Genomic DNA, 55,908 nt, shown 5'->3' with positions numbered 1-55,908 from the left:
ATTTTGCAACGTCGATATCTTAATCCCCATTACAAGCCCGCAAAGAGGCCGACGCCTCTAAAAAATTTCACTTTCACATATAATATGTATATATAACTGAGACTGCCTACTGCAGTATCTGGATTTACTCATCACTTTCAATTTGTAATCCCAGATACTGCAATTGGTCATTGGATAAATCTTTAAAATAATGTTCTTCCCCGTTCTTCAAAATGAACCGGTAATATGCATGATTATTTTCCTTCAGGCAGGCATGTTCTCTGATTCCTACCTCATGGATCCGATTCAATACCCATGTTTTGAATTCATTCCTGTTCATTTATAAAAACTCTCCCAACTTTTCCAGCATTTTTTGTGCCGCACTCATATATCTTGTACGTTTTTCATTGTCTGTAATATTTTCGATGTCTGACAGCATCGCATTGAACGCGTTCTGTATGATTTTCATGTGTGCTGTAAATTTCATCCGGTCTTCATCTGTACTGGCTGCCTCCAGTACGTGTATTTTCTTCTTTAACTTTTCAATTTCTTCCTGACCTGCATCGGATATCGCTGGCCTGGCTTCTAATTCCAGTATACGTTTCTGCAATACATCCCGTTCACGTTCTGCGGCTGTCAGTCGTTCGTCATACAAATCAGATTGTTCCGCATTCCGGGCTTTATCCTCAGCCTGCAATGCCCGGTTTTCCGCCTGCCTTAATTTTTCTTTCGCTTCCCATGCACGTTTTTCTGCATCCATTGCCCGGTCTTCCGCTTCCTTTCGGGCTTTGATTGCTTCCTGCAGTTCCCGTGTAGACATACTGGCCACATCATTTTCCTTGACGAATTCTTCCCGTTCTGCATCTGTCGGCAGTGACAAAAGCGCCAGCGCCTGCGTATATGACAATTCTTCAAATACATTGGGCGCACCGGATGCAAATAAACTGTCCATTTCCGTCATCCCGAATTTATCGCCATATTGGTCATATACCCGCATCAGGTTCTGGGCTGTACGTTCGGAATAATTCACATTATCTTGCAGCCATTTCCCCCAGGCGCCATGGTCAATCATGTCCTTGGCTTCAGTCAATCGCTTTCCGATTTCAATAGACGACGCCAGCATGATTTTCTGTGTCTGCCTTTTTATCGTATTGATTTCTGTGGCAATCGTATCCGCTGTCCGGACACCGATGGCCGTACTTTCTACATTGATGATATCTGTCATCCTCTATGCACCTCTTTTTATGCGTTTCGGTTGTAAAATCTCTTTATCATATTGTTGGACAAAGGCATATACGGCTGTCCCAGCCTGGGCTGGTTCATTATTTTTTGTCCGGCACTGCATGATTTGATTGTCGCGTACTTCCATCGTGTAAAATACGTCATCCGGCGCTGCTTTTTGCCGTACAGCCAGGATAGTGGTATTGCCTTTGGCATGTGAATCGGTATATGTTGCTACGCAGTTATGGTTGACTGCGCCTTCCCGTATGAATTCTTCAACGGTCTGCAACGGCCGGATGAAAAACAGATTCGAATGGAAGCAGTACGACTGCAGTTTCTTATTCCGTTCTTCCAGCATCGCGACCTGCTGTTCTGCATACTGCCGGTGCCGTCTTTCGATATCGGCCCTCATCTTCAGCCGGACAGCTTCTGATGAATGCCGATGCGCTTCATATAAATCCCGTGGCCGTAGATACTGCCGGTCTGTCAGATCATATCCCAGTTCTTTGATTTCCTTGTAATAGTCCAAATAATCACAGATGCAGGCTCTAAGAGATAGGCCCGACTTCCCATGTTCACGCGTCATCTTATCGAACTGCTTTTCACAATACATGATAATCTGATGAGCCGATGGCAGATTCTTGTCATTCAGTAAGCCGTTATCCTTCATGCTCGAGTAAGCGCCTTGCATCATACTGGCTTCTTCCAACGTACATCGCTTCCCGGTCTGTTGCATAACCGTTAGCATATTCAATGCGTTCACTGACATAGGGGTATGTTCTTCCTGTAGTTCATAGAGATGTTTCTTTTCCCTCTTTGTCAGCACAAACCGTATCATCTGTTTAGGAGATTTATACTGTTGCCACTTGATAGCTGGATAGGTGCTTTGGCCATGTATCTTACGCAGGACGCACCCAATCAGCCCGCCTTTAACCATATATTCGATTTGCGAGAACCGGGAATATAAATCCAGATATGCCACTGATACGTATGCATACTCTGCTCCCTCAGACCATCCTTTATAATAATTCCGGAAATATTTCACCGCACAATATCGCCAGGCTGATGTCTGACATATATCATCCAGGCTATCCCAATCTACATAATCGATTAATCCACGGTCTGCCCATTTATATACATCGCCTGGTCCTATGCGTTCTACCCGGTTCCACGGGGTACCGATGCCATCGTCTCCTGCTGAATACCAGAACGGCGTTTTAAACTGTCCGCCGGCATAATCCACGTCCCGGCAATAATAGATTGTTCCTTTGCCAATTTCCATCCGCATCATCCCGACAACATATGCTATCGGCCGGACATTCCGGTATCCCTGATCCATAGGCAGATACGCTACTACATTTTTTGCCAGGATAACATCTTTATTCTTCCGGCTCCGGGAAAAGAATGTCACATAGGTTCCTAATACTTTATTCATCATGCCCTTGCCAGCGTATATCAGCTGATGCTCTTTATGGCAATACGGGCAGCTATATCGTTTGAATGGATACCACGTATCCATTTTTTCTATCGTCCAGCTATCCGGAATCCGGAAGGAATGATGACAGAACGTACAATATCCAAATCTCGTCTTATTGGTTACCTCATGACCATTGGTGTTTCTCAGTTCCGGATGTTGATTCAGATATTCTTCTTTGGCCATAGCTCCACGGGTGACACAGATATACTGACTGTCCATCGTATGAGTGAGAATCCAATGTAATTCTTTCTTTGAACATTGAAATGAGTAAAATTCATTTTCCAGTTCTGAAGGCGTGATTTCATATGCTTTCATTTCATCCACCTCCTATAACAGGTCATCAATATCAAGTGTTACCCGTTTCGGTTCAGTATGTGTTGCCGGATGTACGGTTTGGCCAGGCATGCACCGTTCGACATCCTGTGCCGATAATAATGGCTGCACGATTCTTCCACCAAAATGGAAATAATCATACAGGTCTTCCATCGTGGCCACCCCGACATTATTTTTCTGGTTTTTCCTGGCCCGTTCCCGCATGAAATCCATGCATCCCTTCAATGTAAGGTCATCTGTTATTTTTTCGGATTCTTCCGGATGCTCCGTCATGTAATAGATAGCCGTCTGCCCTATCATCCGGATACAGGCATCCGTGCTGTTATCATATTCATTCTGCCAACGTTCTATGATTTGATTCATATCCATGTAAATCAGCCCTTTTCGTATCAAAATAATTTTTGTATTACCCAAATCGTCAATGAAATAAGTCCATACCAGAAGGCAAATGTCAGTACTCCCATACACGCCAGCCGTAATCCGATATGTTTGATTCCGTTATTGCTTTTCTTGCCAGAGCAAATCTTTTGCATGATCAATCAGCTTCCTTACATACAACAGGTTAATCGGGTGCCGGTTCCTGTTGTTCCTATTTTTTCCCGGTTCCATGTGCTCCAACCGCTGTTCTAATTCTGCAACGCTTGTAACCTGTTCAATTCCCATGGCCTTACTTTGCAGATATTCTGTCGTGCAGCCTAAACTATTCATCCAATCACCAGAAAAATAAATAATATCGCATCGGCATAGCAGTTCTAATGTATACATCAGCCCGATTAGGATAAGGAGTAGTTGCATAATCATTGCGTACAGCGTGGATGGGTGAAAATACAGCAATCTGTGGAAATTTTGACTGCAGTTCCATTGCAATCCTGTCCGCATCCATGGCGTTCGATTCTTTGCCCCCATATGGATGAGATAAATATAAAGCAAGCATCAAATATCCTCCTATATCAACGAACGAAGCCCCCGGCATAATCTGACGGTCAATTTCATTCCTACTTTTGCCAGGATGAACACCAATAATAACTGCATCCCCAGGAAAATTCCAATAGATTGCCAGATAGTGTTCATAAGCTCTCTCATAATGCTCCTCCTGCTGCCGGCACATCATCCGCAACCAGTTTCGTATTTGCCGCTTCCCGCTGTTCTTCTTCATGCCTCTTTTTCTGCCATTCCCGGAATTTCCTCATATTTTCCGGATTGCGATAAAATTCCACTATTTTTTCTGCCAGTGTTGTCGTATACATTCCAATTCCTCCTTTTATTTCTACATCTATCTTGCAATGCAAATTCATATCGTGTTATAATGAATCAACAAATTTATAGTCCTGCCGGTAAAATAGCTCCTGGCAGGACATTGGCTCTGTGTTCCAGCACAGAGCCTTTTCTATTTCTACGACATAATGATGACGGCCATACCAAAGGATCCGAGAAATGCGGCTGCTCCCAGCCCTGCCTTGATGATTTCTCCCGCCGTTAACGGGTCGCCATAATCTTCGGCGTATATTTCTCTGATGCGGTCATCCAGCATTTGCTGCCGGCGCCTCTGGATCTGATACAGTTCGTAGTTGCTGTTTACCCAGGCCGGTATATCTGTTGTCATAAGAAGTCCCCCTTTTTGACGATGATTCCGTTTTGAAGTTGTACCGTTTTTCCATCCCAGCGATGAGATGTATAATAGTGCATCATGGCTTTTGGCCATCTGACAGTATATACACCGTTCGCATTCCGCTTCCGGCGTGTAATAATCCGCTTGGGATTCCCAAATTCTTTAATAAAGTCTGACAACGTATATCTCATCGCTCCTTCTGTATCTTGATGCATTCTGCATCCGTGACTGTAAAAAAATTCGGCTTATATTCCGGATGTGCGTTCAGCCAGTCGATAAAGCATGTTTTAATAGCTTCATCCAGTTCGTCTTGGTCATCTTTCGTGACATTATCCAGCCATCCGATGCTATAGTCATCGGCTTCTTCGTATGCCTGTTCCTGCAACTGATAGAATAATTCGTCTGTGATACCGAATACCGGCTGGAATTGTTCTACTTGTCCAACCCATACTGTCGAAACATCTTCCAGTTTGGCTTCTTGCATAGCTTCATCCAAGGCATCCTCTTTACTATCAAAGAAGATGCCGTTACAGTTTTCTTTATCCCCTAATGCGTATGTCCATTTATTCGTTGCTTCCATTACCGCACCGCCTTTCAAAGTAAAAAACAACTTCATTTTCTTTTTCTTCTATCAGCCCATATTTCAAGGCCAATCGATAAATATAATACTTTTTGAGTCGGCCCTGGACCTTTTCCAGTTCATCGCGAAACCGGTCAATAGTCATAGTACCTTTGTAAAAATTGCACATCCGGCAGGCTGGATTATAATTTTCCAGTTCATCCGCACCTCCTACGGAATGCGCCTCGATATGATCCACCTGCATATCCTTATATGCAAGTGGTGCCCCACAGTATGCACAATGGCCACCAAACTTTTCATACACCTGTTGTCTAATAGCTTTCGGAATCGGTTTATGTCTCCGTTCCCGTTCTCTGGCTTTTTGTTCCCGTTGTCTGGCCTGCGCATCTTCCCAGTGTCGGGCAAGTTCTTCATCGGTCATTTTGTCACCTCCATTCCACATCATCTCATGTGCTATAATATCAATTAAGGTGGTGATATTATGTCTTCAAAACAATATGACGTGGCCCAAATTTGTACATCAGGACATGTTATAAATTTAAGCTGCAACAGACAACCAGCTGACTGCACCAAATTTTGTTCACTGTGCGGTTCTCCTACTATAAAAGAGTGCCCATCTTGTAAAGCTCCAATCCGAGGAGATGCCTATGTCTCTAGTGTTATTGCTGTCACTAGTTTGGACGGTGTCGAAAGATCAATAAAAGTAACTAAAGATTACGTTGTTCCAGCGTTTTGTCCTGATTGTGGTAACCCTTATCCATGGACAAATAGTTTTTTAATTAGTGCTGAAAAAATTGTTGATATGGCAGATGACCTATCTCCCGAACAAAAACAGCAGCTAAAAGAAACATTTCCTAACTTGCTGGTTGATAAGCCAGAATCTAAATATTCGGCTTTAGTTGCAAGTAAATTAATTCATGAAATCAAATCTATGGGAAAAAATATTTTGATTGAAATGTTGAAAGAAAATATTCCGATGAAACTATTTGAACTTATGCAACTCGACTGATTGCTTTTTCTTGCCCAATTCAACGAATAAGGTATTGCCTGGGCATTTACTATGTCCGCAATCATACCGCTTATGAAGAATGACGCATTTACAATATTTATGTAGCTTTGCGCCACATTTAATACAAAAATTACTATCCGGAACCTTACAATGACATTGAAGACAATCAACATATTTTTTACCAGCCAGAGCTGTGTTCCCACACGGCTCTTTTTCCTTATCTGGCTTCATATTTATCTCCTTTTTGTATCTCGTTCACTCCTGTTGCTTCATGCTATAATTAAAACAAGGGAGATGATGAAAATCATGAAACGTGATTTAGATCTGCTTAGGAAGATGTTGCTTCGTATCGAAGAGTTAGACTCAACTAAAAGCAAAATCACTATTAACAGCTTTTCCGATTTATGTGACTATCCACCACTTATTTCACTTCACATTGAACTATTAATTGACGATGGCTTCATTGAAACGTCAGAACCTATTTATTGTGGCCCTATCAGTGATTATTGGATTTACAGACTCACATCATCTGGATACGATTATTTAGATGCCATTCGAAATCCATCCATTTGGCAAAGTACATTGAATAAAATCGAATCGGTTGGTGGTAGTGTTACCCTGGACATTGTTAAATCTATTGCTGTATCTATCATCAAAAGCCATCTAGGTATTTGATTTCTTGCTGAATAACACCATCTATTTCATCAAAAACTTTCTCGTATCTAGTTACTGTTTCTCGTGGTTCCCCTAAAAGAAACGGGTGTAACTTTTCCAGCATTTCAAATTTTTTATTTAACAGAAGCTGTAATCTTTTTTCTGCTGCATATCTTTTAGTTTGATTTTGAGCCATGCCTTTACACGTCTCTTTTCCCTTATCTGGCTTCATATTTATCTCCTTTCCGTTTTCTTTCCCTCCGTGTTATACTCATATCAACAGGAGGCGAATACAATGCTTGAAATTGTTTTTACTGGAATTGGTTCAGCCATTTTCAGCATAATGGTATATTTTTATAAAAATTGGCGTAAAACCGTGAATAAGGATAAACAAATATATCAAAATTACCTTTGGTGGATTCAGCTAAATAATGAAATAATTAAAAACATGAAGCACAGTCAGTCAACCATTGAAAACTCTTGCTCCCAATTTCATCTTCTTGAACCCTACACGTTAAATTACATCGAAATTTTTGATGATTCTCTACGTGTACAAATGCTTGCTTATGACATATTGATTCAAGGGGCATTGGTAAAAAAAGGAATTACCTCCACTGACTTAAATCAATTAGAATTTGAATCACAATCTATTCATCATACCCTTTCCCAACGCATAAAATTTATTGATGAATATATTGGCAAATTTGCTGTTTCAAGCTTTATTTTGTTCTTTGCATTACCCCCTCTTTAATCAAGATCATTGCCAACAAATACTTAATCAGGAGTAATACTGGCAATAAAAAATAATATGAATCCAAAAAAGATTATTCCGCTTAAACCTGCTAATGATGTTATCCAATCTCCACCAATTACGGCCTTATATCCGGCATCTATGAGCAGTGCAAAAAGACAACACCATAAGATGTATAAAAGGCAACTATTTTCTTTCTGAAATCCTTGTATGTATAGCAGTCGGTATATTTTTTCAAATCTTTTCTTCTCTTCCTGACTAAGCGTTCCCTTACAGTACTCTTGATATTGCCTCAGAAGGTCTTTTTGAGCCTCGTTCATGTGAGGCTCTTTTTCATTCACCATGTCCATGTCCATACCCTCACCTCTTTAATCACTTCAAAATAATTCCTTCCATGTTTTCCCTTCTCTCTAGTACTGCCTGATTTAGGCAACTTTATTGCCTTCGGTAGCAAACAAAACTTCTAAAGGAGTATCCACCCCTAAAAAATCCTTTATTTTTTTTGCTAATGCAAGGCTAATGTCGCTTTTGCCTGTCAACTTATCAGATATTGTAGACAATGCTAATCCCAATGCTTTAGCTAAATCTATTCGTCTGATATTTTTTCTTTTTAATTCTGCTTCTAAATTCGGATAATACATTTTTTCACCTCCTTATACCTCCTTATATCGCCTGTATTAACGAAAATTCGTTAACTTTAATTATATTATATTTGAATTTTCGTTAACGTCAATATGTATTTACGAATATTCGTTAATTTATATTGATTTTTCGGTATTCTAATGCTATGATATGTTTAGAAATAGGTTGTTCAATTTAAGGTGGAGTGATAATTGTGACTATAGAAGATAAATTAAAATCATTAATTTTATCAAAGCATAAAAGTTTAAGAGACTTTTGTATTACAATTAATATTCCTTATTCCACTATGACTAGCATCCTTAAACGTGGAGTCGATAATGCAAGTATTAGTAATATCATTAAAATTTGCAGTTATTTTGGCATCAGCGTAGATGAACTTTCAAAAGGTAATATTGTTCCAATTTCTTTGGTTACCTCTCCATCCCTCATTTCAGAGTATACTGAACAAGAAAAAAAACTAATAATTGAATTCCGTATGCTATCACCAGAAGCTCAATCATCAGTGTGTGATTTTATCAAGTTTAAATTGGCCTCAGAATCTACAAAAAAAAAGCCCGAAAAAGATAACTTGATGGTAGCAGAATCCCAGTTACCCTATGACGATAAAAAAACAGATGTATGAAAAATCAATTCAATATAATAGCACGAAAGGACTTGATATCATGTACATTGCAGATCCGGATAATCATAATAAATTATATCGACAAGATATTGAAGAAGGTTATTACGAAGAATTATCGGATTACTTTTTTGAGCGTTATGAATCTAAAATAAGTAAATGGGAAGACAAAGCTGATAATATGACAAGTAAGGTTTATAATCCAGGCACTCACCCTGATAAAGCCTTACAAATTTTCGATAAGGCTTTACAGTATTTATCTGATGAAGCTCTTCCTTTTTTCAAGGAAAAAGAAGAATATTATGGTCCGGAAATTATGGATGATTATAATTCGATGGTTGATTCAATAAAAGAAGATAAAGAAAATTTCAAAGAAAATGAGTATGATGAAATGCTTATTGAGTATAACAATTATATTGCAGAGAAAAATAAGCTTAAGCAAATAAAAAAAGAAGTAAAAGCGAAAATAAAAAAGGAAAATATCATGAAACGCTCCGATTTAATGAAGTGCTTTGATAAAGAGGATGCAGCGCTTGTCCGTCGTTCTTTAAAAGAATTTGCTGATAAAGACATTATTGAAATTTATAAAGACGGATCCCGATATATGATAAAGTTTTTGTAAAAAAGTGATTATCAGCGCTATTATCTCAAAATGACTTTGCAAAACATTTGACAAAACAAATAAATGTAGTATAATGATTGATAAGCGAATAAGTGGTAAACCTGCGGGTAAGCCACGGGCCTTATCAATCTGCGGATTGGTAAGGCTTTTTTTATTTATCAGAAAGGCTCCTCATTATGAATAAACCATTTAAAACATACAATCAGCAACTTAAAATATTACGCAATCGCAATTTAAATATTCCTAATGGAAGTAAAGCACTACGTATTTTACGTAGAGAAAACTACTATAACATTATTAATGGGTATAAAGATATCTTTTTAGATAAAGGTTACACAACGGATAGATTTAAGGATGGTACTTCTTTTGATGATATTTATGCATTATACTCTTTTGATTGCAATCTTCGTTCTATTCTGCTGAAATATATTCTTCGACTTGAGTCTTCACTAAAAACAAAAGTTTCATATCGCTTTTCTGAAAAGTATCCCTCTAATTTCAGTTATTTTGATATAAGCAACTTTAGAAACAATATTGAGTCAGTAACAAACCTTATTGCACATATTTCCAATGTTGTTAAAAACAATGTAGAACCACCTCGAGCAGGTATCCCTATTTCTCCATTTTCTCATTATCTTAATACTCATAAAGAATTACCTCTCTGGGTTCTTATTAAAAGATTGTCCTTAGGTGAAACATCCTATTTTTATACATCTCTTACAGATGATTTAAAAGTCAAGATTTTAAATGATATTTATACAGAGTATCAGCAGGAATATGGTATTCGTCCAAAAAAAACTGCAGGAACAAATGAAATTTCTAGTTTTTCTCAAATGATAAGATTCATTGTAATATTCAGAAACTTATGTGCTCATGGCGAGCGTACGTACGATTATGTTGCGAAACATAAAGGCCATATACCCAATATCCAGTTTTTCTATTTAAGCCAATCTCCTCGTTTTACTAGTAAAGTAGTCGATGTAATAAGAATATTAGGACTATTCCTTATAAAATCTGATTATAAAACCCTTTTAAAAGAACTTTCCGTTGAAGTTAAAGCGCTATCTGATGAATTACCACAAAATACAATGAATGCTGTACTTATTAAATTAGGGTTTTCTAAAAACTGGAAATCAGACCTCATTCTCCCTTAAAAATTGAAATAGCTGAAATCGTTATCGTCAACTATTACCCGGCCGCATAATCCACTAAATATCTAAATAAAAAAATCCCCGTCTCCTGGACCAACAGGAAACGGGAATGCCAGCAGCATTGGCGTACTGCATGGCAAGTGTAAATCTTGTGTTTGCTTGGGCTGATTTACGTATTTATTATACCATAATCAGCCTTGTTTTAGAAAGAAGGACTGATTATATTATGACAAAAAATGCAGTTATTTACGCCCGCTTCAGCAGTGACAAACAGCGGGAAGAATCCATTGATGGCCAGATTCGTGAATGCCGGGCCTTTGCAGAGGCTAATGAAATCAATATTATCAATACCTATATCGACCGGGCCATGTCTGCCCGCACGGATCAGCGCCCGTCATTCCTGCAAATGGTCAAAGACAGTGCCAAACATCTATTTGACTATGTAATCGTTTATCAGCTCGATAGATTTTCCCGCAGTCGCTACGATTCGGCCATATATAAACACCGACTGAAGAAAAATGGAGTCAAAGTATTGTCGGCTAAGGAAAATATCAAAGATGATCCCAGCGGAATCCTTCTGGAATCTGTTATTGAAGGCATGGCAGAATATTACAGTGCCGAATTATCTCAAAAAGTCAAACGGGGAATGACGGAAAATCTATTGGAAGGCAAGTGGATTGGTGGCATTGTTCCCTTTGGCTATGAACTCACATCGGAAAATAAACTGGCCATCAGTCCCGCAACAGGCCATCTGGTTTCCGAAATCTATGATAAGTACTTATCTGGTGTAAAAATGACAGATATTTTGAGCAAATTAAATAGCCTGGGTATCAAAACCCAGAGAGGATGCAACTTCACGCGCAACAGCCTGAACCGCATCCTCAAAAATCAGATCTACACGGGAACATTTACCTGGTCCGGTACATCCTATCCTGATTATGCCCCGGCACTCATCACACAGGAGCAATATACAGCTATGCAGAATTTATTTGAATCTCGCAAACGAAAAAACAATACCGCCCGCCGCGTGTCTCCCCAGTATGCCCTAACAGGGAAAATCTACTGTGGCACGTGCGGGCTTCCCATGACCGGATATTGTGGCAAGAGTCATACAGGCACCACGTACTACTATTACCAATGCTCTTCCAAAAATAATAAATCAGAAAAAGCTGCGCGGTCCCAGATTGCCTGTGATGCCAAAAACATAAACCGTGACAAGCTGGAGAAATTGGTTCTCGATACAACTATCAGTATACTCAAAAACAAAGACGCCGTAAAATGCATTGCAGACCAGTGTATGGCCATCCAAAAGGCCGAACTGGAACACAAACCGGCAGAACAACTGCGCCTGGAATCTCAAATCAAAGAAATTGAAAAACGACTGAAAAACAGCGTAAAAGCCGTTGAAAATGGTCTTATCTCCCAAACCATAACAAACAATATTGAAACTTATGAAAAACAGCTCACAGAGCTAAATGCACAACTTGACGGCGTTAAATTAGACACTCACATCATTCCCATCACAGAAGAAGCGGTCATCTATTATCTGAACCAACTGACAGAACGGGCAAATAAAAAAGACGGATATAGCCTCGATACCTTCGATGACTTCATCCGTCGTGTCGTAGTGACCGGGAAGCGTGTAGACATATATTATAACTACACTGCAGTTCCCAATATACTCGAAAACCCCGCAGTCAAAATGCTGCGGGGTTCGAGTGAAGATTGTTTGGTGACCCGGTAGGGATTCGAACCCTAGACCTACTGATTCGTAGTCAGTCACTCTATCCAGCTGAGCTACCGAGTCATATCTTGTCGTTCCTGACGACTCATATATAATAACAAGAAATCGGGGATATGTCAAGACTTTTTTTAAATAAAACCAAGTTTATAGAAACGTCTCCGGCCCGCTGGGCCACCTCCCCTATAAGGGAGGCTTGAGTACAGGTCGGAGAGGTTTCCATTTATCAGCACTTATAATCTGCCGATGTCTTTCAGGTATTGTTCGCACTTGGCCTTGATTTCCGGTGTGGCGTCTACCAGGGGCAGGCGGAACGGGCCGGCCGGGAAGCCGAGCATGTTGAGCATGGTTTTGATCGGGACCGGGCTGACCGTGCAGAAGCAGCCTTTCATGAAGGGCAGGTACTTCTGATGGAGGGCCGCTGCCTTCTTGACGTCGCCGTCTTTGTGGGCCTGGATCATTTCGTTCATTTCCTTGCCGATGACGTGGGCAGCGACGGAAATGACGCCTTCGCCGCCGACAGCGACGATAGGCAGGGTCAGGTTGTCATCACCGCTGTAGAGATGGAACCCTTCCGGGGCATTGGCTGCGACGTAACCGGCGTAGTCCAGGTCGCCGCTGGCATCTTTGAGGCCGATGATGTTCGGGAAGTCATGAGCCAGCTGGCAGACCGTCTGCGGTTCGATTTTACCGCCTGTACGGCCCGGTACGTTGTAAATGAAGATAGGCATGTCCGTCGACTTGGCGATAGCTGCAAAATGGGCGTAACAGCCTTCCTGGTTCGGTTTATTGTAATACGGGACGATGCACAGCAGGGCATCGATGCCCGTATCTTTCGCTTTCTGAATCATGGCGATGGTCTGAGCCGTATTGTTGGTCCCGACATTGCCCATGACCAGGGTCTGGCCTTTCAGGGCATCGGCTGTGACTTTGAAGAGCTTGAGTTTTTCTTCTTCCGTCATGACAGCCCCTTCACCTGTAGTAGCACCGACGAGGATGGCCGAGCCTTCGTCAGCATATTTCTTAGCCAGTTCGACGGCAGCTTCGTAATTGACGGAGCCATCCTGATGGAACGGCGTAATCATAGCGACAATAACATTGGGAAACGTTAACATAAAGGATTCTCTCCCCTCTTCGTACTAGTGGATCATGTCGTGGGCCAGCATGTATTCGGCAATCTGCAGGGCATTGAGCGCAGCGCCTTTGCGGATCTGGTCACCCGATACCCAGAGGTTGATGGCTTTCGGGTTGTAAAGATCCTTGCGGATACGGCCGACGTAGCAGTCATATTTTTCCGACGTGAACAAAGGCATAGGATATTCCATTTCAGCCGGATTATCCTGGACCTGGGCACCCGGGAAAGCATCGATGGCTTTGCGGACGGCATCAACTGTCAGTTCATCGGCCGTTTCGACATAGACCGATTCGGCATGGCTGCGGAAGACCGGGACGCGGACCGTCGTAGCCGTAATGGCGATGGAGTCATCGTGGAGCATCTTGTGCGTTTCGTTGACCATCTTCATTTCTTCTTTGGTGTAATCTTTTTCTACGAATTTATCGATCTGCGGAATGAGGTTGAAGGCGATGGGATAATGCTTGGGCAGGCTCTTGCTGGGCAGGATCTTGGGCTGCATTTCTTCGCCTTTGAGGTACGCTTCCGTTTCATCGCGCAGTTCGTCGATACCTTCTTTGCCGGCACCGGATACGGCCTGATAAGTGCTGACGATGATGCGTTTGATCGGCGACAAGTCGTGAATCGGCTTGAGGGCCATGAGCATGATGATCGTCGAGCAGTTCGGGTTGGCAATGATGCCCTTGTGCCAGGCAATATCTTCAGGGTTGACTTCCGGTACGACCAGGGGGACATCCGGGTCCATACGGAACGTGCTGGAGTTGTCGATGACGACGCAGCCCCGTTTAGCAGCTTCGGGTCCCAATTCCTTACTGATCGAGCCGCCGGCGAACAAGCCGATATCAACACCGTCGAAAGATTCCGGTTTGGCTTCTTCAACCGTATATTCCTGGCCGTTGACGGTCAATTTCTTGCCAGCCGAACGGTACGATGCTAATAACTTCAACTTGCTGTACGGGAATTTGCGTTCTTCGATCAAGCGGATAAATTCCTGGCCTACGGCACCTGTGGCACCTAAAATCGCTACTACCGGTTCTTTTGTCATAACAAACTTCCTCCCCTAATGGTTCTTTTATAAATAGTTTTCCAGTCCAAAGGTCAAACCCGGACGGGAGCTTACTTTTTTGACGGCTAAGACGACGCCTGGCATGAAGGACTTGCGGTCCATCGAGTCGTGGCGGATGGTCAGCAGTTCGCCGTACCCCCCAAATAAGACTTGCTGATGTGCGACGTAACCCGGCAGGCGGACGCTGTGGATAGGGATCCCGGCGACAGAGGCACCGCGGGCGCCGTCGAGGCTTTCATGGGTCTTGTCCGGAGCCGGTTTAGCACCAGCGGCCTTGCGGGCAGCTTCGATCTTATCAGCTGTCATGATGGCCGTACCAGACGGCGCATCCAGTTTATTGTTGTGATGGAGTTCGATGATTTCGACATCCGGCAGATACGGAGCGACTTCTGTCGAGAGCTTCATCATCAGGACGGCACCGATGGAAAAGTTCGGCGCAATGAAGATGCTGGTCTTCTTTTCCAGTGCCAGGGCGTTGAGTTCGTCGCGCTGGTCTGCTGTCAGGCCCGTCGTACCGACGACCATATTGACGCCGTGTTCGATGCAGGTCTTGGCGTTGTTGAAGATGACTTTCGGCGTCGTGAAATCGACGACGACATCCGGTTTGATGTCGTCCAGGGCGGCGCCCAGGTCATTGCGGATGGCCAGGCCTAAGTGGCCGACACCGGCGATATCGCCGACATCTTCACCGACATGAGTGATGCTGATACCGCCAGCGACTTCCAATTCCGGATCTTCAAAGACAGCTTTGACGACCTGGCTGCCCATGCGGCCATCGGCACCATTGACTAATACACGAAGCATATTTATCCCTCCTATGGGTTCGTTTTCGTAGAACTTCTATTTTTTGAAATTATAATTAACTATATACCTATCACGGACATTCGTCAACCCGTAAAGCAATGTCGAATCGCAAGTCAAGGGCATTACATGCCCTTTCCTATGATTGGGGCATCCGATAGGTCCGGACCAGTACGACGACACAATTCAGGCGGGCGTCCCACGTGGCGCCCCTACAGCGCAAGTCAAGGGCATTACATGCCCTTTCCTATGATTGGGGGCATCCGATAGTCCGGACCAGGGCAATGACACAAATTCAGGCGGGCGCCCCACGTGGGCGCCCCTACAGCGCAAGTCAAGGGCATTACATGCCCTTGACTTGCTTTACGATCTGGCGGGCGGCTTCGATGCTGGCCTTGGTCGTATCGTTGCCGGCGAACATGCGGGCGATTTCCAGGACGTGTTCCCCTTCCGAGAGGCCCCGGACCTGGGTGACCGTGCGGCCGTCCATTTCTTTCTTATATATGAAATAATGGTGGTCGGCAATGGCCGCCGTCTGCGGCAGGTGGGTAATGCAGAAGACCTGGCCCTGGCCGGAGAGCTGGCGGATATGGTCGGCGACCTGCAGGCCCGTCTGGCCGCTGATGCCGACGTCGATTTCGTCGAAGATCATCGTCTTGCCCGTCGTCCGTTCCGGACCGGCCGTCTTCAGGGCCAGGGCAATACGCGATACTTCGCCGCCCGATGCTATCTTGGCCAGGGGCTGCATATCTTCGCCCGTATTGGCCGAGAAATAGAGCTCGATACCGGCTGAACCATCCGCTGTGATGTCCTTCATCGGTTCGATGTGGAAGGCAATACGGCTGTTCAGCATGCCCAGCTTATTGAGCGTCGCCGTCATGTCCTGACTGAACTGGCTGTCGGCGTCACGGCGCGCGGCCGCCAGGACCTGGGCCTGCTGGCGCACAGCTGCGGCCTGACGGGCCAATTTCTCTTCCAGCTTGGCCAGATGGCTTTCGGACTGGTCGAGCCGTTCGTAATCGGCCTTGGCCTTGGCCAGGAATTGCAGGATATCGGCGACGGTGAAGCCGTATTTGCGCTTGAGCTTTTCAATCGACGCCAGGCGGGACTGCATGGCATCCAGGGCCCGTTCATCGAAGTCGAAAGAATCGGCATAGCGCAGGAGGCCGTCGTGGACATCTTCGATTTCATAGGACAGGGTCTCGACTTTGCCGGCCAGGGCACTGAAAGCGTCATCGTAAGCCGACGCCTTTTCCAGGCTGCGGTGGATGGTCTCGATCTGTTCGATGACGCCGGGCTGGCGTTCGCCCCCTTCCAGGGCAAACATGGCTTCCTTCAGGTTATCCTTGATGTGTTCGGCATGGGAAGCCTTGTTGATTTTCTGTTCCAGTTCGTCGTCTTCCCCTTCTTTCAGGGCGGCCCCTTCGATTTCCTTGATCTGGAAGGCCAGGATACTGAGCATCCGCGCCTTTTCACTTTCATCGTGGCGCAGGGCCTTGATTTCGCCTTCCGTCTGATGCCACTGGCGATATAGTTCGTCATAGTCCTGGCGGGCCTGACGGACGTCGGCCGTGAGGCCGTCGAGGATGGCCACGTGGTAAGACGGGTTGAAAATCAGGCTGTTGTCGAACTGGCCGTGGATATCCAGGAGGTATGCGCCGAGGCGCCGCAGGACTGTCGTCGGCACCAGCGTGCCGTTGACCAGGATCGTCCCGCGGCCGCTGCACTGGAACTGGCGGGAAATGATGAGCTGGCCTTCATCGACTTCGATGTGATTATCGGTCAGCAGCTGTTCCAGCCCTTCTGGCAGGGGAGAAAAAAAGAACGCGCCTTCGACGAGGAATGAGTCCGTCCCGTGACGGACGAACGATGCCGATGCGCGTTTGCCTGCCAGCATACCGATGGCGTCGAGGAGAATCGATTTGCCGGCGCCGGTTTCGCCGGTAAAAATCGTCACCCCGTCGCCAAAAGTAAGGTGCAGGTCTTCAATCAGAGCAAAATTGTGGATGTGCAGGGACTGCAGCATAAGGGCCTCATTCCTTCATCAGCGATACGATAAGTTTGACCAGTTTCGGAACCGTTTCCGTGTCCTTGACGATGAGGAGGACCGTGTCGTCGCCGGCCAGGGTGCCGATGACATTTTCCCAGCGGGCATGGTCGATGGCGGCGGCAATGGGATTGGCCGAACCCGGCAGGGTATGGACGATGATCTGGTTATACGCCGAATCGACGCGGACGATGGAGTCCTGGAACAGGCGGGCCATGCGGTTCTTGGACATGAGCATGTTCTGTTCCGGCGACAGGGCATAGCGGTAATGGCCGTCACTGGTCGGGACCTTGATGAGCATGAGCTCTTTGATATCGCGGGAAACCGTAGCCTGTGTGACTTCGATGCCTTCTTCCTGCAAGGCCTTGGCTAATTCTTCCTGCGTTTCGATAGGACGGGACTGGACAATTTCTTTAATCTTGGTGTAACGGAATCTCTTCATAATGACGTTTCCCTCTTTTCTGTACAATATATAATACGGGTGGACAATGCACCTCATTGACGGGTTGCCAGGACGAAATATGGAAGTCCTGCTGGGGTATGGTCTGTAAGAACGACCGCAGCGCCTGTTCTTCACAAGCCCCGGCCTCCGTACCGGGATAGGCTGCTATCATAATTAGCCCATTTATCGCAATTTTATTCAAGCCTATTTTTATAGCTTTTAGTGTTATTTCACAATTTGTATGGATTTTATGGTCACCAGATGGCAAATAGCCTAAATTAAATACGATAATGTCAATGTCTGACTGTACATCAGCCAGCAGTTGTTCATGGGACCCGCAGCGGCAGCGGACGTCCTTGTCCCCCAGGCCTTCGTCCTGCAGGCGCTGGCGCGTGCGCTCGATGGCACAGGGCTGGATATCGAAGGCGTAGAGGACGGCGTCATCAGGCATGGTGCGGGCCAGGAAGGCCGTGTCGTGGCCGTTGCCGCAGGTCATGTCGACGAGGACATGGGCCTGGCGGGCGTAGGGTTCAGTCATCATATGTGATACCGTAACGGCATTGCGGAATGGATACATGTCAATCATTTCCCATCATTTTCGTAAATAAGTTGCTATAGAAATAATTCTTGTTGAAGCGGATGATCTTCAAGACGTGGTTGGACTTGCGGACCTGGAGGGTCATGTTGCGCATGAGTTCCTGGTCCATCATGCCGTCGACAGAGACGCGGACGCTGTTGCGGCTGTTGGCCACGGTCACCGACACCTGGTCGTCATCGCGCAGGACCAGGGGCACTTTCAGCAGCAGATGCGGGCAGATAGGCGTGACCATGATACAGGGCACGCTGGGCGCGACGATAGGGCCGCCGCTGGAGAAAGTATAGCCCGTACTCCCCGTCGCCGTGGCCACGATGAGGCCGTCGCCGGGATACTGCTGGATGAAGTGGCCGTTGATGCTCAGGTCGATGCGGATGAGCTTGCCCACGTTGCCGTGGCCGATGACGATATCGTTGAGGGCATCGGGCAGGGACTGGACCAGGCCGTCTTCATAGCACAGTTCTGAATGGAGCATCATCCGTTCTTCCAGGAAATAGCGGCCGGCCAGGATGTCTTCCATGCGCTTTTCCAGGGTCTTGGTTTCGACTTCGTAGAGGAAGCCCAGGGAGCCCAGGTTGATGCCGCAGACCGGGACATCGGCTTCAGCGAACTGTTTGGCCATCTTGAGGATCGTCCCGTCGCCGCCGAGGATCATGGCCACGTCGATGGTGCTGTAAATGGTCATGCGCGGCCGCAGGTGTTCAGCGCCGATGCGCTGATACGCCGGCTGGCGGCTCTCGCTGACGTAGGCTGGCAGGTAATATTCAATGCCATGTTTTTCACAAATCTTGATCATCTGCTGGACAATGGCAGCACTTTCACGTTTAACGAGGTTCGGGAAAATACCGATACGCATGGGGATCACCTACATTTCATGGGATTTACCGACGATATCATCGACGACAGCGTCGGTGATATCGTTATGGCACGGGTCATCTTTACGGCTGTACAAGAGATATTCAATATTGCCGTCAGCCCCTTTGATGGGCGAAAAGGTCAGGCCCAGCGGCGACAGGCCGCAGTCGGCGATACCGTCCGTGACGTGGCGGATGACGTCGCGGTGGACCTGGATGTCGCGGACGATGCCGCCTTTGCCGACGTGTTCCCGGCCCGCTTCGAACTGCGGCTTGATGAGCGTGACCATCGTGCCGCCTGCCTTGAGCAGCGGTTCGACGGCCGGCATGATCTTGAGCAGGGAAATGAAGGAGACGTCAATGGAGATGAAATCGACGGGCTCGCCGATATCTGCAACGGTGACGTTGCGGATATTGGTCCGTTCCATGTTGACGACGCGGTCATCAGTCCGCAGTTTCCAGGCCAGCTGGCCATAGCCGACGTCGACGGCAAAGACCTTGGCCGCGCCGCGCTGGAGGGCGCAGTCCGTGAAGCCGCCTGTCGAGGCGCCAATATCCATCATGGTCTTACCCGTCAAGTCGATGGGAAACGTTTCCATGGCCTTTTCCAGTTTCAGGCCGCCCCGGCCGACATAAGGAATGGGATTGCCCTTGACGGTAATATCTACGTCGACGGGCAGCTTCGTGCCCGCCTTATCGACGCGCTGGTTATCGACGAAGACCAGGCCGGCCATGATGGTCGCCTTGGCCTTTTCCCGGCTTTCAGACAAGCCGCGGCTGACGAGAAGCACGTCTAATCTTTCTTTATGCTGCATACCTGTAATACCCCTCTCACATTAATGAACGCGGACCAGCAGATGTTCGACCAGTTCTTTCAGGAACCAGGCCTGCGGCCCTAACGGTTCCAGGGCCTGGACGGCCTTGCCGGCCGCTTCGCGGGCCATGCGCCGGGCTTCGTCCAGGGAAAAGATGGTCACATACGTGGCCTTGTCGTTGCGGGCGTCGCTGCCGACGGGTTTGCCCAGCAAAGCTTCATCGCCGACGACATCGAGGATATCGTCGGTGATTTGGAAGGTCAGGCCCATGTACGACGCATAGGCTTCCAGGGCCTGCCGCTGCTGCGGCGACGCATCGGCGACGATGGCTGCCATGTCGATGGCCGCCTTGAAGATGACGCCCGTCTTGGAACGGTGCAGGAGTTCCATGCCTTCCCGGCCGATGGCCATGTCGCCGTCCGAAGCCAGGTCGAAGGCCTGGCCGCCGACCATGCCGGCCGGTCCGGCCGCTCTGGCGATGACGGCGATGCAGCGGTTCAGTTTGTCCGGTGCAATGCCTTTCTGGCTGGCCATAAGCTCGAAGGCAAAGGTCAGGAGGCCGTCACCGGCCAGGGTAGCCAGGCCGGCACCGTAGACGACGTGGTTCGTCGGCTTGCCCCGGCGCAGGTCGTCGTCATCCATACAGGGCAGGTCGTCGTGGATCAGGGAATACGTATGGATACATTCCAGAGCGCAGGCCAGTCCCGTATAGGGAGAGGCATCCTGGCCCAGGGCTTCGACCGTCGCCAGCAGAAGGACCGGGCGGATGCGCTTGCCTCCGGCCAGGAGGCTGTAATTCATGGCTTCATAGAGCCTGGAAAAACGCGGCTGGTCCGTCGTCAGTACGTGGGACAGGTAATCGTCGACGCGCTTACGCTGTCCTGCCAGATAGTCTTGGAAGGTCATAAGTCTAACACCCCTTCAGCCGGCGCATCGTCGTTGCTATCCTTATCGGCCCGGACATCGGCCAGGGCCTGGGCCTTCTGGCGGGCATATTCCAGGGCGCCTTCGCAGGACTGGGATAATTTGATGGCCTTTTCATATAAATCGAGGGACTGCTTCAACGTCAGGTCCGGTGCGTCCAGTTCCTGTACGAGCTGTTCCAATTTTTCATAATTGCTTTCAAAACTCTTCAATTTATCAGTCGTTCTTGCCATATATGTCCACCTCTTTAACAGCCGTCGTAATCGTCCCGTCGACGACTTGTATCGTCAGCGGGGCCTCTTTCGACACGCTGTGGATATCTGTAAGGATCTTGTCATGCTGCATGAGCTGGCCGTAGCCGCGGCGCACGAGGGCTGCCGGGTTCAGGGCCTGTAGGGAAGCCGTCAGGGTATTCAGCTTCCCCTGCTTCTGTTCCAGATGGAGGCGCAGCTGGCGGTCGGCCTGTTCCATCAGGCCTGCCAGGCGTGCTTCGCGCATGGCCAGGAAGGCATCGTAGCGCTGCAGGTTCAGCCGGCCCGCCGCCTGTTCGACCCAGCGCTGCCGGTCTTCGATGCAGGCCATGACCCGTTCGTAAGCCCGGTCCGCCAGTGCGGCCAGGTCCATTTCCGCTTCGCTGACGTCAAAGAAAGCCATCTCGGCCGCGTGGGTCGGCGTCGCTGCCCGCACGTCAGCGGCATAATCGGCCAGGGTCGTATCCGTTTCATGGCCGATGGCCGTAATAACCGGTACGCTGGCATGGTAAATGGCCTTGACCACAGCCGGGCTGTTGAAGCACCACAGGTCTTCCATAGAGCCGCCGCCGCGGCCGACGATGAGGACGTCCAGGTCCCTGCGCCGGCCCATCTCACCGATGGCCTTGGCGATGGCCGTATCGACGCCGTCGCCCTGGACGGGGATGGGATGCAGGATGATTTCGGCATAAGGATTGCGCTCGCCGGCAATCTTATAGATGTCGTGGAGCACGGCGCCGGTCTTCGACGTCAGGACGCCGATGCGCCAGGGGAAGCGCGGCAGCTCCTTCTTGCGGCTGCTGTCGAAATAGCCCTGAGCCGCCAGTTCATTCTTGATGCGTTCGTACTGGGCCTGCAGAGACCCGGTCCCCTGGGAAAAGAGCTGTTCAATGATAAAGGAAAGGGCGCCGCCTTTTTCATAGACGTTGACGGCGCCGATGACGACGACATGGTCCCCTTCGCGGACGGCCCGGACCGCTGCCGTCACGCGGCTGCGGAAGACGATGGCCCGGATGGAGCACTGATCATCGCGGATATTCATATAATAATGGCCGTTCGACGCCCGCTTGAGACCGATGATGTTGCCTTCCATAGCGATGCTCTGCAAGCGGTAATCGCCGTGGATATCATCTTTGATGCGGCGGACGACGTCCGTAACCGATGCATATTTCATGATTTCTTCCCTTCCTGTACAGCAGCCCAGAAGGCGGCACCCGACGCGTTGTCGGCACTGAAGCCGTCGGCTGCCAGATTCAGGTCTATCTGATGGCGGCGGCAATAATCGCTCATCTGCCGGCGCAGGTAGCCATTGGACATGACGCCGCCAGCGGCGACGAGATGTTTCATGCCATCGGCAGCGGCGTAATCGAGGAGGCTCTCCAAGCCGCGCCAGACCGTCGACAGCGTCCAGCTGCAAAGGCGGGCCGGGTCTTCCCCGCCGGCGGCGATGCGCCGCTGGCCCTGCGATTCGGGCCCGGAAAAGCTGACCTGGCCATCGCGGCAAAAGACATGAGCTCCCTTGACGGGCGGATTTACCGTCTGAGCCAGCTTGTCGACATGGACGCCAGCCGGAAAGGGCAGGTCCAGGGCGACGCCCATGCGGTCGATGAACTGGCCGGCACTGATGTCGCTGGTGCCGCCGATACGGGTGATATCGAGGCCTTTTTCATCGGGCACGGCCCGCAGCAGGTCCGTCGTCCCGCCGGACAGGTGGATGCCGTAGAACGGCTCGCTGCCGATATAGCCCATGCTGCGCAGGACGGCGAGGAGATGGTTTTCCTGATGGCTCAGGCGGTACAAGGGCACGCCCAGGACGGCGGCCAGGGCCCGGCCATAACCGAGGCCGGCCAGGAAAGCGGGCATGTACGAATCATCGCGGCGCCGGGGCTGGTCAGTCACGGCAATGGCCCGGATATGGGCACTGGCCAGGACGCCAGCCAGCCGTTCAAAGAGGACCGGCAGGTTGCGCGTATGCTGATAGACCATGTTGGACTGGGACAGGCCGCGGCCGCCCTTGGCGACGCTCAGGATGATGCGTTCGTCGGCGACGACGTCATAAGCCGCGTCGACGAGGCACAGCGACGTCGTATAACAGCTGGTATCGATGCCGAGAAAGACGTCCATCAGGCTTGGGACCTTACATAAGCGCCCAAAATGCCGTTGACGAACCGCGCCGACTTGTCGCCGCTGAATTCCTTGGCCAGGATGACCGCTTCATTGAGGACGATGGACGGCGCCAGGCTTTCCTTGGGATATACGAGTTCGCACAAGGCCAGGCGCAGTATATTGCGGTCCGTGCGGTTCATCCGTTCGATGTCCCAGCCCTTGGCAAAGGAGCGGATGATCGTATCCAGTTCGTCCCGGTGTTCCGTCGTCGTTTCGACGAGATACGTGCAATAGTCATTGCGTTCCTGATCACTCAGTTCCGGGCCGTCTTCGGTCAAGGCGTCGGTCGTGACGTAATCATTTTCCAGGATTTCCTGTTCGCTGTACTGGATATCATTTTCTCCGTGGAATTCACGGGAATATAAAAGTTCGAGCGCCTGCTGGCGCGCTTTATGTCTGCTCACGAGTTTCCTCCTGTAATAACTTTATTCAGCCGGCAGTACCGCCAGGTCTTCAATGGTAACGGAAATATCAAGGCCCTCTGGTTCGACCATGGCGTCGATGGCCTCAGCCGCCCGCTGCTGGACATCCAGGGCCAGGCCGTGCAGGTCGCTGCCATAACGGGCGCGGACGGCCAGATGGAGATGGACGACGCCGTCCGTCACGGCCGTGCTGCGGCTGCGTATAGCGACGACGCCAGAGGCCTGGCGGCCGGCCGTCTCGGCGATATGGCCCAGGGCCTTGGCACTGACGGCATAGGCAAAATCCTGTTCCTCATCCATGGCGGTCCTCCTCTCCAAACACTAACTGTTGTACAATGATGTGGACCGCCGTAACCGTGCAGGCCGTCGCCTTTTCGACGGCATCCTTGACGGACTTCTGCACTTCCAGGGCTACGTCGGGAATACGGCAGCCATAGCGGACGACCAGGCGGACCGTCAATTCGATGCGCCGGCCGTCGATAGAGACGTCGACGCCGCGGCCCGGAAGGGTACGCCCCAGCTTTTCCGCTGCCACTTCGGCGATATTCGTCCCCAAATCAGCGACATAGGCCGATTGGGCCGCCGTCAGAGCCGCAATAGAGGCAATGACGCGCTGGGAAATATGGATACTCCCCCATTCATTTACTTCAGTCGTTTCCATGGGAATCACCCCTTTAGTCCACAAAAGGGGCTGTCGCACGTGCGAAGCCCCTTTGATACCCTATGCTAGCGGCTGGCGGCCAACGACTTGCGTTAACCTTATGCTCTGCCGATATACTGGCCGGTTCTCGTGTCGATCTGGAGAACTTCGCCTTCATTGATAAAGAGCGGTACTTTGACGACATAGCCCGTTTCCAATTTAGCCGGTTTGCTGCCGCCTGTAGCTGTATCACCGCGGACACCGGGATCGGTTTCGACAACTTTCAATTCGACAGCAGCCGGGAGATCGATGCCGATGACTTTGCCTTTGAACATCATGACGGAAACGTTCATTTCTTCTTTGAGGAAATGGACAGCGTCGCCGAGGTTTTCTTTGTTCAATTCGATCTGTTCGTATGTTTCGTTATCCATGAAACAGTACATGCCTTCGTTTTCATAGAGGTACTGCATCTGGCGGCGGTCGACGTGGCCGTCCTGTACTTTTTCGCCAGCGTTCCAGGTACGTTCAACAACAGCGCCCGTTTCGAGGTTCTTGATCTTAGCGCGGACGAAAGCGGCGCCTTTACCCGGTTTTACATGCTGGAATTCAACGACCTGCCATACCTGGCCGTCGATTTCGATAGTTACGCCTGGTCTGAAATCATTACTTGTAATCATGTGTAAACTCCTCCTATAACAGCTCCATCAAATCTTTAGGTGTTTTGGTTAAAATTTCACAGCCGTTGGCTGTAACGGCAACGGAATCCTCAATGCGGACGCCAAACTTGCCTTCTATGTACAGTCCCGGTTCTACCGTGACTATCATATTCTCTTCGAGTACGCCTGTCGAACGCGGCGACAGGACCGGTTGTTCGTGGATCTCCAGGCCCGTACCGTGGCCCAGGGAATGAGTGAAATACTGGCTGACGTGATAGCGGGCGAAGTAGTTGCGCACGGCAAAATCGACTTCGCGGCGGGAAACGCCGGCCTTGATGAGCGATACGCCCAGCTTCTGGCCCTCCAGGATGAGATTGTAGAAATCCTTCTGGGCCTGCGACGCCTTGCCGACGACGACAGTCCGGGTGATATCCGAATGGTAGCCTTCCCAGACGGCGCCGAAATCAAAGGTGACGAAATCGCCGGCTTCGACGACTTTCGGGCTGGCCGTACCGTGGGGCATGGCCGAGCGCTTGCCGGATGCGACGATAGTCGTAAAGGACTTTTCTTCCGAGCCTAAGAGCAGCATATTGCTTTCCAGGCGGGCAGCCAGTTCCTTTTCGGTGACACCGGGCTTGATGTACGGCAATAAATCAGCAAAGGCCCGGTCAGCGATGTTGCTGGCCTTGCGCGTCGCTTTCAGCTCATACGGTTCCTTCACCGCCCGCAGGCTGGTCAAATCGCAGGGCAGGAAGCCGCATAAGGCTCCGTCGGAAATATTTTCGTACATGAAATGGGTCAGGAAATTTTCTTCATACGCTGCCACGCCGATTTCCATGTCGTTCAGTGACGAACGGATGGAGGCCGATAAGGCATTGTGGTGGTTCTTGATATCGTACCATGCCCCGGACTGGTTGGCAGCTTGTTCCGTATAGCGGGAATCAGTCCATAAGACGGCCTGGTCCAGGCCGATGACCAGTGCCCCTTCACCGCCCGTAAAGGCACTGAAGTAGCGCAGGTTTTCAGGTTGGACGATAATGACGCCGTCTGCATCGTGTTCCTGGAGAAAAGCGCGCAGGCGGGCGATTCGTTGTTCTATCATAGTATCCCCCTATCACCCTATAGTAATTCAATCATATTTTATAATACCATATTTTCCACTGGCTGAAAAGATAAAATTGCAAATCACCGGCTCTAGCTGCGCAACGCTTCCCGTTCTTCATCGGTCAGGGGCCGGAACTGGCCTGGCTCCAAACCGTCATCGAGGACGACGCTGCCGATGGAGCGGCGGTGCAGCTGGACGACTTTCAGGCCGACAGCGGCGCACATGCGCTTGACCTGATGGAACTTCCCTTCCTGGACGACGACCGTCAGGGACCGGGGGCCGGTCTGGACAGCTTTGGCCGGCAGGCAGTGCAGGCCATCGTCGAGGACGATGCCGCTGGCAAAGCGGTCCCCTACATCTTCAGGGATATCCCCTTCGACGACGGCGTCGTATATCTTATCGGTATGCTTCTTCGGTGACGTAATGCCATGAGCCCAGGTCCCGTCATTAGTGATGAGCAGGAGGCCCGTCGTATCCTTGTCGAGGCGGCCTACGGGAAAGAGGCCGGCCCCCTGGTACTGGCGCGGCAAGAGGCCGATGACCGTCGGCGACACGTTGTCTTCCGTAGCCGACACGACGCCGGCCGGCTTGTAGAGCATGAGATAAATAGACTCTTCATAATGGACGGCCTGACCGTCGACGGCAACGGCATCGGCTGCCGGGTCGATTTTCTGGCTGCTGTCGCGGCAGACGGCGCCATTGACAGTCACGTGCCCGCCTTTGCACAATTCCTTGAGTTCCCGCCGCGTCCCCCAGCCCGTATGGCCCAGGAGCTTGTCGAGGCGCATTGTCTTTGCCATGATGCCTCCTTATAACGACGGCATCTTGTCCCACTGGGGCTGGTACCCCGTCAGGCCTTCCAGATGCTGCGTGCAGTTCATGAGGGTCATGACATTGCGGTCGCCGTAATATTCGATGATGTTAAAAGCTGTGTTGAACTGCTGGAAGCACCAGATGCGCTTCATATCGAGGCCCAGCAGGCCGAAGAGCAGGCAGCGGATGGCCGCCCCGTGGGATACCATGAAGACGCTGTCGCCGTCCTTGTGATGCGACAGGATTTCCCGCGTCTTCTTCAATGTCCGGTCCCGGACCTGGCAGAACGATTCGCCGCCCCGGGCCGGCAAGGTCCCGTCCGACGCATAGACCGCTTCCAGTTCGCCTGGCCACTGAGTCGTGATTTCCTGATACGTATGGCCTTCCCAGACGCCGAAATCGGCTTCCTTCAATTCATCGTAGGCGACGACATCCAGATGATGCGGCGCAGCGACACATTCGGCCGTCACCTTGGCGCGCTGGAGCGTGCTGCTGTAGACGGCATCGAGATGGACATGGCGAAAAAATTCACCCAGGCACCTGGCCTGTTCCAGACCGTGTTCATTGAGGGGGACGTCGGTCGACCCCTGATACCACTGCTGGACGTTGCCTTCTGTTTCACCATGACGTGCTAAATATAATTTTATCATCGTAATCCTCCGTAAGTTCCCTATAAGTATTTCAACATTCGTGCCATCCCATTATAACAAGAAATCGGCCAGCTTGCTACCGACGGCCGTCATCAGGAGCAGGGCCATTTCGCTGCCCTCGAGGACGGCGCCATACGTATCGCCCGTGACGCCGCCCAGCTTGCGGCTGATGCGGCTGTTGGCCCACAAAGAGAGGAGCATGGCCGCCCCTAAGAGGGCCAGATAAAAGGGCCCGCAGAAAAAGACCGGCACCAGGGCCAGGACCAGGGCTTTTTCTACAGTATGAGCCGGCGCGTAAGTGACGAAGGCCCGGCCCAGCCCCTGCTCGCGGGCATAGGGAAATTGGAAGATGCTGATCAAAGTCCCGAAGCGGGCCGCTGCCGGGATACCGACGAGGGCCGGCAGGGCTGCTTCCGGTGCCAGCTGACTGAGGAAGGCTACTTTCAAGAGGACCAGGAAGACGACAGCCGTCACGCCGCCGGCGCCGACGCGGCTGTCCTTGAGGATTTCCAGCATCCGTTCGCGGCTGCGGCCGGAAAAGAGGCCATCAGCCGTATCCATATAGCCGTCGGCGTGGAGGCCGCCGGTCAGGTAGAACCAGAAGGCGACGACCAGGGCCGACCGGCCAAAGGCGTCAAAAAGGAAAGACGACGCCCAATAGAGCGCCGCCAAAAGCAGGCCGATGATCAAGCCGACGAGGGGAAAGAACAGGACGGACCGGCCGAAATCTTCATCGCGCCAGACGCTCTGCGAAGCCAGGTGGATGCGCGATAAGAACTGCAGGGCAATGAGAAAGGCCTTCATGACTTCACCTCCGGCAGGTAGACGGCCTGATGCTTCAGTTCCGTCGTAATACCGCAGACCGATAAATAGACTTCATCGGCTTCGGCCGCAGCGGCCTGGTTGATCTTGCCCATGAGGTCGCGATACAGGCGGCTCACGTGTTCCATGGGCACGATGCCGCATCCCAGCTCGTTAGTGACCAGGACGGCCGTCACGCCGGCCTGGCGGAAAGCCGCCAGGACCGCTTGTAGTTCGGCCAGGGCACCGTCGATGATAGCTTCGTCGTCTTCGCCGTCGTGGGCAAAGAGATAATTAGAAAAATAGAGGGTCAGGCAGTCGACGAGGGCCACGTCCGACGACTGGCACAGCCGTTCCATCGTCTCTGGCAGGTCCTGCGGGATTTCCCAGGTCTGCCACGACGACGGGCGGCGCTTGCGGTGGATGGCGATGCGCTGGGCCATTTCTTCATCGAAGATGCGGGCCGTCGCGACATAAGCATGCCGCCCGGGAAGGGCGGCAGCATAACGTTCGGCAAAGGCGCTCTTACCGCTCCGCGCCCCGCCGGTGACAAGTATGATTTTAGACGTATCCATTTACTTCTTGATTTCCGAATACAAATGAAAGACTTCCGGCAAAATGACCTTTTCCATGCCGATCTTGATGAGGCTCGGCAGGCCCGGCAGGCAGTAGACCTGGCACTGGTGGATGATACCGGCCGTCGTCCGGTAGGCCATGGCCTGGACGCCGCAGGCCCGGCGATAGGCGAAATACGTCATCATCGACTGGAAAGCCGGGATTTTCTTATCGAACAGGGCTTCTACCGTTTCGATGGTCACGTCGCGCTTGGCCATGCCCGTACCGCCGCTGGTGATGACCAGGTCGACGCTGCAGACCCATTCATGGAGATGGCGTTCGATTTCAGCCTTGTCGTCTTTGACGATCTGATAGTCGACGACCTGATGACCGTAATTGGCCAGGGCCGACTGGATGAGCAGGCCGTTCGTATCGTCTGAAAAAGTGCGGCTGTTGCTGATAGTGAGAATGGCCGCCCGCAAAGGATGTTCTTCCATTTTTTTACTGTTCAAGATAAATAACCTCCTAACTTAAGATACATAAGATTCTATGATGGAAAAGGGATCGCGCCCTTCCAGCAATCCTTGTAAAAACGAAGGGATGAAACATTCACTGACGACCTGGACGTCATAGGTCCGTTCTTCGCCCTGGCTGGCAACGGTGATGCCCCTGCCCAGGGCCAGGCGCACGGCACAGGCCGGACCGCCCGATGGCAGGATATCGCCACGGGACCAGAGGACCGTCGCCTTATCACGCCAGGGATACGGGTCTTCATCGTCGCTGTCGCCGTCGACGACTTCCGCTGCCACGACGAGGCCGCTCTCTTTGGCGAACTCTGCCGTATGACAGACGAACTGCGTGTATTCGTCTTCCGACGTGGCCGCAGCTGCCGAAATATAGAGCAGACGGAAATCGTCCCACAAGACATGCTCTGAAATGAATTCTTCCGACGGCGTAATGTCTTCGTCTTCATCGACAAAGGACGTATGCCAATTATAAGCCGAACAGATTTCTTCCGCGTCGTCGCCGGCATTGAGGGGGTACACGTGGAAACCCAGCTTCTGGAAGCCTTCCGTCACGTGGACATCGAGGCCGTGCTCCGACTCATCTTCCTGCCAAAAGAAGAAAGGCAGGCCAATATATATCACATCCAATATGATCACCTCTTCTATCTTATATTATTCGACCCGAAAGGGCAAAAGTCCTACTTGAAAAATATACGTTCTTGTAATGTTTCATGATTCCGATATAATATATGTATAAACTGCCTCGATTGGAAGAGACAGGGAAAGGAAGTATGTCTTATGTTCAAAAAAATTGCCGCTCTGGCAGTCACATTTGCCTGCGTCTTCAGTTTCATGGCATCCGCCACATTTCTCGATGACAACCCCCGCTTCGTCCAGGTCGGCCACGATGACACGACCGAATCGTATATCGACATGAACACCATCCAGTCCGTCCGCTACGATCCGCCGTACTACATCATCCGGGCTACGGTCGTGACCTATGACTATGCCAACAACACGGTCCAAGGTTATGATAACAATTTCTTCTACAATTTTAAAGCCCAGACCGTAAAAACACAGACTCTCGGCGATGTCGGCTACGATTTGCAGGGCAACGTCGTGTCCACCTTGTCCCTGCCCAATCCGGAAGTCAAGACGACAGACCGCCTGTCTGCCAACGGCAATGCGGCCAACCGCGCTTTCCGGGCCTGTTACGACATGAATTTCTTCCAAGAATAAGGCTCAAAAATTATTGAAAAGGATTTGATATTCCATGGATTCCCTGATCCACATCATTACGACGATCGTCACTATCGTCTTCATCGCTGCCGTCCTCTATTCCCTCACGTCGGCCCTGCGCAAGCGCCATCGCAAGGCGAAGGTCCAGCAGGAACTGGCCAAGAAGGAACACGTCAAAGTCGCCAACCTGCACCAGTACGACATCAAGCCTAATGACGGCTATTACAAATATCCCATCAAAGAAAAAGGGAAACTGCGCCGCTTCCCGCAGCACTTCACGGCCGTCGCCTTGGAACTGGCCAACGAACAGCCCTATTCCGTCTGTCTCCTGGCCCTGGCTGAATTCGACCACGGCGAACTGAAGGATACGCGTTACTTCTACGTCCGTCCGCCAGAAAACAACTTGTCTGCCGTCAAAGGCCGCTATCAGTGGGACGAACTCTCCAAGGCCGATGAATTCGGCGAATACTGGCAGGCCGGCCTGAAAAACCTCATCGAAGGTCAGACCCTGGTCGCCCACAACGCGCCCTTCGTCATGGGCTGCCTGACCCACGCCCTGCACATCTACGGCATCGACGCGCCGGCCTTCTGCTATGCCGATACGCTAGAAGTCGCCAAGAAACTCTATCACTTCCCGTCGAACCAGCTCGACGTCATCTGCGATGAAATGGATATCCAGACCGAAGAAGGCAACCTGTTGAGCCAGGCCATCGCCATAGGTCGCTTCTTCCTCCTGGCCCACAAGGAATACCCCATGTTCCTGCCCGACCTGACGTACGTCCAAAAAGCACCGACGACGGACGACAAAGAAGCCGCCCTCATCGCCGCCGTCGAACGCGAAGAAGGAACGCCGGAAGAAATGTTCGCTCCCGGAACACCGGACCCGGCCCTCATCGACGACCTGATGCAAAAAGGCTACGTAGAAGCCGGCGAAAAACCAGGCACATACTACGCCACCGACAAAGGCCTGGACTTCTCTGAAGAACGGTAGGTTCGTGGTTCGTGGCTCGTGACATAAATGTTTGACGAAAGGCTCCCATTATAGGGGAGCTGGCCGCCGAAGGCGGTCTGAGAGGTTGCCTTTTACATCAAACCAAAAAGGGGACTACCGCATGCATTCTTATATCACCATGCGTAGTCCCTTGTTTTATAGTTTGGAGTACGGAGTTTGTAGCCGATGGCTCTAAATTTAAAACCAATCGCTACAAACTACAAACTGCAAACTTAATACTCAAAAAGGCGCTGTCTTCATGCGACAGCGCCTTTTTGTTACCATCAAACAGCTCTTATTTGGAGTACAATTCGACGATAAGTGTTTCGTTGATTTCTACCGGAATTTCGTCGCGTTCGGGCATACGGGTAAGTGTGCCTTCAAAGCCGTCGAAGTTCTTTTCGATGTACGGTACATCGAAAGTCTTCAATTCCTGGAAAGATTTTTTGTACATTTCGTTGGAACGGGAAGCTTCTTTCAAAGCGATAACGGAACCAACTTTAACGTGTGCCGACGGGATGTCGCAGCGTTTGCCATTGACCAGGATGTGGCCGTGGTTGACCATCTGACGTGCCTGGCGGATGGAGTTTGCAAAACCGATACGGTATACCAGGTTATCCAAACGGCATTCCAGCAATTTCAGCATGTTCTGGCCAGTAACGCCTTCCATCTTCTTGGCTTTATCATAATAACGGACAAACTGACGTTCGAGCAAATTGTAGTATGCGCGAAGTTTCTGTTTTTCCAATAACTGTGTGCCATATTCAGACATTTTTTTCTGACGCTGATCTTTACGTACGCGTTTTAATGCCTTAGGGTGTCCGTACACATTAACTCCGAACCGGCGACATTCCTTAAAACGCGGGTCTCTCCTCGTTGCCATTTTCTACATCACCTCATATTAGTAATTCAAGAAATTAAATTTTGCTTATGCAATGTATAAATGATATCATGAAAAAAGCCTTGCTGTCAAGGGGTTATGATTCTTGACTTCTTTTCTTCACTATGATATACTTTAGCCAATAAATAACTAATAATTACTATCAATTATTAAATAATTTGTAAATTCAGGAGGTGCTCTTATGACCAACTTCATCACAGCCGTCAGCAATCGGCGCACGAACTACACCCTCAGCAAAGACGTCACGATTCCCCAGGAAACCGTTACCAAGACCATCGAAGACGTCATCCGCGAAGTACCGTCGGCCTTCAACATACAGTCCGGCAAAGCCGTTATCGCCTTTGGCGAAACGCACGACGCCATCTGGAAAATCACCATGGATACGCTCCGCAAAATCGTCCCGCCAGCCAACTTCGCCACGACAGAAGCCAAGATCAACTCCTTCGCCGCAGCCTATGGCACGGTCCTCTACTTCGACGACACGACCATCGTCGACAACATGGCCTCCCAGTTCCCGCTCTACGCCAAGAACTTCCCCATCTGGGCCCAGCAGGCCAATGGCATGATGCAGTTCGCCGTCTGGACCGCCCTGACCGACCTGGGACTCGGCGTCAACCTCCAGCACTACAACCCCCTCATCGACGACGAAGTCAAAAAACTCACAGGCGTTCCCAAAGAATGGCAGCTCATCGCCCAGATGCCCTTCGGCCATCCCACAGAACTGCCAAAACCCATCGTAAAAGTCCCCATCGAAGAACGGGTGAAAGTCCTTCGGTAAGAAAAAAGCTGCCGTACGAAGGCAGCTTTTTTCGAGTGTTAAGCAAGCGATAAACTTGTAATATGAAAAAAACCGCGTACTTGTGGTACACGGCCTTCTTCAAACACTAAAACTAGAGGAGAGCCGATGTCCCACCACCGAGCTATCTCTATTCTCATTCTATCATGAATGTAGATAAATCAAGTGGATTCTCGTCCTGATTATCCAAGTAAATCCTGTTCGTCTTTGTGACGGCGGAACCAGGCGTCGGCGTAGGAGCAGCTGGTGGCCGTTTTTTTATGGCGCCGCCGTATTTCGTCAGCTGCGGCCTTGACGAGTTTGCCAGCGGCACCTTGGCCGCGCAGGCTATCGTCGACAAAGGTGTGGACGATGTCGTAATTGCCGTCTTCCCGTTCGACGAAGTCCACTTCAGCTACGATCGTTCCAGCTTCATTTTCCATCCAGATTTTGTTCGAGCCATATTGTAATTCCATGGTAATTTCTCCTTTACATCGTAATTTCAACAATCTGTCCATTATGGACCGGGCGGCTGCGGCGGAAAGCGGCCATGTATTCTTCTACAGGCCTGCCCGGATTTTCATAGACCAAGAGCAGGTTGCGGATAAACTGGGCGTGCGTAAAGACCAGGATGAATTGTTCCGGCCGCCGCTGCAGCAGAGATAAGGTCCGTTCGATGCGCCCGATGAGCTGGCGATAACTTTCGGCCCCTTCGCCGTCGACATAGTCCGGGTCGAGTTTGCGCCAATAATTGATGACCCGCGGCCGCCGCTGCTGCGACGTCGTCCCGACACACGTCGCCGGTGCCAAATAAACAAATTCATGGACACAGTTCCAAATCCCCGTCACCGTATCAGGAAACCGCCCGATCGTACACATGGCCGTCTGCTGCGCCCGAAGATAAGGCGACGTGACAATCAGGTCCGGTTTCTTAGGAATCTGTAAGGCCAAGGCCTGCGCCTGCTTGAGCCCCAATTCCGACAAAGGAATATTGCGATGATCCTGCGTCGCTTCGCCGGCATTGGCAATACTTTCGCCATGACGGATGAGCCATATTCTCTTCACACTATCACCTGCTTTTTTCTTTTATTTTATCACAAAAAAAGGAGAATTTGAAAGACACATTGCCTCCCCTGTGAAGGGGAGGTGCCGCATCGCGGCGGTGGGGTTCTTCCCTTCTGAACTAAGAATTTTACAAAAGTGTCTTATCTAGAAATTTTTTTCGGACATATTGATCAATAACTTCACAAACAGCCGAAAATTTTCTTTGTACTTCAAGATTTGTAAATCTTATAACATGCAGCCCATAGGATTCTAATACAGCTGTCCGTTCCTGATCTGACTTCATACCGGCTTCATCATAGTGCTGCCCACCGTCTAATTCGATGACGAGTTGTGCCTGTGCACAATAAAAGTCAACAATATATCGGTCAATACGACGCTGACGATAAAACTTAATGGGATAGCTGCGAAGAAAATCGTACCACAAATGCCGTTCTTCTTTGGTCATAGTTTTCCGAAGTTTTCTAGCAATTTCTTTATTTTGATTTGCATAATTGTACGGCATTAGTTTCGCTCCTTCCTGATATAACTTAAAATATTTTTTCAACACAAACTTACTTCGCATTGTTCCTATAAAGAACCCCTCAGTCAGCTGCGCTGACAGCTCCCCTTCACAGGGGCGCCTTCTGCCTCCCCTGTGAAGGGGAGGTGTCACATCGCGGCGGTGGGGTTCTTCCCCACGAGCCGAGGGCTTCTCGAGGCGATGTCGTCCTTTTGAGTCTGTTGCGGCTCTGCTGCATCTGAGTCCGAGTGTGCGACACGAGCTCGCTTCGCATTTCTCCTATAAAGAACCCTTCAGTCAGCTGCGCTGACAGCTCCCCTTCACAGGGGCGCCTTCTGCCTCCCCTGTGAAGGGGAGGTGCCGCATCGCGGCGGTGGGGTTCTTCCCCACGAGCCGAGGGCTTCTCGAGGCGATGTCGTCCTTTTGAGTCTGTTGTGGCTCTGCCGCATCTGAGTCCGAGTGTGCGACACGAGCTCGCTTCGCATTTCTCCTATAAAGAACCCTTCAGTCAGCTGCGCCGACAGCTCCCCTTCTCAGGGGCGCCTTCTGCCTCCCCTGTGAAGGGGAGGTGCCGCTTGCGGCGGTGGGGTTCTTCCCCACAAACCGAGGGCTTCTCGAGGCGATGTCGTCCTTTTGAGTCTGTCGCGGCTCTGCCGCATCTGAGTCCGAGTGTGCGAAAACAGGGCTGCCTTTTGGGGCAGCCCTGTTTTCGGGTGTGTATATGGCATTAGCGTGTTTTACCTATTTATCAGCCAATTCCTTATAAGTTTCGTATTTCTTCTTAGCGAATTCTTCGGCCTTGGCAAAGAGTTCTTCGGCGATATCCGGGAAGGTTCTCGTCAGGGCAGCATATCTCGTTTCACCCATGAGGTATTCGCGGAAGGATTGCTGCGGGTCTTTGGAGTCGAGGATGAAGGGGTTCTTTCCTTCTTTCTTGAGCAGCGGGTTGTAGCGATAGAGGTGCCAGTAACCGCAGTCTACGGCGCGTTTCATTTCGTGCTGAGCGTTGCCCATGCCGCCTTTGATGCCGTGGTTGATGCACGGTGCATAGGCGATGATGATGGACGGGCCATTGTAGGCTTCTGCTTCTTTGATGGCTTTGATGAGCTGGTTCGGGTCAGCGCCGAGGGCGACCTGGGCGATATAGATATGGCCATAGGTCATGAGCAGGCGGCCCAAGTCTTTCTTGTTGAACTTGCGGCCCGATGCAGCGAACTGGGCGACAGCACCGATTGGCGTAGCTTTCGACGACTGGCCGCCAGTGTTGGAGTAGACTTCCGTGTCGACGAGCATGATATTAACGTTGGCGTTCATAGCCAGGACGTGGTCCAGACCGCCGTAGCCGATATCGTAAGCCCAGCCGTCGCCGCCATACATCCAGATGGTCTTCTTGATGATGTGTTCTTTATGAGCCAGGATTTCTTTCTGCAAGTCTGCAGCCCGGCCGGTGAGATGAGCAGCCATCAATTCTTTGATGTACGTCCGGCTAATGCCTTCTGTGACTTCGCCTTCGTTAGCGACGCCGATGGAATCGATCCAGGCTTTGATGGCGTCGTGGAGGGCACCGTCAGTCAGGCCCAGGAGTTCTTCCGATTTAATGCGGATAGCATCGCGCTGCTGTTCCATGGACAGGGACATGCCGAGGGCGAATTCTGCGTTGTCTTCAAAGACCGAGTTCGACCAGGCCGGCCCGAAGCCTTCGCAGTTCGTCGTGTACGGGATGCTGGGCATTGCCGAGCCCCAAGCCTGGGTACAGCCCGTAGCATTGGCGACGATCATGCGCGGCCCGAAGAGCTGGGTCAGGATTTTCATATATGCCGTTTCCGTACAGCCTGCACATGCGCCGTTGAATTCGAGGAGCGGCTGATGGAACTGGCTGCCTTTGACGGAGAATTTATCGAGAGTCGTATGTTTTTCAGGGAGTGTCTGGGCATAATCCCAGTCGACGCTTTCATGACGCTGCGTTTCCAGCGGCTTCATGGTCAGGGCCTGAGCCGGGCAGGCATTGACGCAGGCACTGCAGCTGTAGCAGTCGAGCGGCGAAACCTGGATGCGGAATTCATAGTCTTCCAGGCCCTTGCCGATGGCCTTCTTGGTCTTGAAGTCAGCCGGAGCCTTGGCTTTTTCGTCAGCCGTTACCAGATACGGACGGATAGCGGCGTGCGGGCAGACCAGGGAGCAGCGGTTACACTGGGCGCATTTTTCCAGGTCCCATTCAGGAACGGTCGATGCGATGCCGCGTTTTTCATATTTCGTCGTGCCCAGGGGGTAGGAACCGTCGGCATAGGGGACGAATTCACTGACCGGGATGGTATCACCGAGCTGCAGGTTAGCCGGTTCGACGACTTTCTTGATGAATTCCGGAATATCGCGGGTATCTTCGACGACGGGGTCAGACGGCAGGTCTTTCCAGGCTTCCGGTACAGTGACTTCGACGATATCCGAAATGCCGCGGTCGACGGCAGCCTGGTTCATGGCGATGACTTGTTCGCCTTTGGCCAGATAGGTCTTGGCAATGGCGTCTTTCATGTATTTCATGGCATCGTCGATGGGCAGGATGTTTGCCAGTTTGAAGAAAGCTGCCTGCAGGACCGTATTGGTGCGGTTGCTGCCCAGGCCGATTTCTTCGGCGATCTTGGTGGCATTGATGATATAGAAGCGGACGTGCTTGGAAGCGAGCTGGCGTTTTACTTTATTACTGAGGTGGTTGGCGACGTCGTCTTTATCCCAGCTGCAGTTGAGCAGGAAGATGCCGCCGTCCTTGATTTCACTGACAATATCGTAAGTCCCCATGTATGCCTGTTTATGGCAGGCCAGGAAGTCCGCCGCTTTGATATAGTACGTAGCCCGGATTGGTTTCTTGCCAAAGCGCAGGTGCGATTTGGTGACGCCGCCGGATTTCTTGGTATCGTATTCAAAGTAAGCCTGGACATACATATCCGTGTTGTCGCCGATAATCTTGATGGAATTCTTGTTGGCGCCAACCGTACCGTCCGAACCAAAGCCCCAGAACTTGCAGCTGATGGTCCCTTCCGTGTCGACTGTGATAGGTACGTCGGCCAGGGAATGATGGGTAACATCGTCGATGATGCCCAGGGTGAAGTGGTTCTTCGGCTGGAGCGAATCCATGTTGGTGAAGACGGCGTTGATCGATGCCGGCGGTACGTCTTTCGACGACAGGCCATAGCGGCAGGCCAGGACGGTGACGTCCTGTTTGACGTGGGACATGGCTGCGCAGACATCTTCGTAGAGCGGTTCGCCCAGGGCGCCCGGTTCTTTCGTGCGGTCCATGACGGTAATCGTGCGAACCGTGTCAGGCATGGCTTTCATAAAGTGTTCCAGCGAGAACGGACGATAGAGGTGGACCTGGATGAAGCCGACTTTCTTGCCTTCTTTGCAGAGCTTGTCGATAGTTTCCTGGATGGCACCGGTGACAGAACCCATGGCGATGACGACGTGTTCTGCGTCAGGAGCGCCGTAATAATCGAAGAGGTGGTACGGACGGCCCGTCAGTTCGCTGATCTGGTCCATGTAGTCCTGGACAATGTAGGGCAGGCGCTGATACCAGGGGTTATTGGCTTCGCGGGACTGGAAGAACATATCCGGGTTGGTAACGGTACTGCGCATAACCGGATGTTCCGGGTTCAGGCCGGTGTGTTTGAAATGATAGAGAGCATCGCGGTCGATGAGTTTGCCCAGTTCTTCAGCCGGCAGCATCTTGATTTTCTGGATTTCGTGGGATGTGCGGAAGCCGTCGAAGAAGTGCATGAACGGAACACGGCCTTTGATGGTTGACAGATGGGCAACGGCTGCCAGGTCGGCACATTCCTGGACGCTGGCACTGCAGAGCATAGCCCAGCCCGTGTTGCGACAGCCCATGACGTCGGAATGGTCGCCGAAGATGGACATGGTGTGGGTCCCGACGGTACGGGCGGCAATGTGCAGGACGACCGGTTTCAATTCGCCCGACAGGCGATGCATGACCGGAATCATCAGCATCAGGCCCTGCGACGCCGTAAAGGACGAACAGAGGCTGCCCGTTTCCGAAGCGCCGTGGACGGCACCGATAGCGCCGGCTTCGGACTGCATTTCAACTAATTTGACGGGCTGGCCAAAGAGATTCTTGCGGCCATTGGCCGACCAGACGTCGACGTGTTCTGCCATCGGCGACGACGGAGTAATCGGGTAAATCGTAGCGACTTCAGTAAAGTTATACGCAACGTCAGCAGCCGCTTCGTTGCCGTCTAAGGTTTTCACGATCTGTTTAATCATAAGAGACACTCCCCTTTTCTACTATTCAAAGATAATTCATCCGAATTCGTATAACGTTTAACTCTTTCTGTACTTTTAGTATAGCCGTTGTAGATATAAAAGTCAAGCATACTATTTATGCTATTTTATCATTAAAGCAGCTATGGTTATACGTTTTACGCGTATATAGGAGAGTGAAAGTGGTTCGTGGCTCGTGGCTCGTGGTTCGTGGCTCGTGGCTCGTGGCTCGTGGGTCGTAAAAAAAGAGACTGTTGCATGTGCGACAGTCTCTTTTTGAGTTTTAAGTTTGTAGTTTTTAGTTTTCAGCAAATGGCAAAAAAATTTAAAGCTAACTTCTACAAACTACAAACTCCGTACTACAAACTATAAAGTAAAAGGGGCCTTGCACGATGGCAAAAACCTTCGTGCGACAGCCCCTCTTTGGGAGTATTAAATTTTCAGTTTGTAGTGAATAGAAAATCAACCTCTCAGACCGCCTTCGGCGGCCAGCTCCCCTATCAGGGGAGCCAGCGGGGCGTCCCCTACATTAATACCAACGGGTCATGGGCAGGTCGTTCTTGGTGCCTTTAGTCATGAGGATCTGGTGGATGTCGATGTTGCCGATGTAGAAGGATACGGCGCAGCCGCAGAGGTAGAGGTCCCACATGCGGGCGAATTCTTCGCCGCGGGCAGCGATGACTTCATCGCGGACGTTCTGGAAGTTATTGAACCAGCACATGAGGGTCTTATAGTAATGGCGGCGCAGGCTTTCGACGTCGATGACCTGGAAGTCATCGTCGTAAGCGAGGCTGACGATTTCACGGAGCGACGGCAAGGTTCCGCCCGGGAAGATGTATTTGCGCATCCACGGGTTGCCGATGCTTTCGTCGTGGCCACTGATGTAATGGAGGAGGAACATGCCGCCGTCCTTCAAGAGGTGGCTGGCTGTTTCCATGTACAGCGGATAATTGGAGCGGCCAACGTGTTCCAGCATGCCAACGCTGACGATGCGGTCGTACTGACGGCCTTCGGCGACGAGGTCACGGTAGTCGATGAGGTCGATCTGTACCAGGTCCTGGAGGCCCAGTTTTTCAATGCGTTCCTGGCCTTTTTTCCACTGTTCTTTACTGAGCGTGCAGCCATAGCCTTTGACGCCATATTTCTTGGCAGCTTCGATGAGCAGGTAGCCCCAGCCGCAGCCGATATCGAGGAGGGTCATGCCTTCTTTGAGGTAGAGTTTTTCCAGGATGTAATGGACTTTATTATGCTGTGCCTGTTCGAGGCTGTCGTCTTCATTCTTGAAGTATGCGCAGGAATAGCTCATGGACGGGTCGAGCCATTTGGCATAGAAGTCATTCCCCAGATCGTAATGGGACGAAACCTGTTTCTTCTGGGCCGATTTCGATTCCGACGGATAGAGGATGCGTTTGAACAAGGATTTATCCAGCGAGAACTGGCTCGTCTGGGATAAGAAGCAGCGAAGGGCTGTGAACAAATCACCTTTGATTTCGATATCTTTACGCATGTATGCTTCGCCCAATGCCAGCGACGTCGACGCCAGCAATTCCTTTTTCGGAATGTCGTTGTGGATAATGACGTTGAACAGCGGCTGGCCTTCACCAATGGTGTAGGTCTTGTCGTGAAGTTGTACCGTAAAGCAGTGTTTATCGAAGCGGCGTAAATAATGAATCATGAAATTATCTAAGATATGCATAGATTACTCCCTCACTTTTATAAAATAGTTTCTGTCCGGGCGATGCCGCAGACGACGTTTTCTAGTACCATCATCGTCGTCACGGCGCCAACACCGCCCGGCACGGGTGTCACGGCCCCGGCCACGGCAGCCGCTTCATCAAAAGCGACGTCGCCGACGGTCTTGCCATCGACGCGGTTGATGCCAACGTCGATGACTACAGCGCCGGGTTTTATCATATCGCCTGTCACTAAACCGGCTCTCCCGGCAGCGGCGATGACCAGGTCTGCCCGGCGGCAGACGGCTTTCAGGTCTTTCGTGCGCGTATGACAGTGCGTGACCGTGGCGTTGCGGTTCAGGCAGAGCTGAGCCAGCGGTTTCCCGACGACGTTGCTGCGGCCGATGATGGCTACATCCTTGCCACTCAGAGAAATATGGTAATAATCGAGGATGGCAATGACTGCCCGCGGTGTACAGGGCACGAACCCCGGTCGTCCCGTATATAAATGGGCGATGTTGACATCGGTCAGGCCATCGACGTCTTTCTTCGGGTCGATGCAGTCGATGATGCGCTGGCTGTTCAAGTGGCGCGGCAGGGGCATCATGGGCAGGATGCCGAAGACAGAAGCCTGTTCGTTGAGCTTATCGATGAGCGATAAAAGCTCTACTTCACTGATGGAATCCGGTTCCTGATAGATTTCTGCCTTCAAGCCGACGGCCCGGGCCGTCTTCTGCATGGATCTGGCATACATGGCCGACGGCGCATCATCCCCGACGAGGATGATGGCCAGTTCCGGCTGGATATGGAGTTCTTCCTGGATATCGGCCAGACGGCGTTCCACCCGTTCGCGATGAAATGCGGCCACTTCCCGGCCGTTGAGTAATTGCATAACTAGTTCCCCCTGTTGTTCTATGGATTCCGTTTGAAAATAACGGTGACATTACTGCCCTGCGGTGCATAACTGCCCGCCTGCGGCGATTGCTGGATAGCTTTCCCCATCCCCTTGGGGATAAAGCCTAAACCCGCTTCATTGAGCCAGTCATTGACTTCCCTCGTACTCCAGCCGATGAAAGACGGCATGAGGACGCCATCACTGGAAATATGGACGGGCGGAATGGCATGAGCCGGCGTCATGACGACGGGACCCAGCGGTTTCTGGTCCATCGCTTCCGTCGGACGGATGCCTTTCATGCGGACGATTTCGGTCATCATTTCCTTGAAGACCGGCGCAGCGACCTGGGCGCCGTAATAGACGCCCTGCGGGTCATCGACGACGATGAGGACCAGGAACTGCGGGTCTTCCAAGGGACCAAAGCCGATGAAGGAGCCGACATACTGGCCTTCGGCGTAGCCCGTGCTGTCTTCGGTCTTCTTCTGGGCCGTGCCGGTCTTGCCGCCAAAGCGATAGCCTTCGATTTTAGCGCTCTGGCCGCCGCCGATAGCGACTTCTTCGCCCATGAACTTGCTAATCGTTTCAGCCGTACCGGCATTGATGGGCTGCCTTACTTCTGTAGGTTCTGTCTTTTTATAAATGGAACCGTCAGGATTATCGATTTCCTTGACCAGGAAAGGTTTCATCATGCGGCCTTCATTGGCGATGGCACTGAAGGCCTGTACCATCTGAAGGGGCGTGACGGCGACGCTCTGACCAATGCCCATCGTGGCTGTATCGACGATGGACATCTTATCGGGATCGAACAGGATGCCCTCTTGTTCACCGGACAATTCGATGCCCGTAATCGTCCCGAAACCAAAGCGGCGGGCGTAATCGGTCAGCGTCTTGCCGCCTGTCGTCACGGCGACATGGGCCATGCCGGTATTGATGGAATACATGATGATTTCCCGCAAGGTCACGTCGCCCATGCCCTTGTGGTCCCAGTTGTAAATCGTCCGGTCGGCGACGTGGACGGAGCCTGTGTCGTGATAGACATCGCCGATGTGCCATTTCCCCGAATCCAGGGCGGCAGCGGCCATAAGGGGCTTGAAGGTCGACCCCGGTTCGTAAACATTGACGACAGCTCGGTTCTTGTAAGCTTCCTTATTGCCCTTGCTGTAATCATTGGGATCATACGTAGGACGGCTGGCCATAGCCAATATCTCACCGGTCTTAGGATTCATGACAATAATGGATGCACCTTGAGGATGGCTGCGGGCCATGATGCCGTCCAGGCCCTTTTCGGCGACGTACTGGATGGTACTGTCCAAAGTCAGGCAGACGGACCGTTCCTTGTTGGGCAGGATCCGTTCCAGGGCTGACGAAAAGACAGGGATGTTATGGTTATCGGTCTGCAGGCGGAAAGTCTGTTTGCTGCCGCGGATTTCATCGTCTAGCATCATTTCCAGGCCTTCCAGGCCGTGGTCATTTTCACCGACAAAACCGATGACCTGGGCAGCCATCGAACCGTTCGGATAGAAACGGCGGTTTTCATCGCGGAAAGCCAGGCCGTGCAGCTTTTCTTCCTTGATGAGCGATTCGACGGCTTCATATTTTTCGTGGTCCATCTGGCGGTCGAGCCAGACGAAGGCCGTATCTTCTTTCAGGCGCCGTTCGATTTCATCCTTCGAGATGCGGAGATAAGGCGCCAGTAAATCGGCTACCATGGCCGGGTCTTCATTGAGCATGGTCGGGTCGGCATAGAGTGACTTGGACATCTCGCTGATGGCCAGGACCTTGCCATTGCGGTCGAGGATCATGCCCCGCGGCGATTGCAGGTTCCGTTCAATCTGACTCTGTTCCTGGGCAGAGGCCACGTTTTTGTCATGATGGATGACTTGCTCTATAAACAAGCGGGTAACGGTGCCAAAGCCGATGGCCGCCAAAATAGCCATGCAAATGACCATGCGGCTGCAAATGCGATGGGTCAGGTTCTTTTCATTTTTATTCATGATGCCCTTCCCCTTCATGGCGCTTCATCCAGCGCCGGGCTGCATCGGCCAGTACATCAGCCTCATTTTCCAGATCCTGGTTCTGGACCCGCTTCAAGAGGATCCGCAGGCAGTCGCCTGTACGGCGGCCGCACGCGTCGGGAATCCGTCGGTCGTAGTGCAGGTCCTTGTTACTGACTGGCATGGCCTCAGCCAGCATGGCCATATAGGCCCCGAAGGATTCCGTCCCTTCTGTGCTGGCGTCGGCATGGCCGCAGCCTAAAATATCGCCGCAGGCCACGGCCGTAGCCTGGCCGACGGCTTCGACTAGTTCTTCAGTCCGATGGAAAGGGCCATCGAGGGCTTCATGGCGAAGCCATTTCTCGACATCGCCTTCGGCCGTATTGGCAAAGAAATGGAATTTCATATGCGTCTTGACCAGCCAGGCCACGCGCTGGGCAAAGGCCGGTTTCTTGTGCCAGCGCAGCAGGATGGCTTTGGCCAGTTCTGCGCCCTTGGCATCGTGGCCGTAATCGGTATAGCGGCCCTTATGGACGCCGCGGATACCGGGCAGGCCTTTGGCAATATCATGAAACAAGGCTGCATAGCGGATGGTCAGATCCGGCGGCGTGTTGGCGACGGTCGCCAGGGTATGTACCCAGGCATCGAAGAGATGGAACGGTTTCGACTGCGGCGTGTCGGGCAGATGACTCAATTCCGGCAGTATCGGCACGGCTTCATAACAGCCGTTCACCTTCTGGCGGCATGAGCAGGCGCCGAGGCCGGTGCGGACGAGGATGTCCAGTCCCCGGTACGCCGCCGGCGTGACCATGAGGCGGTCCATTTCGTTGACGACTCGTTCCAGGGACAGGCCGGGGACGCGGCCAAAGGCCTGGGGCATGGCTTTGACGAGATCTTTCGAGGACATGAAATCGAGCTGTCCCGCAAAGCGGCAGGCCCGGAACAGACGCAGGGCGTCTTCCTGGAAACGGCGGACCGGATTGCCGACGGTAACCAGCCGTTTCTTGCGCAAATCCTTCTGACCGCCGACGTAGTCGTAAATATCGCCGCGGCAATCCATGGCCATGGCGTTGACGGTGAAATCACGACGCAGGACATCTTCGCGCAATGTATCAGCATACCATACCGTATCCGGCCGGTGGCTGTCCTCGCCATAGGCTTCGCCGCGAAAAGTCGCGACTTCAAAGGTCTGGCCGGCAATGACGACGACGACGATGCCAAAGGCTTCGCCGTGAATCTCGACGGTGTGCCAGTCCTCTTTGGCGGCGACGGCCCGGATATCATCAGGCCGGGCAGAGGTGGCGATATCATAGTCGTGCGGTTCTTTTCCCATGAGCAGGTCGCGCACGGCACCGCCGACGACATAGGCTTCAAAGCCTGCATCCTCTAAAGCTGTCAATAGCTGTCGGGCTCGTTCTTCCATCTTCCCGGCCTTCCTTTCTAAAAAAAATTAACTGATGTTATATTATATCACGAATGGATGGGCCTGACCACTACCTGCCATTTTTTGATTATGGTATAATAACCCCCGTAGGGGCGCCCACGTTGGGCGCCCGCCACAGTATAGTGAATGGCTAACAGTTAATGAGAGGTGATATGATGGATACAGGCTTAATACATATATATTGCGGCGACGGCAAGGGCAAGACAACGGCCTCGCTGGGCCTGGTCCTGCGCTGTGCCGGCCGGGGCGGCAAGATTCTTTTCGCCCAGTTCCTCAAGGGCCGGCCGACAGGCGAGCTGGAGTCTCTCAAGGCCCTGCCGCAGGTCACGGTCCTGCGGGGCAAAGCCATCCTGAAATTCACCTTTCAGATGACTGACGCCGAAAAACAGGCCACCTGTGAGGCCCAGACGGCATTGTTGCAAAAAGTCCGGGACTTCTGCGAAATGCACCATCCCGACCTGGCCGTCTGCGACGAACTCGTCGGCGCCTGCGCCCTGGGCCTCGTCCCGGAAGAACAGGTCCTCGATTTCTTAAAAGACAAACCGACCCATACGGAAGTCGTCCTGACTGGCCGCGATCCCAGTCCGGCCCTCCTGGACTTGGCCGATTACGTCTCAGAAATCAAGAAAATCAAGCATCCCTTTGACCGGGGCATTGCCGCCCGCATAGGGATTGAAGAATGACACAGAGGGGGAAGCAAAGATGATCGATATTCTCGAAGAAGTACGCAAAGAACAAGGTGAACTCGTCGCCTTGCGCCGCCATTTCCACGAACATCCGGAATTATCCAAAAAGGAAGACCGGACCCTGGCCTATATTGCCAAAAAGCTGGAGGAATATGGCATTTCTTACCGCCTGGTCGACAAGGGCGGCCTCATCGCCTGGATCGACGGCAAAGGCCCTGGCAAGACGCTGCTCTTACGGGCTGACGTCGATGCCCTGCCTATCGAAGAAGGCGAACGGAACTTATCATGCCCGCGCGTCTGCCGCTCTCAGAATCACGGCGTCATGCACGCCTGCGGTCACGACGGCCATATGGCCATGCAGCTCATGGCTGCAAAATGCCTCCAGCGCTGGAAAGACCAGTGGGACGGAACCGTCGTCTTGATGTTTGAACGGGGCGAAGAAGAATCGGGCCCTCTGGAATATCTCCTGCGCTATTTGGAAACAGAAAGCCCCTGGCATATCGACTCCTGCTATGCGACCCACGTCCGCTGGGACATCCCGGCAGGCAAAGTCTCTGTCTGCCACGACGCGCCCATGGCCGGCGGCTTCGGCTTTGAAATCCGCATCGACGGCCACGGCGGCCACGGCTCCCGGCCGGACCTAGCTGAAAGCCCTATCGACTGTTTCCACGACTTCTACGGCAACATGCAGGCCCTGCGGATGCGGGCCGTCCCGCCGAAAGAATGTCTGACCTTCTCCATCGGCAGCCTGCACAGTGGCGACGTCCTCAACGTCATTCCCAACAGCCTGACCTTTGCCGGTACGTGCCGCTTCTTCAGCTACGACCATGCAGGCAGACGCTTCTACGAAGAATTCAAGCGCATCCTGGCCAATGCCTGCCAGACCTATGACTGCCGTTACGACATCCTGCACATGCCGGAGCCGCTCTTTGAAGTCCAGAACAACCCGGTCTGCGTGGCCATCGCCGAAAAAGCCGTCGAAAAGTACATAGGCGCCGACGCCCTGACGGACTGCACACCCTGGATGGCTTCGGAAACTTTTGCCATCACGTCCCGCCTCTATCCCGGCGTCCTGACCTTTACGGGCATCGAAAACAAAGAAAAAGGCTGCGGTGCCAATCACCACACGCCGGAATTCGACCTCGACGAAGACGGCCTGACCTACGGCGCTGCTACCTGCCTGGGCTTTGCCCTGGATTACCTGGCAGAAAAACCGGATATCCCCTTCCAGCGGCCAGACGAACCACTCGAAAAACTCGTCGCACGGAATATATGAAAAAAAGGAGCTGTCGTAATACGACAGCTCCTTTTTCTGTAGGGGCGTCCACGTGGGACGCCCGCTCACACAAATCAAGTTTACAAGTATCTCGCATATCCCCGGCGGGCTCGCCACGTGCGAGCCCCTACAAAGGATCAACGTTCTTTTCTATGTCGCGGATAGATCAAGGCATAGAAGGTCAGGAGGGCGCCGATTTCGCCGATGACCATGACGATGCCCATGGGGATAGCCGTATGATCGCCGGCGATGCCGACGACTGGAGCCATGACGGCGCCGCTGATCATAGAGAAGAAGCCGATGAGAGCCGATGCACTGCCGGCGCTGCGTCCCTGGTCCTGCATGGCCATGGAGAAACTGCTGGTACTCATCATGGACAGCGTCGATACGGTCAAGAAGAGAATGACCATGATGACCGGCAGCGGCATGCCGGTACTGAAGGCTGCCAGCAGGGCCACGCTGCCGACAGCGGCCAGACACAGGGAAAACCGAAGGAGTTTCCAGTCAGCAATGCGGCCTGTCAACCGGCCCGTAACGGCACCATTGATCATGAGGCCGACACCATTGATGCCAAAGATGAGGCTGAAAGCCTGAGCTGATACGCCGTAGACGTTCTGGAAAACAAAGGATGATCCGGAAATATAGGCAAAAAAGGCGGCAAAGGAAAAGCACTGCATGATACAATGCCCCATGAAATAAGGCTGACGGAACAGGGCCGTAAAGCTCTTCATACTGGCTGCCATGCCGCCGGATACGCGGCGCCGCTGCGACAGGGTTTCACGCATCAAACCGGCCGATACGGTCAGGATCAGCCCGACAATGGCAATAAAGAGGAAGACGCCTTCCCACGGCGCAAAGCGCAGGATCTGGCCGCCGATGACCGGTGCCAGGATAGGCGCGATACCGTTGACCAGCATGAGCATGGCAAAGAGCCGCGTCAAGGCGCTGCCCTTGCAGATGTCGCGGGCAATGGCCCGGGACAGGACGATACCGGCACCACCGGCACAGCCCTGGATGAGCCGGAAGATGAGGAAGACCTGAATGGACGGCGACCAAATACAGCCCACCGTCGACAAGGTGAAAACAGCCATGCCGACCATCAAAGGCAGACGGCGTCCCTTATCATCACTGATAGGACCGACGGCGATCTGCCCCAAGGCCATGCCGGCCATGGAAGCCGTCAGGGTCAGCTGGATGACAGACGGCGTCACGCCAAAAGCCGTCATCATCGACGGCAGGGCTGGCAGATACATATCCGTCGACAGCGGTGCAATGGCTGCCAGCATCCCTAAAAATACAGTCATGAGCAAAAGCCAGCGGCTTCGCTTTGTCTGTGTCATATTATGAATCTCCTTTCGCCAGCAGTCCTGGCACTTCTTCCAGGCTGTGGCAACACCGCCAGGCCAAGGCTTGTACATTTGGGGGAATGGTAATTAAATCGGGAATCCAAATAGACGGAATTCCTGCAGCATAGGCGGCCAGGATACCGCTCTCTGAATCTTCCAGTACCAATGCCTCGGCCGGTGAAACTTGGGCTTTATCGCAGGCCAGGAGGAATACATCCGGATCCGGCTTGCCATGGGACACTTCTTCCCCGCTCTGGACGACGGAAAAGAAAGGTGCAACACCCGTTTTATCTAATAAATATTCAATCAGTGTCCGCGGTGACGATGAGGCTACGGCGCAGGGAATCCCTTCTTCCCGGGCATAGTGCAGGACATGGAGCAGGCCCGGTTTGATGGGAATAGCATGGCTGCGGTAATATTCCAGCTGTAAAGCCACCTTTTCCCGACAAATATCGTCATAGGGATAATCCGGTCCGAAGGCGTCATCGCAAATAGCGCGGATGCGCAGATTGTCCCGTCCCAGCATACGGTTGAACACCGAGCGGTCCAGGTCAAAGCCATGCCGGGCTGACACGTCCCGCCAGCAGTGATAAGAAATGGGTTCCGTATCAAACATGGTCCCATCCATGTCAAAAACAATCGCTTTTCGTATATCCATACACCCTCCTTGTCATATACTTTATGAACTTATCATTTTGAGTCACTATACTATTATATAAAAAAATAAAGTAATTGCAATTCTTCCTGGCAAAATACTCAATAACTATTCCCATTTTCGATAGGATTATGATTTTTTCGCATTTCTTTTATTATCAATTTCTTTCTCGTTATTACTTGTATCTCGCCCTATCTCTGCTATAATGAAGGGAATCAGAAAGCTGGGTGATTTCACATGATCGAATTCATTATCCGCCGCTTCATCAAGAACTATGAGGATACCGATGACAAACACGTCCGTGAACAATACAGTATCCTCGGCGGCATCTTAGGCATTATTTGTAACCTCTTCCTCTTTGTCAGCAAATTCCTCGTCGGCATGATGAGCAACAGCATCGGTATCTTGTCCGATGCCTTCAACAACCTGACCGACATGGGTTCGTCGTTCATTTCCATCATCAGTGCCAAATTGAGCAATCGGCCGCCAGACAAGGAACATCCCTTCGGCCACGGCCGCTTTGAATACCTGGCATCGCTGACCATTTCCATCATCATCCTCGTCGTCGGCTACAAGCTCTGCGAAACGTCGATTGACAAATTCTTTGAACCAGAAGACATGGAATTCTCCTATTGGAGCATCGGCGTCCTCGTCATCTCCATCGCCGTCAAGGTCTGGATGTGCATCTATAACCGCTATATCGGCAAGAAAATCAATTCCGGCGTCAACGATGCGACCGCTGCCGACAGCATCACCGATGCCATCGCTACGACGGGCGTCCTGGTCGCTACCATTGCCCAGCAGTTCACGACGCTGCCCATCGACGCCGCTGCCGGCACGGCCATCGGCCTGATGATCATGTACGCCGGCTACGGCATTGCCAAAGACGTCATCAACATCCTCCTGGGCAAAGCGCCGGACCCGGAACTCGTCCGGGGAATCGTCGATACGGCCTTGAAATGCAAATACGTCGTCGGCGTCCACGACATCCGCATCCACGACTACGGACCGGGCCGCATGTTCGGTTCCATCCACGCCGAAGTCCCAGATAAGGCGGACCTGGCCGAAGTCCATGCCTCGCTGGATGTTCTGGAGGATGAACTGCAGGATAAATATCATATGGAAGTCAACATCCACATGGATCCGCTCTGTACGGATATCCATAAGATCAACAAGGTCCGTCACGTCCTGGATAAGATTGTCCACGAAAGATATCCCCGCTATCACACAGACCACCTGCGCATTACAGCGGGCCACGCCCGTCTGAACATCATCTGCGACATCCACGTGCCGCCAGAAGAATACAACGTCGAAAACATCGCCCGCATCCGCCGCGACATCAACGACTGCATGCGAAAATACAACGATAAATACCGCGTCGTCCTGGCCAAAATCATGGCTGATCCGGGGAAATGACAAAAAGAGGCTGTCGCATTAAGACAGCCTCTTTTTGAGTATTAAGTTTACAGTTTGTAGTTTTTAGTGAAGGTTTTTAAATTTAAAGCCCTCTTCTACAAACTACAAACTCCATACTACCAACTATAAAGCAAAGGGACCTCGCATGATGGCCGAAACCCAGCCCCCTACTGCACGACCAGGGACCGCGGTTCCAGCATGGCCTGCAGTTTTTGCCGCAGGTCTTCTGTCGTTTCTACCCAATATTTTTCATTAGTCAAGATGGTCTTGCGGCTGCCCATGAGGTGGAAGTAAACCTTGACCGGTCCCGGATGTTGTTCCAGGACCTGGCCGATACGGCCGGCCAAATCGGTCCGTTCCAAGTGGGCCGGAATCTTGATGAATAATTTGGCGCCCATACCAGGATGCCAATAGTCGCCAGCCTGGCGGGCTGCTGCCGGCGATACGGCAGCGGGCTGCACGGGTTCTCCCTTTTCCTTGTCCAACGGTTTCACTTCTTCTGCCAGGATCTGGATACTATCGTCGTTGATATCGGCCCGGCCGCGGATGGAAACAGCCATATCGACGGCGACGGCCTGCTGATAGCGGGCATAGGTCTTAGGGAAGACGACGACCGATACGGTATGGGTGAAGTCTTCGACGGTGATGATGGCCATTTGTTCATTTCGCTTGGTCATGACCTGCTTCTTGGCCGTAATCAGGCCGCCGATGCGCATCATCTTGCCATCGTACTGCCGCCCGTCTTCCCCATAGAGGACCGACAAGGGCGTCAATTTCTTCATAATGTCCTTATATTTATTGAGGGGATGGCCGCTGAAATAAAAACCATCGTATTCCTTTTCCATGGCCAGGCGCATTTCAATGGGATATTCCTCGATATCCGGATATTCCAGTTCCGTCATGACATCTTCGGCATCGTCGAAGAGCCCCATCTGACCCGACGCGTAGTCCTTCTGACTGAGGGACCCCATGGCGATGGCCTGGTCGATGACGGCCATGAGCTGGGACCGCTTCTTGCCAAAAGAATCCATAGCCCCGCATTTGATGAGGCTTTCCAGGGCCCGCTTGTTGACGATGTGGTAATCGACGCGGCTGCAGAAATCGCCGAGCGACGTGAATGGTCCGCCTTCTTCGCGGGCCTTGACGATGGCTTCGATGGCGTTGGCGCCGACGCTCTTGACGCCGGACAAACCGAAGCGGATGGCCCCGTCCTGGACGGAGAACATGGATACGCTGGCATTGACATCGGGCGACAGGACCTGGACGCCGTGACGGCGGCACTCTGCAACGTAGTAACTGATTTTACTGACATCGTTGATCATGCTGGTCATAGTCGCTGCCATGAATTCCGGCCGATAATGGGCCTTGAGGTACGCCGTCTGCCAGGCTACGTAGGCATAAGCTGCCGAATGGGACTTGTTGAAACCATAGCCGGCGAAATAGACCATGAGGTCGAATACCTTGTTGGCAATGTCGTCGGGAATGGCGTTCTTCCGCGTCCCTTCCAGAAAATTAGCCCGCTGGGCGACCAGGATGGATTCCTTTTTCTTGCCCATGGCGCGGCGCAGCAAATCAGCTTGTCCCAGGGAAAAGCCGCCCATGACCGAGGCGATCTGCATGACCTGTTCCTGGTAGAGGATGACGCCGTATGTATCCTTGAGGATCGGCTCCAGCAGCGGGTGCAGGTAGGTGACTTTCTTTTCACCGTGACTGCCCTTGATGAAATCATCGACCATGCCGCTGCCCAAAGGGCCCGGGCGGTAGAGGGCGACGAGCGGGATCATGTCTTCAAAGTGCTTCGGCGCCAGTTCCTTGACCAGGTTGGTAATGCCCGACGATTCCATCTGGAAGACGCCGGCCGTATCGCCTTCGGTCAGGAGCCGGCACGTTTCCGGGTCATCCAGGGGAATGGCATTGATGTCCAGGTCGATGCCGTGGTCCTTTTTGATCATCTTGACGGCATCACCGATGACGGTCAGCGTCCGCAAGCCCAGGAAGTCCATTTTGAGCAGGCCCAGTTCTTCGACCAGGTCCTTTTCGTACTGTGTCGTCAAATCGCCTTCCTTGGAATGTTGGACCGGCACGTAGTCGTCGACAGGAGCCGCCGAGATGACGACGCCCGCTGCGTGAGTCGACGAATGGCGGACCAGGCCTTCCAGGGATTTACCGAAATCGACGAGGCTGTGGACCGTCGCATTCTGTTCATATTCCTCGCGGAATTCCTTGCTCATCTTCAGGGCCTTGTCGAGGGTCATGCCCAATTCGTTAGGCACCATCTTGACGATGCGGTTCACTTCACTCAAGGGGATGTCGAGGACGCGGCCGACATCACGCAGAACGGCTTTGGCCGCCAAGGTCCCGAAAGTGATGATCTGCGAGACGTGGTCGACACCGTATTTCCGGGTAACGTAATCGATGACGCGGCCCCGGTTTTCATAGCAGAAGTCCATGTCGATATCCGGCATGGTGACGCGTTCCGGATTGAGGAATCGTTCAAAGAGGAGGTCGTACTTGAGCGGGTCCAGACCGGTAATGCCCAGCAAATACGCGACGACCGAGCCCGCTGCCGAGCCGCGGCCCGGCCCGACGGGGATTTCATGGTCCCTGGCGTATTTGACATAGTCCCAGACGATGAGGAAGTACGACGGGAATCCCATAGTGTCGATGACGCCCAATTCATAGTCCAGCCGTTTGCGGACTTCCGGCGTAATGGGGTCATATTTTTCCGGCAGGGCCTGCTCGCAGAGCTTGCGCAGATAGGACGAATCCGTTTCCCCCTTGGGTACGGGGAACTGCGGCAGATGGCGCTCACTGAAAGAAATCTCGACGTTGCACTTATCGGCGATTTCCAGCGTCGTATCCAGGGCTTCGGGCATGTCGGCAAAGAGGTCGGCCATTTCGTCGCCGCTCTTCATATAAAATTCATTATTATAAAAGCGGAAATGCGACGGGTCATCGAGAGTACTGCCCGTAGAAATACAGAGCTTGACCTCCTGGGCAGCTGCATCGCTGGGGTCGATGTAATGATAATCGTTGGTAGCCACCAGCTTCAGGCCATATTCCTGGGACCAGCGCTTGAATACCGTGCGGACTGTCTTTTCTTCCGGAATCCCATGGTTCTGGACTTCCAAGTAAAAATCATCCTTGCCAAAAATCGAAACCAGCCGGTCCAAAGTCCGCTTGGCCCCTTCTTCATTGTGGTTGAGGATATCCTGCTGGATGTGGCCTTCGATGCAGGCACTCATGGCGATGAGGCCTTCATGATACTGTTCGAGCAAATCGTAGTCGACGCGGGGCTTGTGGTAATTATTTTCCCCATCGACAAAACCTTTGGACACGATCTTGATGAGGTTGTGATAGCCCTTGTTGTCTTTGGCCAGCAAAATCAAGTGACAGAGCCGTTCTTTCGTCTTCTTTTCAAAACGGCTGCCCCGGGTCATATACACTTCACACCCCAGAATCGGCTTGATGCCTTGGGCTACGGCTTCCTTATACAGATAAATGACACCGTACATATTGCCATGATCCGTAATCGCCACAGCCGGCATATTCAGCTCCTTGGCGCGCTTCACCATATCGGGAATCTTGCACAAGCCGTCGAACAAACTGTATTGAGTATGGACATGCAAATGAACAAAAGGCCGCATCCAAAAAATCCTCCTTCAAAAAAAATCGCTAATGAGATAAAGTTATCCGTAATAGGATATTATACCACATTAGCGATAAGATTGTTAAGGGGGCATAAGACGCCGGCCGCAGGCCGCAGTTCGCAGGCCGCCTTGGACTCAGATGTCGCTACGCGGCAACAAACTCAGAATGACGACATCGCCTCGAGTGACCCTCGGCTCGTGAAAAAATAGTGGCTCGTGGTTGGTGTCTCGTGGCTCGTAAGAACCTATCATTATACCAGAATAGACTATAATCACATCTCGCAACGGGCCGCACAAGGCTCCCTTTATAGGGGAGCTGGCCGCCAAAGGCGGTCTGAGAGGTTAAAGGGCGTCCCGCCGCGAATCCCGTGCATGACCAAAATTCAGGATGAATGGCGCACCATCATTTCAAATCCGTGGCGCTAAAAGACACATCCAGCAAATTTCCCGGTTCCAACACCAAGTCCCCATTTTTATATAGTTTTTGCGCTAATTTCTCCGCCTCTTCCTGCGAATCCGCTTGAATCACAAAATCCTGACTGACTCGTTCTTCAACAGTGACATTGAATTTTTTCATAGGTAACCACCTTACTATCAAATTTTCTTTATTAGTATGTTGTACATGAGGCTAGCAATATCATGACTACGCTTATCAATCAAATCCTTTGTCCAATATTTTTCCTTTACTCCATACTGTTTTTCATTTTGATTAATCATCTCGTATAACTGTGCTTCTGGTCCGGTTTTGATTTCAGTCGTTTTCGGCTCAATAAGAGTAGAAGTAAGGACAAAATTACTCATTTTATAATATGCTTTTTTTTCTTCAAAAACAACATTTCCCATAGAAGAATTTGCATTACCTGCGATTAAAGTTAAATTTCCAATCCGATTTATATAATTTTTCAATTCCGATTCTGATTCAAAGCCTAAATCAATTAATTTAACATGATTTTTTTCAAAATTAAAATGTTGCGGCAAAATATGTTCTACAGAAGCTTTCTTTCCTCTTGCCGGTTTAAGAATAGGCATTTCATTCTTATTGAAATACATTTCTATAAATTCAAGAATACTCGTAGCTTTACTGTTAACTTTCCCGTTTCTTCCCGAATGATTTTTTTCAGCTAATAAACTTTTTACATTATTGGCAAATAGCTCAATTTGTTCATCCAGTGCGATATAAAGATTTTTTATTGCCTCCTTTTTATCAATTTTATTAGCTTCCCGATATTTTCGAATCAGAACTGGAACTAATCCTTCAATTTTATTAGTTTGATTATAAGAGAATAAAATAGCAGCACCTAATCGCGTCAGACGATCCAATATTTCTCTCTTAATATCGTCAGTTTCATTATAAAACAGCACTTTACAACTTTTACGCCGCCTCAGAAGTTGACGAAGCTAGTTTACACAAGGCCTGAACTAAGTCCGTTGGATTTTTTGCGGTTTGGGCCTTAGCGACCAAAGTGCCAAAAAATATTTCACGCTGTATTTGCCAGCTTATATGG

General features: G+C 51.4%; 61 protein-coding genes and 1 tRNA gene. 13 read left to right on the top strand and 49 right to left on the bottom strand.

The window, feature by feature from the left end:
- Positions 1–319 precede the first annotated feature (319 nt).
- The 8 genes from ACFCTO_RS05795 to ACFCTO_RS05760 form a co-directional block, all read right to left on the bottom strand.
- The gene (locus ACFCTO_RS05795) at positions 320–1,204 is read right to left on the bottom strand and encodes a DUF3102 domain-containing protein (protein WP_499876522.1); all 885 of its coding nucleotides are present in this window, start codon (positions 1,202–1,204) and stop codon (positions 320–322) included.
- A gap of 3 nt (positions 1,205–1,207) precedes the next feature.
- On the bottom strand, positions 1,208–2,992 hold the full coding sequence (locus ACFCTO_RS05790) for a PcfJ domain-containing protein (protein ID WP_499876521.1): 1,785 nt from the start codon (positions 2,990–2,992) through the stop codon (positions 1,208–1,210).
- A gap of 12 nt (positions 2,993–3,004) precedes the next feature.
- Complete coding sequence (locus ACFCTO_RS05785; protein WP_499876520.1) at positions 3,005–3,379, bottom strand: hypothetical protein; 375 nt, start codon at positions 3,377–3,379, stop codon at positions 3,005–3,007.
- A 129-nt stretch (positions 3,380–3,508) separates the two neighbouring features.
- Positions 3,509–3,940 carry a hypothetical protein gene (locus tag ACFCTO_RS05780; RefSeq protein WP_499876519.1) on the bottom strand — a complete coding sequence of 144 codons (432 nt, stop codon included), beginning with the start codon at positions 3,938–3,940 and terminating at the stop codon, positions 3,509–3,511.
- 149 nt (positions 3,941–4,089) lie between these two features.
- Positions 4,090–4,257: a hypothetical protein gene (locus ACFCTO_RS05775; RefSeq protein WP_278967795.1), complete on the bottom strand. Its 168-nt coding sequence runs from the start codon at positions 4,255–4,257 to the stop codon at positions 4,090–4,092.
- Positions 4,258–4,403: 146 nt separating this feature from the next.
- Positions 4,404–4,613 carry a hypothetical protein gene (locus ACFCTO_RS05770; RefSeq protein WP_499876518.1) on the bottom strand — a complete coding sequence of 70 codons (210 nt, stop codon included), beginning with the start codon at positions 4,611–4,613 and terminating at the stop codon, positions 4,404–4,406.
- Between the two features lie 193 nt (positions 4,614–4,806).
- Positions 4,807–5,199, bottom strand: coding sequence for a hypothetical protein (locus tag ACFCTO_RS05765; protein WP_499876517.1), 393 nt, complete (start codon positions 5,197–5,199; stop codon positions 4,807–4,809).
- Complete coding sequence (locus ACFCTO_RS05760) at positions 5,183–5,620, bottom strand: HNH endonuclease (RefSeq protein WP_499876516.1); 438 nt, start codon at positions 5,618–5,620, stop codon at positions 5,183–5,185. The genes ACFCTO_RS05765 and ACFCTO_RS05760 overlap by 17 nt, the downstream gene beginning before the upstream one ends.
- Before the next feature lie 60 nt (positions 5,621–5,680).
- Here ACFCTO_RS05760 and ACFCTO_RS05755 point away from each other — a divergent pair, with 60 nt between their 5' ends.
- Together ACFCTO_RS05755 and ACFCTO_RS05750 are read left to right on the top strand one after the other, a co-directional pair.
- A complete protein-coding gene (locus ACFCTO_RS05755; RefSeq protein ID WP_499876515.1) occupies positions 5,681–6,208 on the top strand; it encodes a DUF2321 domain-containing protein in 528 nt (175 codons plus the stop codon).
- A 306-nt stretch (positions 6,209–6,514) separates the two neighbouring features.
- Positions 6,515–6,883, top strand: a complete 369-nt coding sequence (locus tag ACFCTO_RS05750) for a DUF2513 domain-containing protein (protein WP_278967786.1) — start codon at positions 6,515–6,517, stop codon at positions 6,881–6,883.
- Here the strand turns inward: ACFCTO_RS05750 and ACFCTO_RS05745 are convergent.
- Complete coding sequence (locus tag ACFCTO_RS05745; RefSeq protein ID WP_499876514.1) at positions 6,861–7,094, bottom strand: hypothetical protein; 234 nt, start codon at positions 7,092–7,094, stop codon at positions 6,861–6,863. The two genes, ACFCTO_RS05750 and ACFCTO_RS05745, sit on opposite strands and share 23 nt — an antisense overlap.
- A gap of 63 nt (positions 7,095–7,157) precedes the next feature.
- Here ACFCTO_RS05745 and ACFCTO_RS05740 point away from each other — a divergent pair, with 63 nt between their 5' ends.
- On the top strand, positions 7,158–7,613 hold the full coding sequence (locus ACFCTO_RS05740; protein ID WP_499876513.1) for a hypothetical protein: 456 nt from the start codon (positions 7,158–7,160) through the stop codon (positions 7,611–7,613).
- Positions 7,614–7,636: 23 nt separating this feature from the next.
- Here ACFCTO_RS05740 and ACFCTO_RS05735 read toward each other — a convergent pair whose 3' ends face one another.
- Positions 7,637–7,969, bottom strand: coding sequence for a hypothetical protein (locus ACFCTO_RS05735; protein WP_499876512.1), 333 nt, complete (start codon positions 7,967–7,969; stop codon positions 7,637–7,639).
- 69 nt (positions 7,970–8,038) lie between these two features.
- Complete coding sequence (locus ACFCTO_RS05730) at positions 8,039–8,254, bottom strand: helix-turn-helix transcriptional regulator (protein WP_113856250.1); 216 nt, start codon at positions 8,252–8,254, stop codon at positions 8,039–8,041.
- A 194-nt stretch (positions 8,255–8,448) separates the two neighbouring features.
- Between ACFCTO_RS05730 and ACFCTO_RS05725 the strand changes: the two genes are divergently transcribed.
- The 4 genes from ACFCTO_RS05725 (at position 8,449) to ACFCTO_RS05710 (ending at position 12,391) form a co-directional block, all read left to right on the top strand.
- A complete protein-coding gene (locus ACFCTO_RS05725; RefSeq protein ID WP_113856251.1) occupies positions 8,449–8,877 on the top strand; it encodes a helix-turn-helix domain-containing protein in 429 nt (142 codons plus the stop codon).
- Positions 8,878–8,917: 40 nt separating this feature from the next.
- The gene (locus ACFCTO_RS05720; protein WP_499876511.1) at positions 8,918–9,496 is read left to right on the top strand and encodes a hypothetical protein; all 579 of its coding nucleotides are present in this window, start codon (positions 8,918–8,920) and stop codon (positions 9,494–9,496) included.
- Between the two features lie 176 nt (positions 9,497–9,672).
- A complete protein-coding gene (locus tag ACFCTO_RS05715) occupies positions 9,673–10,650 on the top strand; it encodes an Abi family protein (protein WP_499876510.1) in 978 nt (325 codons plus the stop codon).
- 106 nt (positions 10,651–10,756) lie between these two features.
- Complete coding sequence (locus tag ACFCTO_RS05710) at positions 10,757–12,391, top strand: recombinase family protein (RefSeq protein ID WP_499876509.1); 1,635 nt, start codon at positions 10,757–10,759, stop codon at positions 12,389–12,391.
- On the opposite strand, the gene ACFCTO_RS05705 is transcribed toward ACFCTO_RS05710, so the two are convergent.
- The 24 genes from ACFCTO_RS05705 to ACFCTO_RS05590 all read right to left on the bottom strand — a co-directional run bounded on the left by ACFCTO_RS05705 (position 12,378) and on the right by ACFCTO_RS05590 (position 30,271).
- A tRNA-Arg gene (locus ACFCTO_RS05705) sits at positions 12,378–12,454 on the bottom strand. The genes ACFCTO_RS05710 and ACFCTO_RS05705 overlap by 14 nt on opposite strands.
- Positions 12,455–12,621: 167 nt before the next feature.
- Complete coding sequence (gene dapA / locus ACFCTO_RS05700) at positions 12,622–13,503, bottom strand: 4-hydroxy-tetrahydrodipicolinate synthase (protein ID WP_292299877.1); 882 nt, start codon at positions 13,501–13,503, stop codon at positions 12,622–12,624.
- 24 nt (positions 13,504–13,527) lie between these two features.
- Positions 13,528–14,565 carry an aspartate-semialdehyde dehydrogenase gene (locus ACFCTO_RS05695; RefSeq protein WP_292260207.1) on the bottom strand — a complete coding sequence of 346 codons (1,038 nt, stop codon included), beginning with the start codon at positions 14,563–14,565 and terminating at the stop codon, positions 13,528–13,530.
- Between the two features lie 27 nt (positions 14,566–14,592).
- Positions 14,593–15,390, bottom strand: a complete 798-nt coding sequence (dapB, locus tag ACFCTO_RS05690; RefSeq protein WP_292260205.1) for a 4-hydroxy-tetrahydrodipicolinate reductase — start codon at positions 15,388–15,390, stop codon at positions 14,593–14,595.
- 340 nt (positions 15,391–15,730) lie between these two features.
- Positions 15,731–17,413 (bottom strand): DNA repair protein RecN, encoded by a 1,683-nt coding sequence (recN, locus tag ACFCTO_RS05685; protein ID WP_499876508.1) that lies wholly within the window; start codon positions 17,411–17,413, stop codon positions 15,731–15,733.
- 7 nt (positions 17,414–17,420) lie between these two features.
- Positions 17,421–17,876 carry an arginine repressor gene (gene argR / locus ACFCTO_RS05680; RefSeq protein WP_014015971.1) on the bottom strand — a complete coding sequence of 152 codons (456 nt, stop codon included), beginning with the start codon at positions 17,874–17,876 and terminating at the stop codon, positions 17,421–17,423.
- Complete coding sequence (gene mnmM, locus ACFCTO_RS05675; protein ID WP_499876507.1) at positions 17,848–18,462, bottom strand: tRNA 5-(aminomethyl)-2-thiouridylate-methyltransferase MnmM; 615 nt, start codon at positions 18,460–18,462, stop codon at positions 17,848–17,850. Before mnmM ends, argR begins: the two co-directional genes overlap by 29 nt.
- Positions 18,455–19,327 (bottom strand): NAD(+)/NADH kinase, encoded by an 873-nt coding sequence (locus ACFCTO_RS05670; RefSeq protein WP_292299880.1) that lies wholly within the window; start codon positions 19,325–19,327, stop codon positions 18,455–18,457. The genes mnmM and ACFCTO_RS05670 overlap by 8 nt, the downstream gene beginning before the upstream one ends.
- Positions 19,328–19,336: 9 nt before the next feature.
- A complete protein-coding gene (locus ACFCTO_RS05665; protein WP_020310387.1) occupies positions 19,337–20,140 on the bottom strand; it encodes a TlyA family RNA methyltransferase in 804 nt (267 codons plus the stop codon).
- Positions 20,141–20,161: 21 nt separating this feature from the next.
- A complete protein-coding gene (locus ACFCTO_RS05660) occupies positions 20,162–21,046 on the bottom strand; it encodes a polyprenyl synthetase family protein (RefSeq protein WP_292260196.1) in 885 nt (294 codons plus the stop codon).
- Positions 21,043–21,297: an exodeoxyribonuclease VII small subunit gene (gene xseB / locus ACFCTO_RS05655; protein ID WP_481325486.1), complete on the bottom strand. Its 255-nt coding sequence runs from the start codon at positions 21,295–21,297 to the stop codon at positions 21,043–21,045. The genes ACFCTO_RS05660 and xseB overlap by 4 nt, the downstream gene beginning before the upstream one ends.
- On the bottom strand, positions 21,281–22,489 hold the full coding sequence (gene xseA, locus ACFCTO_RS05650) for an exodeoxyribonuclease VII large subunit (protein WP_481325487.1): 1,209 nt from the start codon (positions 22,487–22,489) through the stop codon (positions 21,281–21,283). Before xseA ends, xseB begins: the two co-directional genes overlap by 17 nt.
- Entirely contained in the window at positions 22,486–23,439 is a 954-nt protein-coding gene (locus tag ACFCTO_RS05645; protein ID WP_292260188.1) for a tRNA (adenosine(37)-N6)-threonylcarbamoyltransferase complex transferase subunit TsaD, read from the bottom strand. The genes xseA and ACFCTO_RS05645 overlap by 4 nt, the downstream gene beginning before the upstream one ends.
- On the bottom strand, positions 23,439–23,885 hold the full coding sequence (gene nusB / locus ACFCTO_RS05640) for a transcription antitermination factor NusB (RefSeq protein ID WP_020310381.1): 447 nt from the start codon (positions 23,883–23,885) through the stop codon (positions 23,439–23,441). The genes ACFCTO_RS05645 and nusB overlap by 1 nt, the downstream gene beginning before the upstream one ends.
- Positions 23,886–23,906: 21 nt before the next feature.
- A complete protein-coding gene (locus ACFCTO_RS05635) occupies positions 23,907–24,203 on the bottom strand; it encodes a hypothetical protein (protein ID WP_292299883.1) in 297 nt (98 codons plus the stop codon).
- On the bottom strand, positions 24,196–24,564 hold the full coding sequence (locus ACFCTO_RS05630) for an Asp23/Gls24 family envelope stress response protein (protein ID WP_292106169.1): 369 nt from the start codon (positions 24,562–24,564) through the stop codon (positions 24,196–24,198). Before ACFCTO_RS05630 ends, ACFCTO_RS05635 begins: the two co-directional genes overlap by 8 nt.
- Positions 24,565–24,662: 98 nt before the next feature.
- Positions 24,663–25,220 (bottom strand): elongation factor P, encoded by a 558-nt coding sequence (efp, locus tag ACFCTO_RS05625; RefSeq protein ID WP_020310378.1) that lies wholly within the window; start codon positions 25,218–25,220, stop codon positions 24,663–24,665.
- A gap of 13 nt (positions 25,221–25,233) precedes the next feature.
- Positions 25,234–26,301, bottom strand: a complete 1,068-nt coding sequence (locus ACFCTO_RS05620; protein ID WP_020310377.1) for a M24 family metallopeptidase — start codon at positions 26,299–26,301, stop codon at positions 25,234–25,236.
- A gap of 92 nt (positions 26,302–26,393) precedes the next feature.
- The gene (locus ACFCTO_RS05615) at positions 26,394–27,104 is read right to left on the bottom strand and encodes a pseudouridine synthase (protein WP_292106165.1); all 711 of its coding nucleotides are present in this window, start codon (positions 27,102–27,104) and stop codon (positions 26,394–26,396) included.
- A 9-nt stretch (positions 27,105–27,113) separates the two neighbouring features.
- Positions 27,114–27,767 carry a histidine phosphatase family protein gene (locus ACFCTO_RS05610; protein WP_020310375.1) on the bottom strand — a complete coding sequence of 218 codons (654 nt, stop codon included), beginning with the start codon at positions 27,765–27,767 and terminating at the stop codon, positions 27,114–27,116.
- A 51-nt stretch (positions 27,768–27,818) separates the two neighbouring features.
- The gene (gene cobS / locus ACFCTO_RS05605; RefSeq protein WP_499876506.1) at positions 27,819–28,571 is read right to left on the bottom strand and encodes an adenosylcobinamide-GDP ribazoletransferase; all 753 of its coding nucleotides are present in this window, start codon (positions 28,569–28,571) and stop codon (positions 27,819–27,821) included.
- A complete protein-coding gene (gene cobU / locus ACFCTO_RS05600; RefSeq protein WP_481325488.1) occupies positions 28,568–29,143 on the bottom strand; it encodes a bifunctional adenosylcobinamide kinase/adenosylcobinamide-phosphate guanylyltransferase in 576 nt (191 codons plus the stop codon). The genes cobS and cobU overlap by 4 nt, the downstream gene beginning before the upstream one ends.
- Positions 29,144–29,635, bottom strand: a complete 492-nt coding sequence (locus ACFCTO_RS05595; protein ID WP_292260163.1) for a MogA/MoaB family molybdenum cofactor biosynthesis protein — start codon at positions 29,633–29,635, stop codon at positions 29,144–29,146.
- Positions 29,636–29,653: 18 nt separating this feature from the next.
- Positions 29,654–30,271: a hypothetical protein gene (locus tag ACFCTO_RS05590; RefSeq protein WP_292300975.1), complete on the bottom strand. Its 618-nt coding sequence runs from the start codon at positions 30,269–30,271 to the stop codon at positions 29,654–29,656.
- Between the two features lie 156 nt (positions 30,272–30,427).
- Here ACFCTO_RS05590 and ACFCTO_RS05585 point away from each other — a divergent pair, with 156 nt between their 5' ends.
- Positions 30,428–30,868 carry a hypothetical protein gene (locus ACFCTO_RS05585; RefSeq protein WP_020310370.1) on the top strand — a complete coding sequence of 147 codons (441 nt, stop codon included), beginning with the start codon at positions 30,428–30,430 and terminating at the stop codon, positions 30,866–30,868.
- A gap of 34 nt (positions 30,869–30,902) precedes the next feature.
- Positions 30,903–31,859: an exonuclease domain-containing protein gene (locus ACFCTO_RS05580; protein WP_481325489.1), complete on the top strand. Its 957-nt coding sequence runs from the start codon at positions 30,903–30,905 to the stop codon at positions 31,857–31,859.
- 295 nt (positions 31,860–32,154) lie between these two features.
- Here ACFCTO_RS05580 and rpsD read toward each other — a convergent pair whose 3' ends face one another.
- A complete protein-coding gene (gene rpsD / locus ACFCTO_RS05575; protein ID WP_014015950.1) occupies positions 32,155–32,742 on the bottom strand; it encodes a 30S ribosomal protein S4 in 588 nt (195 codons plus the stop codon).
- Positions 32,743–32,941: 199 nt separating this feature from the next.
- Here rpsD and ACFCTO_RS05570 point away from each other — a divergent pair, with 199 nt between their 5' ends.
- A complete protein-coding gene (locus ACFCTO_RS05570; RefSeq protein WP_499876505.1) occupies positions 32,942–33,538 on the top strand; it encodes a nitroreductase family protein in 597 nt (198 codons plus the stop codon).
- 200 nt (positions 33,539–33,738) lie between these two features.
- On the opposite strand, the gene ACFCTO_RS05565 is transcribed toward ACFCTO_RS05570, so the two are convergent.
- From ACFCTO_RS05565 to ACFCTO_RS05530, 8 genes are all read right to left on the bottom strand, one after another.
- Positions 33,739–34,011, bottom strand: a complete 273-nt coding sequence (locus tag ACFCTO_RS05565) for a GNAT family N-acetyltransferase (protein ID WP_294025641.1) — start codon at positions 34,009–34,011, stop codon at positions 33,739–33,741.
- A gap of 13 nt (positions 34,012–34,024) precedes the next feature.
- Entirely contained in the window at positions 34,025–34,600 is a 576-nt protein-coding gene (locus ACFCTO_RS05560) for a histidine phosphatase family protein (protein WP_292300972.1), read from the bottom strand.
- Between the two features lie 127 nt (positions 34,601–34,727).
- Positions 34,728–35,102 carry an endonuclease domain-containing protein gene (locus ACFCTO_RS05555; protein ID WP_292300973.1) on the bottom strand — a complete coding sequence of 125 codons (375 nt, stop codon included), beginning with the start codon at positions 35,100–35,102 and terminating at the stop codon, positions 34,728–34,730.
- Positions 35,103–35,840: 738 nt separating this feature from the next.
- Entirely contained in the window at positions 35,841–39,371 is a 3,531-nt protein-coding gene (gene nifJ / locus ACFCTO_RS05550; RefSeq protein ID WP_499876504.1) for a pyruvate:ferredoxin (flavodoxin) oxidoreductase, read from the bottom strand.
- A 526-nt stretch (positions 39,372–39,897) separates the two neighbouring features.
- Positions 39,898–41,064 carry a class I SAM-dependent methyltransferase gene (locus ACFCTO_RS05545; RefSeq protein ID WP_294024523.1) on the bottom strand — a complete coding sequence of 389 codons (1,167 nt, stop codon included), beginning with the start codon at positions 41,062–41,064 and terminating at the stop codon, positions 39,898–39,900.
- A 17-nt stretch (positions 41,065–41,081) separates the two neighbouring features.
- A complete protein-coding gene (locus ACFCTO_RS05540) occupies positions 41,082–41,933 on the bottom strand; it encodes a bifunctional 5,10-methylenetetrahydrofolate dehydrogenase/5,10-methenyltetrahydrofolate cyclohydrolase (RefSeq protein WP_292260641.1) in 852 nt (283 codons plus the stop codon).
- A gap of 20 nt (positions 41,934–41,953) precedes the next feature.
- On the bottom strand, positions 41,954–43,948 hold the full coding sequence (locus tag ACFCTO_RS05535; protein WP_444317669.1) for a PASTA domain-containing penicillin-binding protein: 1,995 nt from the start codon (positions 43,946–43,948) through the stop codon (positions 41,954–41,956).
- Positions 43,923–45,353, bottom strand: coding sequence for a CCA tRNA nucleotidyltransferase (locus tag ACFCTO_RS05530; RefSeq protein ID WP_499876503.1), 1,431 nt, complete (start codon positions 45,351–45,353; stop codon positions 43,923–43,925). Before ACFCTO_RS05530 ends, ACFCTO_RS05535 begins: the two co-directional genes overlap by 26 nt.
- 176 nt (positions 45,354–45,529) lie before the next feature.
- Between ACFCTO_RS05530 and ACFCTO_RS05525 the strand changes: the two genes are divergently transcribed.
- Both ACFCTO_RS05525 and ACFCTO_RS05520 read left to right on the top strand, forming a co-directional pair.
- A complete protein-coding gene (locus tag ACFCTO_RS05525) occupies positions 45,530–46,057 on the top strand; it encodes a cob(I)yrinic acid a,c-diamide adenosyltransferase (protein WP_368043723.1) in 528 nt (175 codons plus the stop codon).
- Positions 46,058–46,076: 19 nt separating this feature from the next.
- Positions 46,077–47,336 (top strand): M20 metallopeptidase family protein, encoded by a 1,260-nt coding sequence (locus ACFCTO_RS05520; protein WP_302485160.1) that lies wholly within the window; start codon positions 46,077–46,079, stop codon positions 47,334–47,336.
- Positions 47,337–47,473: 137 nt separating this feature from the next.
- Here the strand turns inward: ACFCTO_RS05520 and ACFCTO_RS05515 are convergent, their stop codons facing one another.
- Positions 47,474–48,676, bottom strand: coding sequence for a multidrug effflux MFS transporter (locus ACFCTO_RS05515; protein ID WP_292300563.1), 1,203 nt, complete (start codon positions 48,674–48,676; stop codon positions 47,474–47,476).
- A gap of 1 nt (position 48,677) precedes the next feature.
- Positions 48,678–49,340 carry an HAD family hydrolase gene (locus ACFCTO_RS05510; RefSeq protein ID WP_292300564.1) on the bottom strand — a complete coding sequence of 221 codons (663 nt, stop codon included), beginning with the start codon at positions 49,338–49,340 and terminating at the stop codon, positions 48,678–48,680.
- A 234-nt stretch (positions 49,341–49,574) separates the two neighbouring features.
- Here ACFCTO_RS05510 and ACFCTO_RS05505 point away from each other — a divergent pair, with 234 nt between their 5' ends.
- Positions 49,575–50,753, top strand: coding sequence for a cation diffusion facilitator family transporter (locus ACFCTO_RS05505; protein ID WP_481325564.1), 1,179 nt, complete (start codon positions 49,575–49,577; stop codon positions 50,751–50,753).
- Between the two features lie 167 nt (positions 50,754–50,920).
- On the opposite strand, the gene ACFCTO_RS05500 is transcribed toward ACFCTO_RS05505, so the two are convergent.
- The 3 genes from ACFCTO_RS05500 to ACFCTO_RS05490 form a co-directional block, all read right to left on the bottom strand.
- Positions 50,921–54,400, bottom strand: coding sequence for a DNA polymerase III subunit alpha (locus tag ACFCTO_RS05500; protein WP_499876502.1), 3,480 nt, complete (start codon positions 54,398–54,400; stop codon positions 50,921–50,923).
- A gap of 406 nt (positions 54,401–54,806) precedes the next feature.
- Positions 54,807–54,980, bottom strand: coding sequence for a DpnD/PcfM family protein (locus ACFCTO_RS05495; protein WP_270401410.1), 174 nt, complete (start codon positions 54,978–54,980; stop codon positions 54,807–54,809).
- A gap of 17 nt (positions 54,981–54,997) precedes the next feature.
- Positions 54,998–55,723, bottom strand: coding sequence for an HNH endonuclease family protein (locus tag ACFCTO_RS05490; protein ID WP_499876501.1), 726 nt, complete (start codon positions 55,721–55,723; stop codon positions 54,998–55,000).
- Positions 55,724–55,908 lie beyond the last annotated feature (185 nt).

The organism is Megasphaera indica (assembly GCF_046614755.1).
Taxonomy (GTDB): domain Bacteria; phylum Bacillota; class Negativicutes; order Veillonellales; family Megasphaeraceae; genus Megasphaera; species Megasphaera intestinihominis.
The sequence above is the reverse complement of the archived record's forward strand: the minus strand, read 5'-3'. Positions and strand labels throughout refer to the sequence as shown.

Excerpts from the sequence above, each read along its gene's own strand:
- ACFCTO_RS05710 (WP_499876509.1), top strand. The coding sequence starts at position 10,757 with ATGCCAGCAGCATTGGCGTACTGCATGGCAAGTGTAAATCTTGTGTTT.
- ACFCTO_RS05735 (WP_499876512.1), bottom strand. The coding sequence starts at position 7,969 with ATGGACATGGACATGGTGAATGAAAAAGAGCCTCACATGAACGAGGCT.
- ACFCTO_RS05695 (WP_292260207.1), bottom strand. The coding sequence starts at position 14,565 with ATGACAAAAGAACCGGTAGTAGCGATTTTAGGTGCCACAGGTGCCGTA.
- ACFCTO_RS05670 (WP_292299880.1), bottom strand. The coding sequence starts at position 19,327 with ATGCGTATCGGTATTTTCCCGAACCTCGTTAAACGTGAAAGTGCTGCC.
- ACFCTO_RS05730 (WP_113856250.1), bottom strand. The coding sequence starts at position 8,254 with ATGTATTATCCGAATTTAGAAGCAGAATTAAAAAGAAAAAATATCAGA.
- ACFCTO_RS05660 (WP_292260196.1), bottom strand. The coding sequence starts at position 21,046 with ATGACCTTCCAAGACTATCTGGCAGGACAGCGTAAGCGCGTCGACGAT.
- mnmM (WP_499876507.1), bottom strand. The coding sequence starts at position 18,462 with ATGATTGACATGTATCCATTCCGCAATGCCGTTACGGTATCACATATG.
- ACFCTO_RS05555 (WP_292300973.1), bottom strand. The coding sequence starts at position 35,102 with ATGCCGTACAATTATGCAAATCAAAATAAAGAAATTGCTAGAAAACTT.
- ACFCTO_RS05775 (WP_278967795.1), bottom strand. The coding sequence starts at position 4,257 with ATGTATACGACAACACTGGCAGAAAAAATAGTGGAATTTTATCGCAAT.
- ACFCTO_RS05745 (WP_499876514.1), bottom strand. The coding sequence starts at position 7,094 with ATGAAGCCAGATAAGGGAAAAGAGACGTGTAAAGGCATGGCTCAAAAT.
- ACFCTO_RS05540 (WP_292260641.1), bottom strand. The coding sequence starts at position 41,933 with ATGCAATTACTCAACGGCCGGGAAGTGGCCGCATTTCATCGCGAACGG.
- ACFCTO_RS05620 (WP_020310377.1), bottom strand. The coding sequence starts at position 26,301 with ATGATAGAACAACGAATCGCCCGCCTGCGCGCTTTTCTCCAGGAACAC.
- ACFCTO_RS05785 (WP_499876520.1), bottom strand. The coding sequence starts at position 3,379 with ATGGATATGAATCAAATCATAGAACGTTGGCAGAATGAATATGATAAC.
- ACFCTO_RS05515 (WP_292300563.1), bottom strand. The coding sequence starts at position 48,676 with ATGACACAGACAAAGCGAAGCCGCTGGCTTTTGCTCATGACTGTATTT.
- ACFCTO_RS05635 (WP_292299883.1), bottom strand. The coding sequence starts at position 24,203 with ATGGATGAGGAACAGGATTTTGCCTATGCCGTCAGTGCCAAGGCCCTG.
- ACFCTO_RS05665 (WP_020310387.1), bottom strand. The coding sequence starts at position 20,140 with ATGCAGCATAAAGAAAGATTAGACGTGCTTCTCGTCAGCCGCGGCTTG.
- xseA (WP_481325487.1), bottom strand. The coding sequence starts at position 22,489 with ATGAAATATGCATCGGTTACGGACGTCGTCCGCCGCATCAAAGATGAT.
- nifJ (WP_499876504.1), bottom strand. The coding sequence starts at position 39,371 with ATGATTAAACAGATCGTGAAAACCTTAGACGGCAACGAAGCGGCTGCT.
- ACFCTO_RS05510 (WP_292300564.1), bottom strand. The coding sequence starts at position 49,340 with ATGGATATACGAAAAGCGATTGTTTTTGACATGGATGGGACCATGTTT.
- ACFCTO_RS05750 (WP_278967786.1), top strand. The coding sequence starts at position 6,515 with ATGAAACGTGATTTAGATCTGCTTAGGAAGATGTTGCTTCGTATCGAA.
- ACFCTO_RS05770 (WP_499876518.1), bottom strand. The coding sequence starts at position 4,613 with ATGACAACAGATATACCGGCCTGGGTAAACAGCAACTACGAACTGTAT.
- ACFCTO_RS05570 (WP_499876505.1), top strand. The coding sequence starts at position 32,942 with ATGACCAACTTCATCACAGCCGTCAGCAATCGGCGCACGAACTACACC.
- ACFCTO_RS05610 (WP_020310375.1), bottom strand. The coding sequence starts at position 27,767 with ATGATAAAATTATATTTAGCACGTCATGGTGAAACAGAAGGCAACGTC.
- cobS (WP_499876506.1), bottom strand. The coding sequence starts at position 28,571 with ATGAAGGCCTTTCTCATTGCCCTGCAGTTCTTATCGCGCATCCACCTG.
- ACFCTO_RS05580 (WP_481325489.1), top strand. The coding sequence starts at position 30,903 with ATGGATTCCCTGATCCACATCATTACGACGATCGTCACTATCGTCTTC.
- ACFCTO_RS05630 (WP_292106169.1), bottom strand. The coding sequence starts at position 24,564 with ATGGAAACGACTGAAGTAAATGAATGGGGGAGTATCCATATTTCCCAG.
- ACFCTO_RS05520 (WP_302485160.1), top strand. The coding sequence starts at position 46,077 with ATGATCGATATTCTCGAAGAAGTACGCAAAGAACAAGGTGAACTCGTC.
- ACFCTO_RS05760 (WP_499876516.1), bottom strand. The coding sequence starts at position 5,620 with ATGACCGATGAAGAACTTGCCCGACACTGGGAAGATGCGCAGGCCAGA.
- ACFCTO_RS05585 (WP_020310370.1), top strand. The coding sequence starts at position 30,428 with ATGTTCAAAAAAATTGCCGCTCTGGCAGTCACATTTGCCTGCGTCTTC.
- ACFCTO_RS05615 (WP_292106165.1), bottom strand. The coding sequence starts at position 27,104 with ATGGCAAAGACAATGCGCCTCGACAAGCTCCTGGGCCATACGGGCTGG.
- recN (WP_499876508.1), bottom strand. The coding sequence starts at position 17,413 with ATGCTGCAGTCCCTGCACATCCACAATTTTGCTCTGATTGAAGACCTG.
- ACFCTO_RS05545 (WP_294024523.1), bottom strand. The coding sequence starts at position 41,064 with ATGCATATCTTAGATAATTTCATGATTCATTATTTACGCCGCTTCGAT.
- xseB (WP_481325486.1), bottom strand. The coding sequence starts at position 21,297 with ATGGCAAGAACGACTGATAAATTGAAGAGTTTTGAAAGCAATTATGAA.
- ACFCTO_RS05790 (WP_499876521.1), bottom strand. The coding sequence starts at position 2,992 with ATGAAAGCATATGAAATCACGCCTTCAGAACTGGAAAATGAATTTTAC.
- ACFCTO_RS05530 (WP_499876503.1), bottom strand. The coding sequence starts at position 45,353 with ATGGAAGAACGAGCCCGACAGCTATTGACAGCTTTAGAGGATGCAGGC.
- ACFCTO_RS05535 (WP_444317669.1), bottom strand. The coding sequence starts at position 43,948 with ATGAAGGGGAAGGGCATCATGAATAAAAATGAAAAGAACCTGACCCAT.
- ACFCTO_RS05505 (WP_481325564.1), top strand. The coding sequence starts at position 49,575 with ATGATCGAATTCATTATCCGCCGCTTCATCAAGAACTATGAGGATACC.
- cobU (WP_481325488.1), bottom strand. The coding sequence starts at position 29,143 with ATGGATACGTCTAAAATCATACTTGTCACCGGCGGGGCGCGGAGCGGT.
- ACFCTO_RS05740 (WP_499876513.1), top strand. The coding sequence starts at position 7,158 with ATGCTTGAAATTGTTTTTACTGGAATTGGTTCAGCCATTTTCAGCATA.
- efp (WP_020310378.1), bottom strand. The coding sequence starts at position 25,220 with ATGATTACAAGTAATGATTTCAGACCAGGCGTAACTATCGAAATCGAC.
- argR (WP_014015971.1), bottom strand. The coding sequence starts at position 17,876 with ATGAAGAGATTCCGTTACACCAAGATTAAAGAAATTGTCCAGTCCCGT.
- rpsD (WP_014015950.1), bottom strand. The coding sequence starts at position 32,742 with ATGGCAACGAGGAGAGACCCGCGTTTTAAGGAATGTCGCCGGTTCGGA.
- ACFCTO_RS05525 (WP_368043723.1), top strand. The coding sequence starts at position 45,530 with ATGGATACAGGCTTAATACATATATATTGCGGCGACGGCAAGGGCAAG.
- dapB (WP_292260205.1), bottom strand. The coding sequence starts at position 15,390 with ATGCTTCGTGTATTAGTCAATGGTGCCGATGGCCGCATGGGCAGCCAG.
- ACFCTO_RS05500 (WP_499876502.1), bottom strand. The coding sequence starts at position 54,400 with ATGCGGCCTTTTGTTCATTTGCATGTCCATACTCAATACAGTTTGTTC.
- ACFCTO_RS05495 (WP_270401410.1), bottom strand. The coding sequence starts at position 54,980 with ATGAAAAAATTCAATGTCACTGTTGAAGAACGAGTCAGTCAGGATTTT.
- ACFCTO_RS05755 (WP_499876515.1), top strand. The coding sequence starts at position 5,681 with ATGTCTTCAAAACAATATGACGTGGCCCAAATTTGTACATCAGGACAT.
- ACFCTO_RS05795 (WP_499876522.1), bottom strand. The coding sequence starts at position 1,204 with ATGACAGATATCATCAATGTAGAAAGTACGGCCATCGGTGTCCGGACA.
- ACFCTO_RS05720 (WP_499876511.1), top strand. The coding sequence starts at position 8,918 with ATGTACATTGCAGATCCGGATAATCATAATAAATTATATCGACAAGAT.
- dapA (WP_292299877.1), bottom strand. The coding sequence starts at position 13,503 with ATGTTAACGTTTCCCAATGTTATTGTCGCTATGATTACGCCGTTCCAT.
- ACFCTO_RS05765 (WP_499876517.1), bottom strand. The coding sequence starts at position 5,199 with ATGGAAGCAACGAATAAATGGACATACGCATTAGGGGATAAAGAAAAC.
- ACFCTO_RS05715 (WP_499876510.1), top strand. The coding sequence starts at position 9,673 with ATGAATAAACCATTTAAAACATACAATCAGCAACTTAAAATATTACGC.
- ACFCTO_RS05645 (WP_292260188.1), bottom strand. The coding sequence starts at position 23,439 with ATGGACGTCTTTCTCGGCATCGATACCAGCTGTTATACGACGTCGCTG.
- ACFCTO_RS05565 (WP_294025641.1), bottom strand. The coding sequence starts at position 34,011 with ATGGAATTACAATATGGCTCGAACAAAATCTGGATGGAAAATGAAGCT.